Origin of the sequence: Natrinema salifodinae, from assembly GCF_900110455.1 — an archaeon.
GTDB lineage: Archaea > Halobacteriota > Halobacteria > Halobacteriales > Natrialbaceae > Natrinema > Natrinema salifodinae.
Window position 1 is genome coordinate 57672 of record NZ_FOIS01000005.1, and the last position, 57671, is coordinate 115342.

General features: G+C 61.2%; 55 protein-coding genes and 2 pseudogenes (1 of these 57 only partly in view). 35 read left to right on the top strand and 22 right to left on the bottom strand.

What is annotated here, in order from left to right:
• Positions 1–545: 545 nt before the first annotated feature.
• The 5 genes from BMY29_RS18495 (at position 546) to BMY29_RS18515 (ending at position 5472) form a co-directional block, all read left to right on the top strand.
• On the top strand, positions 546–809 hold the full coding sequence (locus tag BMY29_RS18495; RefSeq protein WP_049989127.1) for a hypothetical protein: 264 nt from the start codon (positions 546–548) through the stop codon (positions 807–809).
• 922 nt (positions 810–1731) lie between these two features.
• Positions 1732–2745, top strand: a complete 1014-nt coding sequence (locus BMY29_RS18500; protein WP_049989128.1) for a thiamine pyrophosphate-dependent dehydrogenase E1 component subunit alpha — start codon at positions 1732–1734, stop codon at positions 2743–2745.
• Positions 2745–3797, top strand: a complete 1053-nt coding sequence (locus tag BMY29_RS18505) for an alpha-ketoacid dehydrogenase subunit beta (RefSeq protein ID WP_049989129.1) — start codon at positions 2745–2747, stop codon at positions 3795–3797. Before BMY29_RS18500 ends, BMY29_RS18505 begins: the two co-directional genes overlap by 1 nt.
• Positions 3794–4057: a lipoyl domain-containing protein gene (locus BMY29_RS18510; RefSeq protein WP_049989130.1), complete on the top strand. Its 264-nt coding sequence runs from the start codon at positions 3794–3796 to the stop codon at positions 4055–4057. Before BMY29_RS18505 ends, BMY29_RS18510 begins: the two co-directional genes overlap by 4 nt.
• 260 nt (positions 4058–4317) lie before the next feature.
• Positions 4318–5472: a cobalamin-independent methionine synthase II family protein gene (locus tag BMY29_RS18515; RefSeq protein WP_049989131.1), complete on the top strand. Its 1155-nt coding sequence runs from the start codon at positions 4318–4320 to the stop codon at positions 5470–5472.
• Between the two features lie 156 nt (positions 5473–5628).
• On the opposite strand, the gene BMY29_RS18520 is transcribed toward BMY29_RS18515, so the two are convergent.
• Positions 5629–5922 carry a PadR family transcriptional regulator gene (locus BMY29_RS18520; protein WP_049989132.1) on the bottom strand — a complete coding sequence of 98 codons (294 nt, stop codon included), beginning with the start codon at positions 5920–5922 and terminating at the stop codon, positions 5629–5631.
• A 231-nt stretch (positions 5923–6153) separates the two neighbouring features.
• On the opposite strand from BMY29_RS18520, the gene BMY29_RS18525 reads away from it, so the two are divergent.
• Positions 6154–6660: an OsmC family protein gene (locus BMY29_RS18525; RefSeq protein WP_049989133.1), complete on the top strand. Its 507-nt coding sequence runs from the start codon at positions 6154–6156 to the stop codon at positions 6658–6660.
• A 47-nt stretch (positions 6661–6707) separates the two neighbouring features.
• On the opposite strand, the gene BMY29_RS18530 is transcribed toward BMY29_RS18525, so the two are convergent.
• The 9 genes and pseudogenes from BMY29_RS18530 to BMY29_RS18565 all read right to left on the bottom strand — a co-directional run bounded on the left by BMY29_RS18530 (position 6708) and on the right by BMY29_RS18565 (position 14270).
• Positions 6708–7565, bottom strand: a complete 858-nt coding sequence (locus BMY29_RS18530) for a DUF8054 domain-containing protein (RefSeq protein WP_049989134.1) — start codon at positions 7563–7565, stop codon at positions 6708–6710.
• A gap of 654 nt (positions 7566–8219) precedes the next feature.
• Positions 8220–8381 (bottom strand): hypothetical protein, encoded by a 162-nt coding sequence (locus tag BMY29_RS21515; protein ID WP_241471250.1) that lies wholly within the window; start codon positions 8379–8381, stop codon positions 8220–8222.
• 39 nt (positions 8382–8420) lie between these two features.
• Positions 8421–8723: pseudogene (locus tag BMY29_RS21630) on the bottom strand (ribbon-helix-helix domain-containing protein); the annotation flags it as partial.
• Positions 8724–8742: 19 nt separating this feature from the next.
• Positions 8743–9155, bottom strand: a pseudogene (locus BMY29_RS18540) (integrase core domain-containing protein); the annotation flags it as partial.
• Positions 9156–9248: 93 nt separating this feature from the next.
• Positions 9249–10034, bottom strand: coding sequence for an inositol monophosphatase family protein (locus tag BMY29_RS18545; protein WP_049989135.1), 786 nt, complete (start codon positions 10032–10034; stop codon positions 9249–9251).
• Positions 10035–10098: 64 nt separating this feature from the next.
• Positions 10099–11280 carry an ABC transporter ATP-binding protein gene (locus BMY29_RS18550; protein ID WP_049989136.1) on the bottom strand — a complete coding sequence of 394 codons (1182 nt, stop codon included), beginning with the start codon at positions 11278–11280 and terminating at the stop codon, positions 10099–10101.
• Positions 11281–11291: 11 nt separating this feature from the next.
• Positions 11292–12125, bottom strand: a complete 834-nt coding sequence (locus tag BMY29_RS18555) for a carbohydrate ABC transporter permease (RefSeq protein WP_049989137.1) — start codon at positions 12123–12125, stop codon at positions 11292–11294.
• On the bottom strand, positions 12122–13051 hold the full coding sequence (locus BMY29_RS18560) for a carbohydrate ABC transporter permease (protein ID WP_049989138.1): 930 nt from the start codon (positions 13049–13051) through the stop codon (positions 12122–12124). Before BMY29_RS18560 ends, BMY29_RS18555 begins: the two co-directional genes overlap by 4 nt.
• A gap of 1 nt (position 13052) precedes the next feature.
• The gene (locus BMY29_RS18565) at positions 13053–14270 is read right to left on the bottom strand and encodes an ABC transporter substrate-binding protein (protein ID WP_241471252.1); all 1218 of its coding nucleotides are present in this window, start codon (positions 14268–14270) and stop codon (positions 13053–13055) included.
• Between the two features lie 342 nt (positions 14271–14612).
• On the opposite strand from BMY29_RS18565, the gene BMY29_RS18570 reads away from it, so the two are divergent.
• A complete protein-coding gene (locus BMY29_RS18570) occupies positions 14613–15578 on the top strand; it encodes a D-2-hydroxyacid dehydrogenase (RefSeq protein ID WP_049989140.1) in 966 nt (321 codons plus the stop codon).
• 197 nt (positions 15579–15775) lie between these two features.
• The gene (locus BMY29_RS18575) at positions 15776–16558 is read left to right on the top strand and encodes an IclR family transcriptional regulator (protein WP_049989141.1); all 783 of its coding nucleotides are present in this window, start codon (positions 15776–15778) and stop codon (positions 16556–16558) included.
• Between the two features lie 619 nt (positions 16559–17177).
• Here the strand turns inward: BMY29_RS18575 and BMY29_RS18580 are convergent.
• Positions 17178–17951 (bottom strand): IclR family transcriptional regulator, encoded by a 774-nt coding sequence (locus tag BMY29_RS18580; RefSeq protein WP_049989142.1) that lies wholly within the window; start codon positions 17949–17951, stop codon positions 17178–17180.
• Positions 17952–18387: 436 nt separating this feature from the next.
• Here BMY29_RS18580 and BMY29_RS18585 point away from each other — a divergent pair, with 436 nt between their 5' ends.
• Positions 18388–19134, top strand: coding sequence for an SDR family NAD(P)-dependent oxidoreductase (locus BMY29_RS18585; RefSeq protein WP_173424873.1), 747 nt, complete (start codon positions 18388–18390; stop codon positions 19132–19134).
• Positions 19135–19311: 177 nt separating this feature from the next.
• Positions 19312–20337, top strand: coding sequence for an NAD(P)-dependent alcohol dehydrogenase (locus tag BMY29_RS18590; protein WP_049989144.1), 1026 nt, complete (start codon positions 19312–19314; stop codon positions 20335–20337).
• 62 nt (positions 20338–20399) lie between these two features.
• On the opposite strand, the gene BMY29_RS18595 is transcribed toward BMY29_RS18590, so the two are convergent.
• Positions 20400–21359, bottom strand: coding sequence for a mannonate dehydratase (locus BMY29_RS18595; RefSeq protein WP_206539046.1), 960 nt, complete (start codon positions 21357–21359; stop codon positions 20400–20402).
• A 113-nt stretch (positions 21360–21472) separates the two neighbouring features.
• On the opposite strand from BMY29_RS18595, the gene BMY29_RS18600 reads away from it, so the two are divergent.
• The 4 genes from BMY29_RS18600 to BMY29_RS20735 all read left to right on the top strand — a co-directional run bounded on the left by BMY29_RS18600 (position 21473) and on the right by BMY29_RS20735 (position 25685).
• Entirely contained in the window at positions 21473–22498 is a 1026-nt protein-coding gene (locus BMY29_RS18600) for a TRAP transporter substrate-binding protein (RefSeq protein WP_081985419.1), read from the top strand.
• A 25-nt stretch (positions 22499–22523) separates the two neighbouring features.
• Positions 22524–23054: a TRAP transporter small permease gene (locus tag BMY29_RS18605; protein ID WP_081985420.1), complete on the top strand. Its 531-nt coding sequence runs from the start codon at positions 22524–22526 to the stop codon at positions 23052–23054.
• Positions 23055–23165: 111 nt separating this feature from the next.
• A complete protein-coding gene (locus tag BMY29_RS18610; protein ID WP_049989147.1) occupies positions 23166–24461 on the top strand; it encodes a TRAP transporter large permease in 1296 nt (431 codons plus the stop codon).
• A 990-nt stretch (positions 24462–25451) separates the two neighbouring features.
• Positions 25452–25685 carry a hypothetical protein gene (locus tag BMY29_RS20735; protein ID WP_143067749.1) on the top strand — a complete coding sequence of 78 codons (234 nt, stop codon included), beginning with the start codon at positions 25452–25454 and terminating at the stop codon, positions 25683–25685.
• A 358-nt stretch (positions 25686–26043) separates the two neighbouring features.
• Here BMY29_RS20735 and BMY29_RS18620 read toward each other — a convergent pair whose 3' ends face one another.
• Positions 26044–26403: a nucleotidyltransferase family protein gene (locus tag BMY29_RS18620; RefSeq protein ID WP_049989148.1), complete on the bottom strand. Its 360-nt coding sequence runs from the start codon at positions 26401–26403 to the stop codon at positions 26044–26046.
• A gap of 583 nt (positions 26404–26986) precedes the next feature.
• On the opposite strand from BMY29_RS18620, the gene BMY29_RS18625 reads away from it, so the two are divergent.
• From BMY29_RS18625 to BMY29_RS18680, 12 genes are all read left to right on the top strand, one after another.
• Entirely contained in the window at positions 26987–27643 is a 657-nt protein-coding gene (locus tag BMY29_RS18625; protein ID WP_049989149.1) for an SRPBCC family protein, read from the top strand.
• A gap of 4 nt (positions 27644–27647) precedes the next feature.
• Entirely contained in the window at positions 27648–28235 is a 588-nt protein-coding gene (locus tag BMY29_RS18630) for a (2Fe-2S)-binding protein (protein WP_049989150.1), read from the top strand.
• Positions 28232–30700, top strand: a complete 2469-nt coding sequence (locus BMY29_RS18635; protein WP_049989151.1) for a xanthine dehydrogenase family protein molybdopterin-binding subunit — start codon at positions 28232–28234, stop codon at positions 30698–30700. Before BMY29_RS18630 ends, BMY29_RS18635 begins: the two co-directional genes overlap by 4 nt.
• Complete coding sequence (locus tag BMY29_RS18640) at positions 30700–31590, top strand: FAD binding domain-containing protein (protein WP_049989152.1); 891 nt, start codon at positions 30700–30702, stop codon at positions 31588–31590. The genes BMY29_RS18635 and BMY29_RS18640 overlap by 1 nt, the downstream gene beginning before the upstream one ends.
• Before the next feature lie 34 nt (positions 31591–31624).
• Positions 31625–32539, top strand: coding sequence for an AAA family ATPase (locus BMY29_RS18645; protein WP_049989153.1), 915 nt, complete (start codon positions 31625–31627; stop codon positions 32537–32539).
• A complete protein-coding gene (locus tag BMY29_RS18650; RefSeq protein WP_049989154.1) occupies positions 32536–33144 on the top strand; it encodes a hypothetical protein in 609 nt (202 codons plus the stop codon). The genes BMY29_RS18645 and BMY29_RS18650 overlap by 4 nt, the downstream gene beginning before the upstream one ends.
• A gap of 59 nt (positions 33145–33203) precedes the next feature.
• A complete protein-coding gene (locus tag BMY29_RS18655) occupies positions 33204–34025 on the top strand; it encodes an XdhC family protein (protein ID WP_049989155.1) in 822 nt (273 codons plus the stop codon).
• Positions 34026–34259: a hypothetical protein gene (locus BMY29_RS18660; RefSeq protein WP_049989156.1), complete on the top strand. Its 234-nt coding sequence runs from the start codon at positions 34026–34028 to the stop codon at positions 34257–34259.
• 407 nt (positions 34260–34666) lie between these two features.
• Entirely contained in the window at positions 34667–34951 is a 285-nt protein-coding gene (locus BMY29_RS21800) for a DUF7347 domain-containing protein (protein WP_449289545.1), read from the top strand.
• A gap of 107 nt (positions 34952–35058) precedes the next feature.
• Positions 35059–35796 (top strand): AzlC family ABC transporter permease, encoded by a 738-nt coding sequence (locus tag BMY29_RS18670; RefSeq protein WP_049989157.1) that lies wholly within the window; start codon positions 35059–35061, stop codon positions 35794–35796.
• Entirely contained in the window at positions 35789–36100 is a 312-nt protein-coding gene (locus BMY29_RS18675) for an AzlD family protein (RefSeq protein ID WP_049989158.1), read from the top strand. The genes BMY29_RS18670 and BMY29_RS18675 overlap by 8 nt, the downstream gene beginning before the upstream one ends.
• Positions 36101–36376: 276 nt before the next feature.
• Positions 36377–36868 carry an MOSC domain-containing protein gene (locus BMY29_RS18680; RefSeq protein ID WP_074854852.1) on the top strand — a complete coding sequence of 164 codons (492 nt, stop codon included), beginning with the start codon at positions 36377–36379 and terminating at the stop codon, positions 36866–36868.
• Between the two features lie 113 nt (positions 36869–36981).
• Here BMY29_RS18680 and BMY29_RS18685 read toward each other — a convergent pair whose 3' ends face one another.
• On the bottom strand, positions 36982–38166 hold the full coding sequence (locus tag BMY29_RS18685; RefSeq protein WP_049989160.1) for a trans-sulfuration enzyme family protein: 1185 nt from the start codon (positions 38164–38166) through the stop codon (positions 36982–36984).
• Positions 38167–38375: 209 nt separating this feature from the next.
• On the opposite strand from BMY29_RS18685, the gene BMY29_RS18690 reads away from it, so the two are divergent.
• The 4 genes from BMY29_RS18690 (at position 38376) to BMY29_RS18705 (ending at position 41998) form a co-directional block, all read left to right on the top strand.
• Complete coding sequence (locus BMY29_RS18690; protein ID WP_049989161.1) at positions 38376–38696, top strand: antibiotic biosynthesis monooxygenase family protein; 321 nt, start codon at positions 38376–38378, stop codon at positions 38694–38696.
• 524 nt (positions 38697–39220) lie between these two features.
• Positions 39221–40483, top strand: coding sequence for an ABC transporter substrate-binding protein (locus BMY29_RS18695; protein WP_049989162.1), 1263 nt, complete (start codon positions 39221–39223; stop codon positions 40481–40483).
• Positions 40480–41223 (top strand): ABC transporter ATP-binding protein, encoded by a 744-nt coding sequence (locus BMY29_RS18700; RefSeq protein ID WP_049989163.1) that lies wholly within the window; start codon positions 40480–40482, stop codon positions 41221–41223. Before BMY29_RS18695 ends, BMY29_RS18700 begins: the two co-directional genes overlap by 4 nt.
• The gene (locus BMY29_RS18705; RefSeq protein WP_049989164.1) at positions 41216–41998 is read left to right on the top strand and encodes an ABC transporter permease; all 783 of its coding nucleotides are present in this window, start codon (positions 41216–41218) and stop codon (positions 41996–41998) included. The genes BMY29_RS18700 and BMY29_RS18705 overlap by 8 nt, the downstream gene beginning before the upstream one ends.
• A 1-nt stretch (position 41999) precedes the next feature.
• On the opposite strand, the gene BMY29_RS18710 is transcribed toward BMY29_RS18705, so the two are convergent.
• Both BMY29_RS18710 and BMY29_RS18715 read right to left on the bottom strand, forming a co-directional pair.
• Positions 42000–42866, bottom strand: a complete 867-nt coding sequence (locus BMY29_RS18710; RefSeq protein WP_049989165.1) for an ABC transporter permease — start codon at positions 42864–42866, stop codon at positions 42000–42002.
• A gap of 10 nt (positions 42867–42876) precedes the next feature.
• Positions 42877–43932, bottom strand: a complete 1056-nt coding sequence (locus tag BMY29_RS18715) for an ABC transporter substrate-binding protein (protein WP_049989166.1) — start codon at positions 43930–43932, stop codon at positions 42877–42879.
• 358 nt (positions 43933–44290) lie between these two features.
• On the opposite strand from BMY29_RS18715, the gene BMY29_RS18720 reads away from it, so the two are divergent.
• The 3 genes from BMY29_RS18720 (at position 44291) to BMY29_RS18730 (ending at position 47891) form a co-directional block, all read left to right on the top strand.
• Positions 44291–45193, top strand: a complete 903-nt coding sequence (locus BMY29_RS18720; protein ID WP_049989167.1) for a hypothetical protein — start codon at positions 44291–44293, stop codon at positions 45191–45193.
• 6 nt (positions 45194–45199) lie between these two features.
• Positions 45200–46918, top strand: coding sequence for a pyrroloquinoline quinone-dependent dehydrogenase (locus BMY29_RS18725; protein WP_049989168.1), 1719 nt, complete (start codon positions 45200–45202; stop codon positions 46916–46918).
• A gap of 385 nt (positions 46919–47303) precedes the next feature.
• On the top strand, positions 47304–47891 hold the full coding sequence (locus BMY29_RS18730; RefSeq protein WP_049989169.1) for a hypothetical protein: 588 nt from the start codon (positions 47304–47306) through the stop codon (positions 47889–47891).
• A 126-nt stretch (positions 47892–48017) separates the two neighbouring features.
• Here BMY29_RS18730 and fer read toward each other — a convergent pair whose 3' ends face one another.
• The 5 genes from fer to BMY29_RS18755 all read right to left on the bottom strand — a co-directional run bounded on the left by fer (position 48018) and on the right by BMY29_RS18755 (position 54314).
• Positions 48018–48500: a ferredoxin Fer gene (gene fer / locus BMY29_RS18735; RefSeq protein WP_081985422.1), complete on the bottom strand. Its 483-nt coding sequence runs from the start codon at positions 48498–48500 to the stop codon at positions 48018–48020.
• A 69-nt stretch (positions 48501–48569) separates the two neighbouring features.
• Positions 48570–50813, bottom strand: a complete 2244-nt coding sequence (locus BMY29_RS18740; RefSeq protein ID WP_049989170.1) for a CDC48 family AAA ATPase — start codon at positions 50811–50813, stop codon at positions 48570–48572.
• A 266-nt stretch (positions 50814–51079) separates the two neighbouring features.
• Positions 51080–51589: an HTH domain-containing protein gene (locus BMY29_RS18745; RefSeq protein ID WP_049989213.1), complete on the bottom strand. Its 510-nt coding sequence runs from the start codon at positions 51587–51589 to the stop codon at positions 51080–51082.
• Positions 51590–51932: 343 nt separating this feature from the next.
• Positions 51933–53405 carry an amidohydrolase family protein gene (locus BMY29_RS18750; protein ID WP_049989171.1) on the bottom strand — a complete coding sequence of 491 codons (1473 nt, stop codon included), beginning with the start codon at positions 53403–53405 and terminating at the stop codon, positions 51933–51935.
• Positions 53406–53555: 150 nt separating this feature from the next.
• On the bottom strand, positions 53556–54314 hold the full coding sequence (locus BMY29_RS18755) for a helix-turn-helix domain-containing protein (RefSeq protein ID WP_049989172.1): 759 nt from the start codon (positions 54312–54314) through the stop codon (positions 53556–53558).
• 391 nt (positions 54315–54705) lie between these two features.
• Between BMY29_RS18755 and BMY29_RS18760 the strand changes: the two genes are divergently transcribed.
• Positions 54706–55836 (top strand): tyrosine-type recombinase/integrase, encoded by a 1131-nt coding sequence (locus BMY29_RS18760; protein WP_241471254.1) that lies wholly within the window; start codon positions 54706–54708, stop codon positions 55834–55836.
• Positions 55837–56128: 292 nt separating this feature from the next.
• Positions 56129–56830, top strand: a complete 702-nt coding sequence (locus BMY29_RS18765) for a creatininase family protein (RefSeq protein WP_241471255.1) — start codon at positions 56129–56131, stop codon at positions 56828–56830.
• Between the two features lie 200 nt (positions 56831–57030).
• On the opposite strand, the gene BMY29_RS18770 is transcribed toward BMY29_RS18765, so the two are convergent.
• Positions 57031–57671: the 3' portion of a Fic family protein gene (locus tag BMY29_RS18770; protein ID WP_049989174.1), read on the bottom strand. 535 nt of this gene lie beyond the right edge of the window; the window shows 641 of its 1176 coding nt (coding positions 536–1176); the start codon falls outside the window, past its right edge; its stop codon occupies positions 57031–57033.

The following is a 57671-nucleotide window of genomic DNA, read 5'->3' on the forward strand; positions in this document are numbered from 1 at the left end:
TTCGGAAACCTCGTTTCCACATCCGCCGCAGATATAATACGCGGAGAGACCGTCTGCGATGACGGTCAGTATCCAGCGTCCCACGTCCGCGAGTATTCCGAGCCCGAAGATGGCTAACAGCGCTCCTGTGCTCGCGACAAACGTCGGTATCAGCACGCGCACTGAGGGCGTCGTGATCGGTCGGGGAACGAGAGACGTCTCGCCCACCGACCTCGAGTCCGTTAGTCCGTCGGTCGCCTGGCCGGTCAGGTTCAGATTAGCGAACAGCGTCGGCTGCGGTCGGCGAGTCGGCCGACGATCGGTCCACCGCGATGAAAATCGATTCGCGGACGGGTTTCCGACGCCGACGGAGTCTTTATGCGGGTCGGTGTCCGAGAAAGAGATCCGACCGCGCTCTCGACCCGGATCGCCGACCGAGATTCCGAGGTAAGAATCTATGACATGCGAAGACTACGACTCGTCGCACCGAACGACTCGCGTCGACGCCCGGACGGCGTCTAGCGCTCTCCTCTTCGAGTACGGACACGCCGGGAGGGAGGGAGCCGATGACTGACGGCCGCACCACGAGCGCGCTCGACCGCCTCAGCGCGGCGGTACGGGGTCGGATCGAGGACCTCCGCTGGTGGTATGCGCTGCGGGTCGGCGGCGCTCCCGACTGCGCGGTTTGCGGTGACGATGCGGCGTGGATCGCCGAAGCGAGGAACGAACCGCGCTGCTTCAAGCACATCCCGAACGACGGGACCGATGCGATCCGCGACGTGCGACCCGAGGATTGCCTCACCGACTGGGACGAGACGACCGACACCTAACCCGTACCTGAGCCGGCCGTCCGCCGAGTCGACCGTCACGACGGGAGAAACCAGGCTCGTCGATTGGATCTCGAAGTACACGCCACGTACCGCCCTGACGGACGTCTCGGCGAGTTTTCCACCGCTCATTTCGAGTTCGAGTCGGCCGAGGTCGGTTCCTTGGTAGGTTGTCTCGGATCTTTTAGTCCGAGGACGGACCGGTGCCCCACCGTCGGGTACGAGCGACGCTCCCGCGGAGTTGACCTAACCTGATCGAGGGCTCGCGGAAACGGAGCGTCACGGGACCGATTCCATCAGCTGGTGGTTTCCAGAATACCAATGGCCGTTTCCAGACGTGTTAGGCAGTCGAAATCGGCCAATAGAGTTAATCCGTGCCGGCATCGAAATGGCACCGGCGGCGGGAGGCGATTCGGTCGTCGTCGACCGATCCGAGACATCACCGCACCCGACGTCGTAACTGGGATCGTTCCAACGAGAGGCCATATCGTCACGATCTCAGATCCACCCACCGCTTCCGATTGACACACCGTTCGACGGTTGGGGACTCCGATGTCGGCCACCGGCCGGCAGTTTCCGCGGCCAACACACGTTGGAGACACTGGTATCAGTCCCAGCCTCGTACGGAGAAATACGACAGGGCGCCACATCATCATCATCACCCGCGCCATACGCGCACGCTTCCCTGTCGTACCGTTTCGCTTCCTTCCAGTCCGTTCGATGAGCAACCGCCCGAATAGCGGTAGAGTCCCTGTCGATTACAGCCACCGCTCCGATCTGCGACGAGATTATCTCGCTTCGAGCGCCGTCGCTCCGGCCCGAACTCGCTTCACGGGTCGGTTCCTCTCAACTGTGGAATAGTTATTTAGTGATCCGTCGCATCACTCCCACAGGAATCATGGTGGCTGTTAGCAAATTACGGGAAATGTACGAGACCATGGTGACGGCGCGTCACTACGAGGAGCGGCTGCAGGAGGAATACCTCGAGGGGAAACAACCCGCGTTCGACATCTCCGCCGGGCCCATTCCCGGCGAACTCCACCTGGCCGCGGGACACGAGGCCTCCGGCGCAGGCGTCTGTCAGCACCTCCGGGACGACGATACGGTCACGGCACCCCACCGCCCGCACCACATCGCCATCGCGAAGGGCGTCGACTTAAAGCGAATGACGGCCGAGATATTCGGCCGACGAACGGGTCTCAGCAAGGGCAAAGGCGGCCACATGCACCTCTTCGATCCGGACGTCAAGTTCGCGTGTAGCGGGATCATCGCCGAGGGGTGCCCGCCCGCGGTCGGCGCCGGCCTGGCCGCGAAGCAACGGAACACCGACAGCGTCGCGGTCGCGTTCCTCGGCGAGGGTGCGATCGATCAGGGGGCGTTTCTGGAGTCGCTCAACCTGGCGAGCGTCCAGAACCTGCCGGTCGTCTTCGTCGTCGAGGACAACGACTGGGCTATCAGCATGCCGAAAGAGCGCGTCACGGACGTCGAAAACGGCGCCCAGCGCGCGGGCGGTTTCGACTTACCGGGAACTCGAGTGGACGTCGACGATGCCGTCGCGATCTACGAGGCCGCCGGCGAAGCCATCGGCCGTGCCCGCGACAGGAACGGGCCCAGCCTGCTGGAGGTCCAGGTCCACCGGCGCATGGGTCACTTCATGGGTGACGCCGAGGGGTACCGTCCCGACGAAGACCAGGCGGCGGCCGAACGACGGGATTCGATCGAGCGACTCGAGAGCGACCTTCGCGCACACGACGTCGACGACGAGACGATCGAGGAACTGCGCGACCGGGCTCACGAGCGCGTCGAGGAGGCCATCGAGTGGGCGAAAGAGCAGCCCGAACCCGACCCGGACGACGCCTACGAGGATGCGTTCGTGAACCCGCCGTCCGGCGTGACCGATAGCGAGCCGTCGATCGCGGAAACGGGAGGTGTCGACTGATGGCCCAACAGGAGAAGGATCGAGCGAACGACCGGCAGACGGACCGCTCGCTGACCATGAGTCGCGCGATGGTCGAGGCGATCGCCCACGAGATGCGCGAGAACGATGAGGTCTTCTACATGGGCGAAGACGTCGCGGATTACGGCGGCATCTTCGACAGCACCGAGGGCCTCCTCGAAGAATTCGGTCGCGACCGCATCGTGGACGTCCCCATCAGCGAGACGGCCTACATCGGCGCCGCCGTCGGTGCAGCCCAGGAGGGGATGCGGCCGATTGCCGAGCTCATGTTCGTCGACTTCTTCGGCGTCGGCATGGACCAGATCTACAACCAGATGGCCAAGAACACCTACATGAGCGGCGGGACCGTGAACGTCCCGATGGTGCTCACGGCGGCCGTCGGCGGGACGTACAACGACGCCGCTCAGCACTCCCAGACCCTCTACGGGACCTTCGCTCACCTCCCGGGCATGAAGGTCGTCGTCCCGTCGACGGCCTACGACGCGAAGGGACTCATGCACAACGCCATCCGCGACGACGACCCCGTCGTCTACCTGTTCCACAAGCGGCTGATGGGGATCGGCTGGCTGCCGGCGCCGGACGGCCCGAAGACCGGCGTCCCGGACGACGACTACACGATCCCCTTCGGGAGCGCCGACGTCAAGCGCGAGGGCGTCGACGCGACCGTCGTCACGCTTGGCCTGCACGTCCACCGCGCGCTCGAGGCCGCCGAGTCGCTCGCCGACGACGGGATCGACGCCGAGGTGATCGACCTTCGGACGCTCGTTCCGCTCGATATCGACACCGTTCGCGAGTCCGTCGCGAAGACCGGTCGCCTGGTCGTCGTCGACGAGGACTACCGCTCGTATGGAGTCACCGGTGAGATCATCGCGAGCGTGGCCGAGGACGGACTCGACGACCTCGAGGCCGTCGAGCGGGTCGCGCTGCCGGACGTGCCGATCCCGTACGCTCGACCCATGGAAGACGAGGTCATTCCGGGGACGGATGATATCACCGAGGCCGTTCGCGCCGTTCGATCGCAGGACCGAGAATGAGCGGGAGCGCCGACCGCGTCGCCGTCGATTCAGCCGACGCCTGGCCGGATGACGCGGACGAGGACGAAGGCGTCGTCGTCAATTGGTTCGTGAGCGAAGGGAGCGACGTCGAGGAGGGCGAGACCCTCTGCGAGTTCCAGGTCGAGAAGGTGAGCATCGACGTTCCGGCGCCGGTAACCGGTACGCTCGCCGAAATCACCCTCGACGAAGACGCCGAGTTCGAGAGAGGGGAACCGCTCGCCTGGCTGCAACCCGAGTAGCGTCCCGCGTTCTATCGGTTGGATCCCGCGCTGGGCCGTGCTGTCGAGCGGACTGGCCCTAGCGGGGTAACAGTGCTATTCGAATGCGCATTGCTCGGCTATTCCGGAGTGTCCAGTCGAGAAATCGATAATGCGGCAGTCAGCCCCCCGAAATTCGGTATGTCGTCGAATGTCCCTGTCTCTCACACGGGGGAGATATGGCCCGCCGAAATACCATGAGTTATATTATATGCCGATCTTATTACTCGAGTGAGTACGCAATGGCAGATACCGAAGATCGAATCCGGACGACGCATATCGGAAGCCTTCCGCGACCCCCCGAACTCCTCGACCTCCTCACGAAGCGCCAGAACGGTGCGACGGTCGACGAGACGGAGTGGGAAACCGCCGTCGCGGACGCCACGCGGAACGTCGTCGAGCGCCAGGCCGACGTCGGCCTCGACATCGCCAACAACGGCGAACAGCCCCGCGTCTCGTTCAACTGGTACGTCGCCGACCGGCTAACGGGAATCGGCGGCGAGCGCGAACAGGAACTCTGGGCCGATCTGGCGGAGTACCCCCACTACGCAGAGGAGACGTTTTCGACGGACGTCATCGATCTCGCGACGCAGCCGGCCGTCACCGGACCGATCGAGTACGACGGTCGCGACGCGGCCGAAGCGGAGGCCGCTGCGTTCTTCGATGCGCTGGACGACGCCGACGCGGATTTCGAGGAGACGTTCCTCACAACGGCGTCGCCGAGCATCGTGGCGACCACGCACGTAAACGAGTACTACGACTCCCACGAGGCGTTCCTCTTCGCCATCGCGGACGCGATGCGCGAGGAATACGAACTGCTCGCGGAGACGGGTGCGACCCTGCAGATCGACGCGCCCGAACTCCTCACCATCGGCCAGACGGCGGCCTACGCGGACGAATCCCTCGAGGATATCAAGAACGCCACGCGCCTCCACGTCGAAGCGCTCAACGAGGCCCTCGAGAACGTCCCCGCCGAGCAAGTCCGCCTCCACACCTGCTGGGGCAGCTACGAGGGGCCCCATCACCTCGATACTGACCTCGTCGACCTCCTCCCGGAGATCTACGAGGCCGACATCACGGGGCTGAGTATCGAACAGGCCAACCCCCGCCACCAGCACGAGTACCGCGCGTTCGCGGAACACCCGCTGCCGGACGACTGGACGCTGATGCCTGGCGTCGTCGACGTGAAGACGAACATCATCGACCACCCGGAGACGATCGCGGACCGTTTAGAGCGCGTCGCCGACGCGGTCGACGACTCGACGCCGCTCGTTGCCGCTCCCGACTGTGGCTTCGGTACGCAGGCCGGCCTCGGGATGGTCGACCCCGAAATCGCGTGGGCAAAACTCGACGCGCTCGCCGAGGGTGCCGAGATCGCGACCGACCGCGTCTGCTGACGCTCCGTCGATCCCGTCCGTTCCGGACGCGGAACGCAGACGGTTCGCCGAGAGCGAGACGGCAGCGCGCACAAAAAGACGATAAACGGATGCAGCTTGTGATCGATCCGACACTCCAGTCTGTCGGCCAGTTCGGTCCCAGCGGACGCGGTGCCGTTACTCCGAGTCCGAGAGTTCTTCGCCGACGTACTGGTCTTCCCACTCCCGTCGGGCTTCGAGCTCGCGCCGGCCGCGAGCCGTGATCGAGTAGTAGTTCGTCCGCTGATCGAGTTCTCCCTTCTCGACGAGCCCCTTGTTGACGACTTCGTCGAGATTCGGGTAGAGTCGCCCGTGATGGATCTCCTTCTCGTAGTAGCCTTCGAGTTCCTCTTTGATCGCGAGCCCGTGTGGCTGGTCCTGGCCGGCAATCACGTACAAGAGATCGCGCTGGAAACCGGTCAAATCGTACATATCGGTACTGTGTTCTATCACGGTATAAGGATAGCGAGACTGGATTCAATTCTGGCTATCTCCACTGGAGAAAACCATCGACAGTTTTCGATCCTTATTTGCCGCTCTACTTTCCTGCCGTTCCGCCCCGACCGCGATTCGTCTCCGAATGCTCCCCCGAGCCGCGGGCCGAGTCACGGTGAATGCTTAGTATTTTGGTAACAAATAACGTATCTGGTCGTGGGATCAGCTATGTCCGACAGTAGCCTCCGAGAAGAGCAGCAATCGATGAAAGAAGCGTACGAGGAAGACCCCGAGAAGGCACAGATCAGCCTGTCGGCGAAAGGGGAAGAGCAGTCCGACGTTCGCTCCTGTCGCGTCGATATCGGTCGAGCGATTTACGAGGCCGAGCTCCACGAGGGGGCGGCCGGCCCCGGCACGGGCGCGTGTTCGGGCGACCTCTTACTCGGGGCCCTGGCGGCCTGCTCGCAACTCACGGCACAGGCGGTCGCGGACACGATGGAGATCGATGCGGAGATCACGACCGAAGTACACGGCGACCTCGACCTCCGCGGGACGCTTGGGATCGACGACGACGTGCCCGTCGGCTTCCAGAACGTTCGCCTCGAGGTCGCCGTAGACGGCGACGTCGATGCCGAGACCGCGGCCGCCCTTCAGGAGTACGCGGAGCGATACTGCGTCGTCCTCCAGACGATATCGGACCCGCCGGGGATCGAAACGGAGTGGTCGTTCGACTAGGTCGACCGGCGCGTCCGCCAGGCGGACGAGGTCACTCCCGCCTCGATTCAATCTGACGCGACCGGCGTGTCCTCGGCAACGCCCTCGAGTCTGACCCACGATTCGGCGTTCGATTCGGGGACGGCCACTTCTCCGAGGAAGGCGTCGCACGCTCGGCAGGTCGACCAGACGGTGACGTGCGGCGGTTGGCAGCACGGATCGACCCGGTCGGAGCGCCGCTCGGCCGGTCCGCCGCAGTCCGGACATCGGTCGCTCGACAGCCGAACTCGCAGCAGCACGTCCAGTCGAGCGTCGCGGTCGAGCCCCGCCCAGCCGTCGAGCCGATCGTGGAGTATCGACGCGGCCGCCACGTCGGCAACGAGCGCGGCGTCCGACTCCCACCGGAGGAGCTTGTTTCCGTCGACCGAAAACGCTCGCTCTCCCCGTTCGTCGATCTCCGTCGCGTCGACGATCGCCGCGACGTCGTCGGCCGCGGGAGCCGTCTCCGCGTATCGGTCCGTTTCCCGCCGGAGTGCCCTCCGAAAGCCGTCGGCGAGGCGTACGTTCTCGGTCGCCGTTCGCTCGACGACGCCGGCGGCGGTCAGCATTCCCCACGGATCGTCCTCGAACCCGTCCTCGCGAGACCGCTCCGAAACCGGCTCCTTTCCGAACAGTTCGAGCACCGATCGGGGCAGATACCGCTCGGTGAGTCGCGGCGTGCCGGGGACCAGGTATCCCCGAACGTAGATGATCGCGAGCGATCCGAGGAAGACGACCGTCCCGATCCGAACGGAGGCGAGGACGCTGACGGCGGTCGCCAGAACGACCGCGATACCGACGTTCACGACCGTACACGGCAGACAGCGGTTTTCACCCGTGTACTCCGACCGTCGAACGGACGACAACCCCTCGAGGCGCAGTCGCATAGCTGAACTGCCAACAGGTACCACACTCGCCTGTAAAAACCTTCGTCCGCGACTTCGACGCCACTCACGTCATAAATCGGCGGCAAATGCAACGATGTTCGTGATCAACCGAGAGCGGCGAGTTGCGATTACCGAGGTCCGAACGCTACGGACAGATCGGAACCGTTCGGCTCGTTCACCCGATTGCAAAACCGCCGCCCTGACCACCCCACACCATCATGACATCGAACGACCCCCTCGTCGACAAGTGCCCGGTCTGTAACACGTATTTCCTCGCCGGTTCAAGCGCCGACCTGCAGCGACGACTCAACGCGCACGAACTCGACCAGCACGGCAAGGTGCGACCGACCAGAGTCGATCACGACGCGACGAATTACCGGTAACGGTGTGGTAGTGCGGTTCGTTCGGAACGAGCAGTAGACCGACGTCGCCAGTCGCTTGCGCCCGACTATCTCTCGTTCGAGGTCGTCATTGTTGTGTCAAACGGTATTAAAGACTGTCGACCTTCCCGTCGTCATCACAAATCGCCGGCCGCGTCAGATGGAGCGAGACTCAGGCCATCGCCGCGGAACAGTTGCTGCGATCGCCACCCCGCGCAAATCGTTGCCACCTGTAGCCGCTATCGGCATAGAGCAATCTGTCGATGCAATCGATTCAGAGCTTGTCGATGCTATCTTCGAGCAGGGACTCGAGCGTTCGAATTCGCTCTTTGAGAAACTCGACGTCGGCCGCCGGTCCCGTGCCGTCTTCAGCGTGCACTGCCTGGGTGACGATATCGTCGAACGCCGATTCCATCTCTTGGAGTTCGATAGCCATCTGTAGCCCGTCTCGAACGAACTCGCTTCGCGTCTGCCCCTGGCGTTCGGCAGCAGCGTCGGCGCTTTCGATTAATGCACGGGGAACGCGTACGGTGATTTTCCGCGTCTCTTGGAGGTCGTAATCGGTCGCGACGTCCGATTCCTGAAACCGAGCGCCGCTCAGAATAGCCGCGACTTGGTAATGCGTCGGACAGAGTCCGATTGTTGTACTGTCACGTGACGACTGCGCGATCGAATAGGTTGAGAGCGAATCCGTCGTCCCACAGATCGCACATTCCGTTATGACGACGTCGGACTCCCGCTCGGAAGATTGAGTGTCGGATGATCGTTCTGGTGGCATTTGGGTTTCTCGGCACTGTCTAGTTCTGCACCTCCTCGACCGGCGTCTTTCCACCGAGAGCTTGATGCGGTCTCTGACGGTTGTAGTAATGCACGAATCGTTCAAGACGTCCTCGGACGCTCGACCGACTGCCCACCCATGAATTATGGAAGTGGTGAATTCGAATTTTGAGGGTTTGAAGCCACTTTCAGTGCGGTTTTGGTCGATATAGTTGACCTGACCGCCCAGTCCGACTCGGGAGAGGGCAGTCCGATAGCCAAATTGATCGACGAGAAACTCAAACATGGATAGATCCTGTTTCTCGCGGAGTTTCTGTAGAAACGCAGCTACCGGATCAGTGACGTGTCGACGAAACAACGCAATGTCAAGAATCACCTTTGTTTCGATGTATATTGCAGAACACAGGCAAGACCAGGCATACCTAAGCGAGACTAACCGGGCGCGGTTCGAGTCTTCGCCGATCGGCCCGGTCGCCACATCCGTGGCAATTCGTACCCGCGGGTTTCGGAAAGAGGAGCTGTTCGATTACCGTACTGTTCGTCTCACGGTTTCTACAATCTCATCGTGGACGTTCCCGTTCGACGCGACAAGACCCTCGCAACCCGGCTTCCAGGGCCCTCCTTCTATATCCGTCACTGACCCGCCGGCTCGTTCGACCATTTCGATGCCGGCGATTGTGTCCCACGGGTTTGGGTCCGGCTGCGGAGAAACCGCCGCGTCAAGCGCGCCGCAGGCGACCATACCGAGCGTCACTTGGGCGCAGCCGAAGCGCCGGAGGTCGCCGAACCGCAAGAGTAATTCTCGGAGGAGGTCGCCGAACTGCCGATCGCGTTCGGATCCGTACCGAAGGATGGGCGCGACTGTAAATCGATCGAGGTCCGTTCGAGTACTGACGGAGATCGGGTCCCCGTTCAGCGTGACGCCGTCGGAGTCCGCCGCGAACGTGTCCCCGAGCGCCGGCGCGACGGTCACTGCTGCGACGGTCTCGTGATCGCGGACGGCCGCGACGGTCGTCGTCCACAGCTGCGTCCCGCGGACGAAGTTGGTCGTGCCGTCGATCGGGTCGATTACCCAGGCGTTCCCGTCCGCGGGAACGGACTTCAGTTCGTCTTCCTCTTCGCCGACGATAGTCGCGTCCGGGTACTCGTTGCGAATGACGTCGATAACGCGTTGCTGCGTCTCGGTGTCCGCTCTGGTGACGAAATCCATCTTCGAGTCCTTGGTCTCTACGTCCAGTTCGGTGCGGAACAGGTCGTGAGCGACCTCGGACCCTTCGACCGCCGCTTCGTATGCTACGTCGGATCGTGTCATCGTGATCGTGGTAATTCACTGCTGGTGATTTTAAGCCTTCGCCAGACGAATCCGCCGGGAGTGATCAGACGATTCGCGTCCCGTCCTCCTCGAACAGCCACGATTCCTCGGTCTGGATATCGACGTGAATCCGATCCCGCTCCTTCGAGATTTTACCCTGCGGCGTGACCGCCGACAGCGAGGTTCCGTTCGCGGAGAGGTGGACGGCGTCTCGATCGCCGAGCGGTTCGACGACGTCAAGATCAGCGACGAACTCGCCTGGATCGGTCCCGAGATTCAGGTACTCCGGCCGAATCCCGTAGATGACTGTCTCTCCAATGTACCCTTCGACCCGGTCGACCTGCTTCTCGGTGGCCGGAATCGTGTAGAAATCGGACGCGAACGCGAGTCCGTCGGCCGTCCGCTCGACGGTGCACTCGATGAGGTTCGGTGACGGCGAGCCGATAAACCCCGCGACGAAGCGGTTCTCCGGTTCGTTGTACACTTCGTACGGAGTCCCGATCTGTTGAACGTACCCCTCGTTCATCACTACGATCTTGTCTCCGAGCGTCATCGCCTCTTCCTGATCGTGCGTGACGAAGATCATCGCCGTGTTCAACTGCCGTTGAATCTTCTTGACCTCGACGCGCATCTTGTCTCGGAGATTCGCGTCGAGGGCCGAAAACGGCTCGTCGAGCAGGAACGCCGCGGGTTCCATTACCATCGCGCGTCCGAGCGAGACGCGCTGCTGTTGCCCGCCCGAGAGCGCTGACGGTTTCCGATCGAGCATCGCCGAGAGGCCGAGCGTGTCCGCAACCTCCTCGACGCGCTGTCGCTTTTCCTCTTTCGAGAGGTCGGTGTTCATGTCGAGTCCGAAGCGGATGTTCTTCCGGACGCTCATATGGGGGAACAGCGCGATGCTCTGGAAGACGAACGCGAGGTTCCTGTCTTTGGATTTCAGGCCGGTGATGTCTTCTCCGTCGACGGTGATGCTGCCGCTGTCCGGCTCTTCCAGCCCGGCGATACACCGAAGCGTCGTCGTCTTGCCGCAGCCGGAGGGGCCAACGAGCACGATGAATTCGCCTTCGTCGATACCGATGTTCACGTCGTCACAGGCGACTACCGAGCCATCGTTGAACGTCTTTCGAATCCCGTCGACACGGATCTGATCTCCCGTGCCGCTTCTGTCGGCGGAGTCGTAGTTACTACTCGATTCGTCTGATCTCTCCGTTCGGTTGCCCGAACTGTTGTCTTCTGTTTGCTTCATGGGTTCTTGACTCATACGTTGAACGCACTCTCCAGGTAGTTGCGAGCGACGAGGTAGATGATCGTCGGTGGGGTGCCGATGATGATCGTCTCGGCCATCAGCTTCCCCCAGTAGACCCGTTCACCCGACCCGCCGCCGATGGTCCCGTACAGGACCGGCACGGCCGGAACCGGTCCGGTGCCGGTAGTCAGGAGGTTGGCGAAGAGGAAGTCGTTCCATCCCGTGAGAAACGCGAGGAAGCCGACGGCGACGATTCCGGGGGCCGCCAACGGGAGGATGACTCGAACGAACGCCGTGAACTGCGTACAGCCGTACACCTGCGCGGCCTCCTCGATGTCCGTCGGGAGATTCTCGAAGAAGTCCCGGAGGATCCAGATGGAAAACGGGGTGACGAACACCTGGTATGCCAGGATCATCCCGAAGATGGTATTGTAGATTCCCAGCGCGGTCCACAGGTCCATGATCGGGATGACCAGGAGGATGTACGGGAACATCATCGCCGAGATGATCGCGTAGAATCCGACCGTTTTCCCGTAGAACTCCTTTCGGGCGAACGCGTAGGCGCCCGGGATGGTGATGGCGAGCGCCAGCAACGCGGTGCCCGTCCCGATCAGGAAGCTGTTGACGAGGTTCCCTCGCAGATCCTCGAACCCGCTCGTCCACGCTTCCAGCGTCGGGTCGTACGGGACGAGGTGCGGATCGGTGAAGAACTCGCTCGGCGGCATGAACGACACCGAAAGGATGAACAGGAGCGGAACGAGGTTCGCGAGCACGAGAAATGCGACGACGCCGTACGCGGTCGCCTTCAGCGTCACGCCCGTCGCGTCGTAGCCGGTCGCGCTCATGCTCCCGCCCCCTCGCTCGCGCGCTCGAACTCGCGAATGAACACGGCGACGAAGCCGAGGGTCATCACGAGCAAGATGATTCCGATGGCGTACGCGATGCCCATCTGACCGCGCTCGTAGGCGAACTGGTACAGTAACACGGCCAGGATGGACGTATCGTATCCCGGTCCGCCGTTCGTGATCTGGAGCACCTGCGAGATCTTCGTCATGTTCCAGATGATTCGGATGCTCAGCGCGACCAGAATGGCGCTTTTCAGCTGCGGTAGCGTCACGCGCAGGAACGTCTGGAGCGGCCCCGCGCCGTACATGCGAGCGCTCTCGTACAGTTCTTCCGGGATGCTCTCGAGGCTGGCCGAGATGATGAGGAACATGAACGGCCAAAACGTCCACGTCGTCACGAACATCACGACGGCGAGCGATAGTGGCCCGCTGCTACCCCAATAGATCGTCTCTTCGAGGACGCTCCACTCGGTGAGGTAGCCGAAGACGGGACCGAAGTCGGGCTCGAGCAGGTACGCCCAGATGGTCCCGATCACCAGCGGTGGCATCGTATACGAGAGCAGAAATGCCGCGCTGACGAGACTCTTCCCGCGGCGGAGTTCCCGCACGGCGAGCGCCGCCGCGAGCGCGACGACCAACTGTAACACCGTCGTCAGCGAGAAGATCACGGTCGCCTTCAAGGACGTGTAGAACGGCTCCCACTGCAGCAGGAACTCGTAATTCGTCAGGCCGATCCACGTTGGCTCGCCGCCGAAGGGCCACTCGTTGAAACTCATATAGACGCCCTGCAGGAAGGGGAGCCACATGAGCGCGACCAGAAACAGCAACACCGGCATGATCAACAGATAAGCGAACCAGTTCTCGGAGAGCACCGTCCGGTAGCGCTCGGTTCTGCCGCCGACGTCGAATAAGTTCCGTGTCGACATATTAGATGTCCACCTGATTGCGTATTTCTTCGGCGGTCCGGGTACAGGCCTCTTCGGGGCTGATCTTGCCGCGGACGGCTTCCTGGAACCGCGGTCCGGCGATGTTGTACTGGATCGCGTTCATCTCCGGGTGGCTCGACCACCCGTGTTCCATGCCCTCGACGGTCGTCTCGAGCGTCGAGATGTAATTACTCCGGGAGAGCGCCTCGTCGTCTTCGAGCTCCGGCCACACGTCCCGCCGAACCGGAAGCGTCGCGAGCGACTTCGGCACCTCCCGCTGGAAGTCCGCCGAAAGCAGTTTGTTGATCCATTGGATCGCCATCTCCTCGCGGTCCCGCCAGGCGTCCTCCGAGACGCCGTCGGGCTTTCGCATGAGTGCGACGCACTGCGTGAAGAAGTCGCCGCGATTGCCCGCGTCGCCCTCCCAGGGTGGCCCGAACACGATGGTTCCGTCTCTGATCATGTCTTCCGCGCGGCTCATGAACTGGCCAAAGCCCTTCGTGCTTCCCTGATACATACTCACCTCCCCTTGAATGAGCATCTGGGCGGCACCTTCGTTAGACGCCGTCGCCGCCTTGGCGGAGGAGAGCCCGTGTTCGCGGTAGAGGTCGACGTACTGTCTGGTCGCCTCCTTCCAGATCTCGTTGTCGTAGTTAACGTCCGACCAGTCCTCATCGAGGTACATCCCGTCGTACCCACCCTTCGAGGCGGTCCACGTGACGAGCGCCTCGTCGGTGACGTCTCCATGCTCGCCGTATATTTGAAACCCGTACTCGCCCGGGCCGTCCTCCTGAAGCTGCGTCGCCAGCTGGATGAGATGCTCGTAATCCTCGGGCGGAAAGTCGTCTTCGATCGAGAGGCCGGCCGCTTCGAAGTGATCCGCCCGCGCGATAAAGGGCGCGCCGACCTCGAGACCGACGGGAATCTCGTACAGTTCCTCGTCGAATCCTCGATAACAGCTCTGGCCCATCTCCAGCGCCCACTCGACGTTCTCGAGTGCCTCGTCGTCGAGTCTGTCCTTGTACTCGCTGACGGGCTTGACCCAGCCGGGTTCGATGAACTGGCCGGTGAGCGAGTTCGTCGAGTCGTAGAGGAGTGGCCGATTCCCGTTCTGAATGTTATTTTTCCACTTGCCACCGTTGATGTCGTCCCAGTTCGACCAGTTCATTTCCAGCTGAACGTCGTGCTCGTCTTGGAACTCCGCTACGGAGGTCTGCATCAACTCCGCCGCGACTTCGGACTGGGAGTGAAAGTATTCCCAGTACTCGTTGGTACTACTAGCTCCGTTCGATCTGTCGATAACACCGCTCAGGCAGCCCGCAGCCCCTGCCATTCCGGCGGTCCCAGCAGCTACTATATACTGGCGTCTTGGCATCTGGCTTGCCATACCGACACATGTCTATCTTCCCTAATAAACATTCGGGTGGGATAATAAAAAACTATAGAATACAAAACAGCAGACAGCTAGTGCCGCTTTAGAAGGTTTAATAACCTAATTGCGATTTCATTAGGGCACTGTCACGGGAGTGGTAGCGTTCACCCCCGTCGGCGGAGCCTACCCATGAGCAACGATACACCGGACGTTCTCGTCCTACGCTCGGACACGCACGGATTGCCAGCGCGCGAGTACGCAGACCTACTCGACGACCGACTACCGACCCACGACGTCGAACTCGCCCAGACACCGGCCGAGGAACGCGAGCTCATCGAACACGCTACCGTCGTCTCGGGCGTCGACATCGACGAGGAATTGTTGGACCAGGCGGAGGACCTTGAGCTATTCGCGGGGATCGCTGCGGGGTATAATCACCTGCCCCTCGAGACCATGCGAGAGATGGACGTTGCCGTAACTAACGCCTCCGGGATCCACGCACCGAACATCGCGGAGCAAGTCGTCGGATACGTCTTGACCTTCTCGCGCCGGCTGCAGGAAGGCTTGAGACGAAAGAACCGTCGCGAGTGGCGTCACTACCAAGGCGGCGAACTGAAGGGGAGTACGGTCACCATCGTCGGTCTCGGCGCGATTGGCACGGCCGTCGTCGAACGACTCTCTGGATTCGACGTCGAGACGATCGGGATCAGGTACACGCCCGAGAAGGGAGGACCGACGGACGAGGTCGTGGGATTCGAACGCGAGGCCGTACACGACGCGCTCGCACGGACCGAGTACCTCGTTATCGCCGCGCCGCTGACGGAGACGACGCGAGGACTGCTTTCCGGTTCCGAATTCGAGACGCTTCCTCCGAACGCGAAGGTGATCAACGTGGGTCGAGGGAAGATCATCGATACCGACGCACTCGTATCCGCTATTCAAACGAACCAGATTGATGGTGCGGCGCTCGACGTGACTGACCCCGAACCGCTCCCCGCAGATCATCCGTTATGGCAGTTTGAGAACGTCATTATTACCCCGCACAACGCCGGCCACAGCCCGAAACACTGGGACCGATTAGCCGAGATCGTTGCCGACAACGTCACAGATCTGTCCGAAACGGGCGACGCCGCTGGACTCACTAATCTCGTCTGATCGGAGATCAAGAGTATCCCCATCGATCGCCCGGCTCACCTTCGCCTGTGGCTCGATCGTTGGGATGAAGACCGGCGCAGCAGGGTCACTTTGTGCGAGTACTGCTTCCGGTCGCATTGCTTCCGCGCGCGCGGCGTCGAGTTAGGCGATTGCTGTGGAGAGATATAGTTAAAGGAGTACGAATCAATGAGACGTACATGTTCGATCGCTCATCGGGCCACGAGGCGAACGATACGCTCGGATCAGTCGAGAAGGCCTTTATTGTTCTCGAAGAGCTCAGACAAATGCGGAAAGCCGGCGTCTCAGAACTGGCGGAGCAACTGGACTTCCCTAAAAGCACTGTTCATATCTATCTCCAGACGTTACGGGAACAGGGCTTTGTGGTACAGGATGGCGACGAATACGCGCTGAGTTACCGGTTTCTGGAATACGGTGGCGATTACAGAAACCAGTCGCGATTATACCGGGTTGCGAAAACGGAGGTTGACAAGCTCGCGTCCGAAACGGATGAGGTCGCAAATCTCGGTATCGAAGAAAACGGACTTCGGGTTCTCCTCTACAAATCGGAAGGGCCGGACGCCGTCCACGACAACGCCCCGATCGGAGAGTACGCGCATATGCACTGGACGGCGCTTGGGAAGGCGATGTTAGCGCACTACCCGATGAGTCGCGTCGAGTCAATCATCAACACTCATGGGTTGCCTCGGGCGAACGAGCACACGATAACGGATGATGACAACCTTTTCACAGAACTTGAGTATATCCGCGAGCGTGGGTATTCCGTTGAGGACCAAGATAGAAGAGAAGGTGTTCTCACTATCGGCGCACCGATCGTGGACCGAAGTACGAACGAGGTCATTAGCGCCGTATCGGTTTCCGGCCCGAAGAACCACCTAGACGAGCAAGAACGATTCGAAGAACTCGTTGCTGCGGTCAAGAAGACGGCAAACGTTATTGAACTTCGCTACTCTCACTACTGAGATCAAACTCTCTGCCATTCGGATGATCGAACCAATGCGGTCCATTCAACGTCATTGAACGAGTCCTTTGCTTCTCATCGACCAGTTGCCGCATCGAACAGATACGGCGCGAATATTTTACAACCATATGGATGTATTCCCTGCCTGTAATAATGGTATGGTTTTTCATATAGTAATATATTGAATGCTAATTTGTTTTAATTACTCCTCTGAGGACAATGAATTATTAGTGTTATTACTACAACTCATGTAGCATTCGACATCCTTGAACTCAGACCTCTGCCAGCCTTAGTTCACTGAAACGATGATTCGAGTTTCCAATATCATAATAGTAATTCTATATACATGAATTTACAACCATATGTGCGTAATACAGTTGGGCTGCGACATAGACGTCATGAACAGGAGCGTGTTTAGAGGGCAGATCTATCGAAAACGCGTTCAGATCACTGCCTCTCATCATCGGATTTGCGGCATTTGCGCTGGGAGTTAATGCTGCTGGGTAGAGTTAACGAACTCCGCACAGCGTGCAATCATACTAGACGAAGTGCTCTCATATTCTCGATTTAGTGGGTTTATTAACCAGATGGTGAGCCAAGGATCGCTCGTGCTAGTTCGCTTAGTAATGCTGGTGCTTTATTTCAATTACGTTCACTGAGTTTTGAAGTTCGTCAACCAACACCGATTTAATTAGATCATCATCGAATTTACTTTTGGGACCAGTCAAGGAAATCGACCCGAGGATAGACCCATCCTCTGACCGTATCGGGGCACCGATCGACCGCATTCCAGTACGCCGCTCCTCGTCTTCGATTGAATGGTTCTGGTTTCGGATTATTTCGAGTTCCTCTAGTAGTTCACTTCGTGTCGTGATCGTTTTCTCCGTGAGTTTAGGCAGACCGTGCTTCTCAATGATGCTGTCAACACGTTCAGGCGGGAGGAACGCCAGAATAGCCTTTCCGAGTGCCGTCCAGTGCAAATTAGTCCTTTCTCCGGTTGGGATCTTGTCGTAGATCGCATCCGCTCCCTCAGATTTGTAGAGGAGTACTCGCTGTCCGTTTTCTTCAACGCCCAGACTTGCAACTTCCCCGGTTCGCTCAGAGAGTGCTTCTACTTCCTCTTTTGCAATCTGAAAGAGGTTCTGTTTTTGCCGTATTCGTCCACCGAACTCCAGAAAACGGAGGCTCAGCCTGTACGTTCCCTCGTCGTTCGTAACAAACCCGGTCTTAGAAAGCGTTTTTAGGTAGATATATGCTGTACTCTTCGGTATGTCTTCTTTCTCAGCTAGTTCTGATGCACCAATCCCATCGTTCTCGTCTATGAGTTCAAGTATATTGAACGCCCTTCGAACGGAACTCAGTTGCCCTGTTTCGTTCGCGTCAGTCTGTACCATATCTCTCGCTTTGATACCACCCATTATATGACTACTGGATGCTTTTGAGTACAATCTCATATTCAGAACGGGTCTCATATACATTGAAGAAATAATATAATCGCTGCCCGAATTACCGAATTCATCTCTCTATTAGATTTGTATTTAAACCGTTCGGGTACCTGATTGGTTGGTGACTACAGAATGATTTCTCTACAGTCTTCAATCGATATTGGGATTGCACTTGGGTACAGCAACATGTTCGTTGGCAGAGAGTGTGCGATTACAAGCCGACGACGAAGCTCCAACAGCAGGTCACCAGCACGTGCAATATAATTAGAATCGTCTCATTCGGAGAGGAGGGGTCGCCTTCCCAAACGAGCATAGATCGGTGAGCAAAGAACACATATAGAGTGGATCTGAATGATGGATTGTGAACCAGGATAGTTATCCGCAGATGACGGTTGCCGGAAAGACGGCGGTCGTTATCGGGGGTACGAGCGGTATCGGACGTGCGATCGCACTCGGGCTAGCTGAAGACGGCGCCGACGTCATCGCGAGTAGCCGAGACCGAATGTCAGTTGAGGAGATAGCGACGGAACTCCGCGAGCGAGGCACTGCCACCGCAGAAGTCGTATGTGATGTAACGGATCGCGACTCGATCGAGAATCTCGCGGAGACCGCAGTAGAGAAATTCGGGGGCGTCGATATCCTGGTCAATTCGGCCGGGTCTGTCGCAAAGTCCCCAATCACAACTATGTCCGAAGATGACTGGGAACGAGATATTGAGGTCAACCTAACTGGCGTATTCCGCGCCTGTCAGGTGTTTGCGAACGTGATGGAGGAGGGAAGCATCATTAATATCTCCTCGATGTCGTCCGGGCAAGCACGAGAAAACCGGCCCGCATACTGCGCCTCGAAAAGTGGCGTCGACGGACTGACCCGTGCAGCTGCCGCCGATCTTGGTCCATCGATCCGCGTCAACGCGATCGCGCCTGGGTTCGTTAAAACGCCGCTCGCGGGTGATGCGTTCGATGAGGAGACCGAACTTCGCGCCGAGATCGACCAACGGACGCCGATGGAGCGGGTCGCGACGCCCGACGAGATTGCCGGTCTCGCTCTCTATCTTGCCAGCGATGCCGCCTCATTCACGACCGGCGAAGTCATCCGCGTCGATGGCGGTTACGACAACAGCGCACAGTAACCGACACGATCTGTAGTAACTAATCGGATTCCTATTTGATCCGTCTTCAAGCGACAGGCTCACATAAAGTATTAACTGATAGCCGAGTGAGATCCAACCCGAAATGAAATTAGTACTCACTGACGACGAATGGGTGCCTCAAACGACTGATCTCGCCGGACAGAGACAATGACTGGTATGGACGTTGCAGAACTCATCGGTCCGGGTGAATTCGAACTCCGGAACCGCGATCGTCCGAAACCCGATGCTGACGAGGTCTTAGTCGCCGTCTCGCGTGTCGGAATCTGCGGTTCGGATCTTCACTGGTACGAGCACGGACAGATGGGTGACCGAGTCGTTGACGACTCGTTAATACTCGGTCACGAGAGTGCCGGGGAGATCGCTGATGTCGGGGCAAACGTTTCGGAACTTTCAGTCGGTGACCGCGTCGCAATCGAACCCGGGATTCCGTGCGGCAAGTGCCAAGCCTGTCGTGACGGCGACTACAATCTCTGTCCTAATGTCGAATTCATGTCGACCCCCGGGACGGACGGCGCTCTCGCCGAGTATGTCGCCTGGCCTGCGAAGTTCGTTCACCCTCTCCCAGAGGGGATGACGGTGACAGAAGGGGCGCTATGTGAACCATTGAGTGTTGGTCTCCAGGCGATCCAGCGCGGTGATGTCGGTGTCGGCGACACCGTCTTGATCATGGGTGCAGGTCCCATTGGTCGTACGGCTCTAGAGTGTGCAACTGCCGCAGGGGCCGCCGAGATCGTCGTCGTTGATATCGTTGACGAGAAACTCGACCAGGCGGTCGACCAAGGCGCAGATCTGGCAATCAACTCGAATACCCAAAACGTGCTGAAAGTCCTCGAGACGGCGATACCGACTGGTGTCGACGTCGCAATCGAGGCAACTGGCGCCCCTCCGGCGATAGAGACCGTCCCAGATACCGTCGGCCGCGGTGGAACCGTCGTACTCGTCGGTCTCGCTGCAGACCAGGCCGTGCCCTTCGACACCTACCGTCTCGTTCGCAACCAGATCAATGTCTGTGGAAGCTATAGGTTCGCGAACACTTACTCAACGGCTATCGAGTTAATTGCAGACGGTTCCGTCGACGTTGAGAGCATGGTCGATTTCCATGCACCGCTCTCGGAGGTCTCAGACGCGTTCGAATGCGCTACCGAATCCGATGTCGTCAAAGGGGTGATCGATGTCGTATAGCTAGTTACAGTAAGACGACAGACCCCCACGAAGGACGACCAACGAAATACCGCGTCAGAACATCACGAGGTTGCAGTCTGTTCGAGAAGTCCTTTCATATACCCGATAGCGAATAACCGGCCCATATCTGTATATCCCGCCTGTGTTTCCGCTCGGTCGTCTTCACCGACCATCTTGGGGACGTGATCGGGGCGAATCGGTCCATCGAAGCCGACCTCGCGGTATGCTTCCATCGCCGCCAGCATGTCTGTCGGTCCGTCGTCATGCCACGTCTCCACAAAAGAACGGGCGGACCCCTCGATGTCCCGGAAATGAACGTAGTGAATACGGTTGCCGAGGCGCCGGATCGCCGATTGAACGTCAGTGTCCATCGCAGCGAAGTTTCCTTGACAGAACGTTACTCCGTGATTCGGGCTATCGTACAGATCGAGGACGCGCTCGTAGTTTTCGACCGACGTGATAAGTCGCGGGACGCCACGAACAGGTGATAGAGGCGGGTCGTCAGGATGAAGTGCCATTTTGACGCCAACCTCTTCGGCGACAGGGACGACTTCATCGAGGAAGTACTCGAGATTTTCCCAGAGTTCGCGTTCGCTGATGTCCGCTTCGGGATGATCAACGGCGCGTTCCGTCCACGTATGGTCGTATCCCGACTGTAACGAGCCGCCGCGATCCGGTATCGCGTCTGCAGTTCGGAGAACACCGACTGGATTCTCCGTCCACACCCAACAGTAGATGTCGATATCGAGGCGGCCCATGTTCCTAATTAGTTGCTTGACTGTCTCTATCTCCTCATCACGACCATCTTTACCGAGAACAGTACGTTCCATCGGCGGCCGGTCCTCAACCACATCTAACGACAGTCCGTGGTCAGCGAATCGATTCCGTGTCCGAACTAGTGTATCGTATTCCCACCAGTCGTCCATTCCCCAAAAACGGACGACGCCGCTTTCGATACCAAGTTGTTTCGCGAGTGTCCATCGTCTATCCTGGACTGGTGGTACCATCACCGCTGGGTCCATACTCTGGATTGACCCATCACTACATATATAAATTTGCAAAGCAGGGATAACTATCGGAAAACACTATAAATAGGGATAATTATTTATACTGGGATACTACACATCCAAGCGAGATGGTAGACCCAAGCAAGCGGGATGGCTTGACTAATAGGCGTAGCTTCATCGAAAAGCTGGGTGTCCTCGGCGGAACTGGTGCAGTCAGCAGTCTTGCAGGTTGCGCCAGTCTCAGCACCGGCAGTGATGGACAGACCCTGCTTTTCGGCAGTGTCTATCCGAGCGGACATGTCATCAACGAAATGGCAATCGACTGGGCCGACTCGATCCGTGAGGAGACCGACGGCCGCGTCGATATCACGATTGACGAAGGGTTCGGCGGTGAGCGAGAGGTGATGGAACAGACATCGATCGGCGCGATCGAGGGAACGCTCATCGGTGCTACGTGGGTCCTCCAACAGGCGCCGTCCCGTTACTGGGTGGAATCCCCATTCGTCTTCGACAGTTGGGAACAGCAGCGACGAGCGTACATGAGCGACTATCTCGACGAGGCACGAGAAAATCTCAAATCCGAGGCAAACCAGCGAGTCGTCGGTCCGCCAGTCTACCGCGGATTCCGTCACACGACTGGTAATCAAGGGTTCCAGACGCCAAGCGACATCGAGGGAGTAAACATCCGAATTCCCGAAGTGGATCCCTGGCTTAACGTGTGGGAGGGGATCGGAGCAGCCCCGACTACTATCTCTTTCGACGAACTGTATAGTTCTCTGCAGCAAGGCGTCGTCGATGCTCAAGAGAATCCCGCCGAAACGGTCAACTCGTACTCACTCTATGAGGTACAGAGCCACATTACGAAGACATCTCATCTAGCATCGACCGGCTGGTTTACGTTCAGCGAAGACGCTTGGTCGTCGATGAGTGACGACGATCGGGAACTCGTCGAAGAGACGCTGACTGATTCTATTGAAGAACTGAGTGCAGACATTGAGCAAAGTGAGTCCGAAGCACTTGATGAACTTGAAGACGGGGGTATGGAGGTCGTTGAACCTGATCGGGATGCCTGGCTCTCGGCTGCCGAACCGGTTCTTGAAGAACTATTCGAAAACCAGTGGGAGCCGTCCTTAGACGAGGTTAGGAATATTTAATAGCGTGGTTATATAGCACAGGACAATGCTCGGTAAATATCAATTTAAGGCGAAACAAGCTAACCGACTTTTGACAGCAATTACGCTGGGTATCTTCACCGTCATGATTGCTGTCGTCGGATTACAGATGCTTGCACGGTGGGTGATCGGACCGCTGTTCGGTATTTACCTTCCGTGGACGTCGAGCCTGTCGCGTCTATTGTTGATTTGCCTCACATTCGTTGGCGCTGCGATTGCGAGCCGTGAGCGGGAACACGTAACAGTCAACCTTCTGATGAAATACTTGTCTCCACGGGCCGCAAGAGCACTCGCCATCGCCCAATCACTCCTCGTTATCGGATTCCTCGTCGTCTTACTGCACGGTGCCGTGGCAATGTATGACCTTACGGTAGATCGAACGTTCGGTGCCCTGCCAACGTACCCCATGTTAACAAATGAGTGGCTGTACGTCTATGTGATTATCGGCGGGATCTTGATGCTCATATACGTACTTCGTGACATCGTTTCCGCCCTCGTCGGCAACGAAGCCCTACTACACTCAGAAACTAAAAGATGAAATACGATAATTCGCAGTCATCAGCGAGTCAGCCAACGTCCACAACACAGACACGTTGTTACAGTAACAATACCATGGAAAACGTTCGACGGACGCACGTGGTGATCTAACATGGACGTGGTCTTGATAGCGCTATTCATTCTCGTGTTACTCGCACTCTACCTCATCGGGGTCCCCGTCGCATTCGCACTCGGGTTGACAAGTCTCATCCTCATGCTGACGCCGATGGTTTCATACAGCCCAGAGCTCGTTGCCCAGACTCTCGTCAGCGGGGCCGATTCGTTCGTGCTGCTCGCAATTCCGCTCTTCCTGCTAACCGGCCTCTATATGAACAGTTTCGGCCTTACCAGTATCATCTTCGACTTCGCCGAGGAGATGATCGGTCCGATCCGCGGCGGCATTGCTCACGTCAATATCCTTGCTAGCATTCTGTTTTCGGGGATGACTGGAACCGCCGCCGCGGACGCAGCGGGACTCGGCGCTATCGAGTACGAAGCTATGCAGGATGCGGGGTACGAGAAGGGGTACAGCGCTGCCGTAACTGGTTCATCTGCGATTATCGGGCCGATTATTCCTCCGAGCGTCCCGCTTATCATGTACGGGATTCTCGCTCAAGTTTCGATTGGAGTCTTGTTCATCGCCGGAATCGTGCCCGGCCTCATCATGGGAGCAACACTCCTGATGCTTTGTACGTATTATGCTCATTCGCACGGCTACGAGCGTGGGACGTGGTGGTCGCTCCCCGACATCTGGGAGAGTTTCAAGACGGCAGCCCCAGCGTTAGGCACCCCCGTCCTGATAATCGGTGGGCTGCTCGGTGGCTTCTTTACTGCGACTGAAGCCGGCGCCGTAGCACTATTCTATACACTCTTCGTCGGGTATGTCTTCTACGGTGGTGTCGAGAATGGCGACTTTGTCGAGACGACGTACGAAGGCGTCGTCACGACGGCTGCACTAACGTTCATCGTCGCATCCGCGACACTATACGGCTTCCTCGTCCGTCGTGCCCAGTTACCAGACGCACTCGCCGAGGCGGTGATTGGAGTAACCGGTGACCCCACTCTGCTGCTACTGATGATCGTTGGCGTGTTGCTTATCGTTGGACTCATGATGGAGACGATCGCGGCGATCACGATCTTAACGCCCGTCTTTCTGCCCGTGATTGACGTTGCCGGGATTGATCCCATCCACTTCGGCATCGTGATGATCCTCACGCTCATGATCGGACTCCTCACACCGCCGTTCGGGATCATCCTATTTATCTTGGAGAAAGTTACGGACGTCGGGTTAGAACGTATCATGCGAAGTATGGTTCCGTTCTACATTCCGCTTCTAATTATTCTCCTGCTCGTAGTCGTATTGCCCGGACTTACTCTCTGGCTCCCAAAGTTCGTTGGTCTCATCTGAAGTATTTCTCTCTCAGATCACGCTATGAGATTTGATCCTATTGTGGTTTATTAGCCGAGAAGCCCTCAACGAGGTTCAGGAGCAGGAAACTTCAGCCAGATTATGGTGAAGCGACTCCCGTAGTGTGCCGTCTCTACAGCAATTCTGATTACGCATCATGATGAAATCAATCCGGTGGTAGTAGATGAACTTGAACAGAGGCCGATGACACATGATTAAAAATAGTCGGACTCGTCATGTCTGGAGCGGTCATTACATGGGTGATCAGGTCGTTTGTTGAAATACCGTCTATCTTACCGGCATTGGAGGAGTTACAATGCCATCATCTCCCTCAGTTGGCACAATCACTTCTGACGATCTTACAGCTGTTAGTTGGATATATTTCATTATCAATACGATTCCTCTCCTTCTGAGTATTATGAAATAGAATAGATCATTAGGTCATATTATAGTAGGAGTTACATACCCAATTCCATTTGAAATGTTCGAGATTTGATATATTGGTGAAATTTTGCTATTACTCGACTCACTATTATGAACAGTCTTCTGAACTCCTTTAGCAATGCTGATTGTCATACTGTCCATTATTCTGGTATTTGGCCTACTCTCGGCGCTAACGTCCTTTACTCCCGCGTTTTCTCTTCCCTTTCTTATAGGAGTTGGCCTTTTCCCCCTTCAATATGTCTTTTGTCTACCTTTCTTTTGATTAGGTCAACTAACGATCTCTGAGGTGACACCATTTAGATTTGTTATGATGATATGCGAGCATACAGTCATATCAATTTCATGTATTTCGTACCGATTTATGGATATCAGAATGAAGAATATCTTCTTAGAAGAGATGTTATTGACATCCTTCACGATGGTCCGAATCCGCGCCTTACAGTTATCGACGTGAAAGGCAAATGGCCGGTCAAACTCCGTTTTGATTAGGTAAACTATGCCATCGCAGCGGTCGCAAGTCCGTGGTGAACGGCAGTTGTCGGATTCATCGCCGGCGACCAAGTCCCGTTAGTATTCGAACTCCTTGAGCGCGTCGGCATCGACGACGTCTGCGCGGTCTTCCCGGTCTACGGCTCCGCCAGCGTCCTCAGCGCGCTTGCCTACCCCTTCGTCGTCATGACCTCAGCGTTCTCGGTCTCACAACTCGGCATTCTGGTTGTCGGTATTGACATTCTAGCTAGGTGGATGGCCGTAATAACTGCCTCATCTATGGGGTGCTGAGGCCTTAATTGAGTTCGAATGACCGGTGAAGCGTCGACACGGTCTGGTCGCCCGTGCGGTCGAGCGTCGCCGTCCGAAGTTCGGCGAGATTCTCGAAGGCGCGCTCTCGTACCCGCGTCGTGCCGATCGCCGCTGACTTCGGCGTTCTCGTGCTTACTCTGGCGCTCGTCGCTTCAACGGATCGGATTCGTTACGAGCGTCGCGATCGGGTACGGCTTCCTCACGAGCGTGCTCGTGTTGCCGAGTCTCCTCGCAGTATAGGTCTGGTGCATCGCCTACTCGGCGATTGATTCCGAGGCAATCGCTTGACTGTGACCTTCGGTGATCTTAAGAAGGGTTCGATCAGCGAACAGAAGATCTACCATAGTGCTCTTCCACCGAACGATACCAGAAGTTGGTCGGTCGTTGGTTGCCTCTCGCGGTAGTCGCGATTCTCTACGAACTGTCCGTCGAATTCGGCGAGGGCAGCCCGAACTGCCGGCGCTTCGTGTCCGAGTACGACGATGGTAGCGAGGCCGGCGTCCAGAATTGTTCGGGTTGCGTGCCGAATCAGCGGTTCGCCGTCGAGTTCGGCGAGTAGCTTGTTCTCCGTCCCGAACCGCGAACTCGTCCCGCTGGCGAGAACAACACCGGCAACTGCTGGAACGCCGAAATCGTCCTTCCCGAGCGCGCTGGCGATCGCGTCGGGCCCGTGGCGAGGGAGGATCTCGGTGGTCATTCAATCACGTCGTAGGGACTCCCGTCGCTCGCTCGCCTGGGACCAGGCGACGGGCGATCGGCCATACTCCTCGTACGAGGATCGAATGCGTGTATATTGGCGACGAACCACGTGAGTTCGGCGGTCGCCGATCCAAAGCGACCGTTCGCGATAAAATGACACCTAAGAGTATCGCTGTCGGTCGCGAGGTCGCGGGAATGCATCGACGTCCTCTCCGGTGCTGGGAACGTCGTTATGGGATACGGCGGAAAAGGCGGCGAGGGGCTGTCAGCCGCGCCGATATCTGCACTCTCGCTTTAGTCGGTTCCGCAGCCGTCGACAATACTGAAGACCGGCAGGGGGAACTCTATCGCCGACGTCGCGCTCGGCACTGACGGAACGGTTCCCGTCATCGTATTTTCGGATGTAGATGTTAGGAAGGGGTCTCGCTCAGCCCAGGAATTCCTCAAATCAGTTACGCCTTCCTCCGTACGTAACTGTTAGTGGTTTCAAAATCGGCACAAAACTGCTTAGATGCAAAGTACTATGGTTATGAGTGTTGGGGTACCGCCCCACACTCTGGCACACGCCAGTGGGTACCACTATGGAATTCAACGGAACGTTCGAACTCGAGGACACGACCGTCGACGAGGTGTGGCTCGCCCTCTCGGATCCGGCGTTGATCGAGCAGTTGTTACCGGGGTGTCAGTTTCTGATGCGTGTCGACGAGACCGACGTCGACTTCGACGAGTTGCGCGAGGAAGCGGCCGATCGGGAGGTCGAACCGACCGCCGATCCGGACGTCATCGCTCGGCGCGCGTTCGAGGAAGGCGAACACTACGCGGCGCTGATGCAGATCAGCGTCGGGCCGGTGAACCCGACGTTCGAGACGGTGGTAACGATCGACGATCGCGAGTACCCGGAAATGTCCGCCGTCGGCAAGGGGGCCTCGAGCAACAGTTCGTTCGAGATGGCTTCGGGAATGACCCTCTCGGAGAACGAGGACGGCGTCGCCGTGGAGTGGGAGACTGAAGCCGACGTGTTCGGGAAGGTCGCCCAGATGGGCCAGCGCGTCGTCAACCCGGTCGCGAACCGGGTGGTCAAACGGTTCTTCTCGTCGGTACAGGATCAACTCCACGAGCGACAGCTCGCCGACGTCGAAGCGGACGCATCGGCTGACGAATCGGACCCGACCGACAGCGGCCGCGGCCTGGTCGACAGGGTGCTCGGTCGGTCGGGAAGCGACGCGAGCGACTCGTAACGATATGACAAATTACGACATGAAGCTGACAGTTAACGGAACGGAGCACGAACTCGCGGTCGAGCCGCGGACGCTCCTGGTTCACGCGCTCCGAGACGAACTCGGCTACACCGGGACGAACGTCGGCTGCGAGAGCAGCCTGTGTGGCGCGTGTACGGTCCGCCTCGACGGCGACGCGGTCAAGGCCTGTACCGTCCTGGCCGTGCAGGCCGACGGCGCGACGATCGAGACGGTCGAAGGGCTGGCCGAGGACGGCGAATTCCACCCCATCCAGTCCGGGTTTCAGGAGGAACACGGACTCCAGTGTGGCTACTGCACCCCTGGGATGATGATGGCGGCGACCGATCTTCTCGCGGAGAACCCCGATCCCAGTCGCGAGGAGATCCGCGAGGGACTCGAGGGGAACCTCTGTCGGTGTACGGGCTACCAAAACATCGTCAACGCGGTCGAGAACGCGGCCGAAGAACTGCACGGCGGCGCCGTCGCCGACGGCGGTTGCAGCGCCGATTGTGCCGCGGGACGACCGGAGTCGGGGTGCGACTCCGGTGGCGGCAACGTACGCTGGCCTGGCGACGGGGGTGACGCCGAATGAGCATCGAATCGATCGATCCCGAAGAGGTCGACGCCGCCGACATCCTCGGCTCGGCCATCGAACGACGGGAGGATCCCGCGCTCCTCACCGGCGACGCCGAGTACATCGACGACATTCAACTGCAGGAGATGATCCACGTGGCGATCGTCCGCAGCCAGCACGGCCACGCGAAACTCGAGGGCGTCGAGACGAGCGAGGCGGCGGCGATGGACGGCGTCGTCGGCGTCTACACGCACGACGATCTCCACCGCGAGGACACCCCCGGCGGCGGCTCGTACTCGCTACCCGTCGGCTGGCTCCTCGACAGCCTTCGACAGGTCGATCATCCGATACTGGCCGACGACCGCGTTCGGTACCAGGGCGACGCGATCGCGGTCGTCGTCGCCGAGGACCGCTATACCGCCCACGACGCGGCCGACGCGGTCGCCGTCGACTACGAGCGACTCGACGCCGTAACCGACCCAGCCGAGGCGCTCGAGGGAGACGCGGCGCTTCACGACGACGCCGACGGGAACGTCGCGTTCGACTGGGAGATCGGCGACGCCGACCGGACCAAGGAAGCGTTCGAATCGGCCGCCCACACCGCGAGCATCGAACTGGAAAACCAGTTGCTCATTCCGAACGCGATGGAGCCCCGTGCCGCGGTCGCCGACTACAATCCCGGGACGAACGAACTCGACGTGTTCATGACCTCCCAAAACCCCCACTTGCACCGGCTGCTCATGTCGGGGGTCATCGGCCATCCGGAGCACAAACTGCGGATAAAAGCCCCGGAGGTTGGCGGCGGGTTCGGAAGCAAAATCCACCACTACGCGGACGAAGCGCTCGTCGCGTGGGTCGCCAAACACGTAGAGCGGCCGGTCAAGTGGACCGCGACCCGCACGGAGACGTACAAGACCGACGCCCAGGGCCGGGGACACGTGACGGAAGCCGACCTCGCGATGGACGAGGACGGCGACATCATCGGCCTCCGCGTCGACACGACGGCGAACCTCGGCGCGTATCTCTCGACGTTCGCACCCGCCGTCCCGACGTACCTCTACGGAACGCTGCTCTCGGGACAATACGACATTCCGGCGATCCACTGCTCGGTGACCGGCGCGTTCACGAACGTGCCTCCGGTCGACGCCTACCGCGGCGCCGGCCGACCGGAGGCGTCGTTCGTCATCGAGCGCCTGGCGAAACCCGGCGCGGAGGAGATGGGGATGGACCCCGCGGAGTTCCGGCGACGGAACTTCGTCCCCGAAGATGCGTTCCCCTACGAAACCCAGGTCGCGGTCGTCTACGACAGCGGCGACTACGAGAAGACGCTGGACGAGGCCCTCGAGATGGTCGACTACGAGGCCTTCCGCGAGCGACAGGAGCAGGCCCGCGCGGAGGGACGGTATCTCGGCATCGGCTTCTCGTGTTACATCGAGGCCTGCGGACTGGCGCCCTCCGAGCTGGCCGGCCAGCTCGGTGCCCAGGCCGGGCTCTGGGAGTCCAGTCTCGTCCGATTCCATCCCTCCGGAACGGTCACGGCCTACTGCGGGACGTCCGGTCACGGGCAGGGCCACGCGACAACGTACGCGCAGATCGTCGCGAACGAACTCGGCGTCCCCTACGAGGACGTCGAGGTCGTCGAGGGTGACACCGACGAGATCCCCCACGGGATGGGGACGTACGGCTCCCGGTCGGCCGCGGTCGGCGGGAGTTCGCTGGTCAAGAGCGCCGAGAAGGTCGTCGAAAAAGCCCGCGAGATCGCAGCGCACCAACTCGAGGCCGACCCCGCCGACGTCGAGTTCGAGGGCGGCGAGTTTCGGGTCGCGGGCGCGCCCGACCGATCGATCGGGATCACGGCGGTCGCTCAGCAGTCCTATCTCGCTCACGACATCCCCGACGACATGGAGCCCGGCCTCGAGGCTACGTCGTTCTACGACCCGGACAACTTCGTGTTCCCGTTCGGGACCCACGTCGCGGTCGTGGAGGTCGACCCGGACTCGGGGGAGATCGAATTCGACCAGTACGTCGCCGTCGACGACGTGGGCAACCAGATCAATCCCAAGATCGTCGAGGGGCAGGTCCACGGCGGCGTCGCCCAAGGTATCGGCCAGGCGCTCTACGAGAGCGCGGAGTACGACTCGAACGCACAGCTCGTGACGGGATCGATGCAGGACTACGCCGTTCCGAAGGCGATGCACGTTCCGGAGATGGACACCGGATCGACCGTCACCGAAAGCCCGCACAATCCGCTCGGCGTGAAAGGCGTCGGCGAGGCGGGCACGATCGCAGCGCCTCAGGCCGTCGTCAACGCCGTTACGGACGCGCTCGAGCCCTTCGGGGTCGACCGGATCGAGATGCCGATAACGGCCGAGCGGGTCTGGAACGCCGCCGATGGACGGACCGCCGCGGACGGCGGGACGGACGCTTCCGAACCCGATCCCGACCCGGATACCGCCGGCGACGGCAACGGAGGTGAGTCGTGATGTACCCGGACGAGTTCGACTACTACGAGGCTGAGACGGTCGACGAGGCGATCGAGTTGCTCGAGGAGCACGCGATGGAAGAGACGGAACTGCTGGCGGGCGGGCACAGCCTGCTTCCGGCGATGAAGACCGGGCTTTCGAGCCCGGACGTCCTGATCGACATCGGCGGGGTCGACGCCCTCCACGGCGTCGCCGTCGACGGCGACGCGCTCACGGTCGGCGCGATGAGCCGCTACAGCGATCTTCTCGAGTCCGACGATGCTCACGAGCACGCGCCGGCGATGACCGCGGCGGTCGAGCGGGTGGGCGATCGCCAAGTCCGTAATCGAGGGACGATCGGCGGAAATCTCGCGCACGCGGACCCGGCCTCGGATCTGCCCGCCGCCGCGCTCGTTTCCGACGCGACGCTGGTCGTCCAGGGACCGGACGGCGAGCGAACGATTCCGGCGGCGGAGTTCTACTACGGGATGTACGCGACGGCCCTCGGCCCGGCCGAGATCCTCACCCGGATCGAAGTGCCCTCGGCGACCGACGCCGTCGGCACCTACGCGAAGAAGCCGAGCCCGTCGTCGGGATACGCGATGGTCGGCGTCGCGACCCTGCTGACGGTCGACGACGGGACCGTCACGTCGGCCCGAATCGGCGCGAACGGCGCGATGGATCACGGAGTGCGCCTCGAGCCGGTCGAGGACGCCCTGACCGGCGAGGCGCTCGACGAGGAGACGATCGCGGCGGCCGCCGAGCGCGCGACCGACGACCTCGATACGGCACTCATGATGGACGACTTGCAGGCGTCCGGCGAGTTCCGCGCCCAACTCCTGGAGGTGTACACCGAGCGGGCGCTCACAGCGGCGATCGATCGGGTCTCCGCGCCCGCGGTCGCGGACTGAAACGGCGAGCGGATCGCCGAATCCACACCTACACATGGACGACGAACCGACCACGACGTTCGCGGACCTGACGGAGTCGGAGATCCGCGCAGCGTTCGAGGCGGAAGATTACGTCGCCGAGGATGAGATCGTGACCACCGTCCTCCTGGCGTTGCGGCTGGGCAAGCCGCTGCTGGTCGAGGGAGAACCAGGAACCGGGAAGACGGAACTCGCCAAGGTGCTGGCCTCGAGTCTCGGGAGCGAACTGATACGCCTACAGTGCTACGAGGGATTGACCGCCGAGCACGCCCTTTACGAGTGGAACTACACGAAACAGTTGCTCGCGGTACAGAGCGGGGAGGACCCCGAATCGTCGGTGTTCTCCGAAGAATTCCTGTTGGAGCGGCCCCTGCTACGGGCGCTTCGCAGCGACGCCGATCGGCCGCCCGTCTTGCTCATCGACGAGATCGACCGCGCCGACGACGAGTTCGAAGCGCTGCTGTTGGAGGTGCTCTCGGACTTTCAGGTATCGATCCCGGAGCTCGGAACCGCCGCGGCGGATCGGCCGCCGATCGCGATCGTCACGTCCAACCGGACGCGGGCGTTGAGCGACGCGCTCAAGCGACGCTGTCTCTACCTGTACGTCCGGCCGCCGTCCGTCGAGAAGGAGACCGCCATTCTCCGGCGGCGAGTGCCCCGCTTGGACGATGTCGTCGCGACGGAACTCTGTGCGATGGTCGCTCGACTCCGCGAGGAACCGCTGCGAAAACCCCCCGGCGCGGCGGAAACGGTCGACTGGGCTCGAGCGGTCGCCTCGCTGCGCGAAGACGGAAACGGAACGCTCACACGCGAAACGATCCGAAATACGCTTGGCTGCCTGCTGAAGGAAGGCGAGGACGTCGACCGAGTCGACGAGGAACTGCTGACCGACCTCCTCGACGCCGCCGAGCGGGCGAGAGGTGAGCCGTGAGCGAGCGCGCCGACGGCGTCCACGACCACGTCCGGACGGAACTCGTTCGATTCGTCCGCGCGCTCCGCCGCGGCGGCGCGTCGGTCCCGGCCAACGCCGGGACGACCGCCGCCGAAGCCATCGCCGAGATCGGACTCGGGGACCGCGCCCGCGCCCGAACGGCGCTGCGAGCCTCCCTCCACACCGATAGCGACGATTTCGAGGCGTTCGACCATCTGTTCGAGGCGTTCTGGCGTCGTCTCACGACGGACCTCGAAAACGAACGACTGGGGTCTTCGATCGACGGCGGGCTCGAGGAGGGGCTCGCGTCGCTCGGTGATCCGGCCGTGAGCGAAGACGCCGCGGAAGCGCCGGACGATCGTCAGGCCGTCGATCGCATCACCGACCGTTCGCTCGCCGAGTCGTTCGCGTCGGCGGTCTCCGAAGCGGACGACGGCGATAGCGACGGTTCCGGGGCGACGGCCGCGGCGTACAGCCCCGCTGGCTCGGCCACCACGGTCGACGGACGCCTCCCGATCGGTGCGAGCGGGCTCGTGACGCCGTTTCGCGACTGGCCGCCGACGTACTGGCCGACGACGGCCCCCGCGTCGAGACGTGGGATCTGACCGGCGATGACGACGTCTGGGGCCTCGGAATCGGCTGCAACGGCGTGATAACGGTCCTGTTGGAACCGCTCGACGAGTCGTACCGACCGGTCGTCGACGCCCGACGGGCTGACGACGCGATCGGCGTCGCGACCGTCGTTCGAATCGAGACCGACGTCGACACGTCCGTCGGCGACCGCGCGTACTACCTGCCGGACGGCGGTTTTGCCGGCGACGCCGACCTTCCCGCGCAGGCGATCGATGAACTCGCGGATCCGATGGCGACGCTCGCGGCGATCGGCGAGAGCGAGACGCTGACCGTCGAAACGGACGAGGGATGCATCGACGTCTTCGTCGACGGGGTGCGGCCGCCGCCGGAACTCGTCGTGTTCGGCTCCGGCCACGACGTCGGACCGGTCGTCGAACTCGCGACCCGCGTCGACTTTCGCACGACGGTCGTCACGTTCCGCGGCGGACGTGCCGACGACGACCGGTTCCCGCGGGCGGATGCGGTGATTTCGGCGTCGCCGCGGGAGCTCTCGACCCTTCGGGAGTGGGATGCGGAGACCTACGCGGTGGTGATGACCCACAACTTCCTCGACGACCGCCTGGCGCTGGACCAGTTGCTGGAAACACCGATCGAGTACATCGGACTGATGGGGCCGGAAAAGCGGTTCGAGGAGATGCGCGAGGATTTCGCCGAGGAGGGTCGAACGGTCACCGATGCGGACCTCGAGCGAATCTATACGCCGATCGGGTTGAGCCTCGAGGGAGACGCACCCTATCAGATCGCGTTTAGCATCGTCGCGGAGCTACTCGCGGTCGCTCACGACCGAACGCCGCGCCATCTCAGTCGGCGAACGGGACCGATCCACGACCGGACGACCCTCACGGAGAACTGAATGGATCGAACCGACGAATCCGAAGACGCTCCCGAGTCGGACGCCGAAGCGGGGACGATGCTCGCCCGAACGTGGACCATCGCCGCGAACTTTCGGACGCCCGCCGACTACGACATCCCGACCGTGCCGATAGTCCCCGCGGAACGCAGTGCCGACGGCACGCTGATAGTCCGCAGCCCAGACGACTCGACGCCGGTGATGACGGTCGAAAATCCGGTTTTGGTACGGCGATAGAGCACGCGAATCCGAGTCACTCGCTGGATGATCGAGGTCCCAGAACGATCCTGGGACGACGCATCGCGGAACGCACACCGGCCAAGACCTGCTGCGTTTCGAATCCTTTCCGTCGACATCCCGGACGACTGTCCACTCCTGTTAGAAGACGGCGAACCGGTGTATCGAGTCGACCGCCTCGCCGCCTGGTTCATAGCGCAGTCGCCGGAGATGGACGAACGACTTCGGTTGCACGCGTGTGACGATGACCGCGACTGGTTTCTCAGATCGGGAATGGAAATACGATGTCATTTATGGGCACCGCACCGAATAATTCGGTAATGGCGATACCTAATTGAACCTGGCCAGAAAGCAGCCACGGGAGTAACGAACCGCCGCAACCTCGTGAATCGCTCGACCCTTCCGAGATCGAGAACGCGACGAGCGTATTCGAAATATTATCGAATACGACTCGACTGGAAATTCTCGCTATACTCTCCGAGGAGTCCAATCCGATTTCCTACACAAAACTGCGAGAATCGACGTCAGTTGATGATAAGGGCAAATTCAACTACCACCTCCGCAAAATGGAACACCTCCTTTGGAACCAAGATGGAGACTATACGCTGACGGAACGCGGCGAAGCGCTCATACAGCGGATTCTATCCGACAATTTGGTGCTCGACTACGAGCACGGACAAGTACAGCGGTAAGGAGAAATCGAATTCTCCGAAATTTTAGGTGGATCTCGGTCCCACCTGTGGTATACCTGTGTTAGTTTCAACGAATGACCAGCGGAGTCTATCAGGGAGCCAAATAGATGAGTACTGAACCGAGTGATCCAACACAGCACTCGGAGAACCCGGACGAGATCTCCGTGGAATTTTCGGTCAGCGGTGTGCGAGACGGTTTCGTTGAGTGTGTGCCCATCGCGCTCGGCGTGGCTGGATACGGTGTCGTCTTCGGAGTCCTCGCCCGCCAGGCCGGACTCAGTGTGGCCGAAGCAGCGTTCATGAGCGCAACCGTTCTCGCGGGAGCAGCGCAGTTAATCGCGGTCGAATTGTGGGAAACTCCGGTCCCGATAGTCGCGGTCATCGGCACGACGTTCATCATCAACCTTCGCTACGTTCTGATGGGCGCAGCACTCCGTCCCTGGTTCAGTCGACTCCCCCCGCTGAAAGCGTATGGAAGCGTCTTCTTCACGGCAGACGAGAATTGGGCCCTCACCATGGGAAAGCTCAAGTCCGGGAACCGACAAGGTGCGTATCTCCTCGGGAGCGGGCTCGCCATCTGGACGTTCTGGATCGTTGCAACAGTTATCGGCGCGATAGCTGGTGATGTGATCGGTGAACCATCACGGTACGGGCTCGACTTCGTTCTCACAGCCGTCTTCATCGCGATTGCTGTCGATCTCTGGGACGGGAAAGCAAGTCTGCTACCGTGGATTACAGCTCTCGGTATTGCCATTCTCGGTGCGCAGTTGCTACCCGGACGGTGGTACATCCTCCTCGGCGGAATCTCCGGGAGTCTCGTCGAGGTGATTCGATTTGATGGGTAGTCTCCAACTCGATCCGTTCGTCGTCGCTGTTATCATCGGAATGAGCGTCGCGACGTATGCGACGAAGGCGGGCGGACTGTGGCTTCTGGGTCGCGTTAGCGTCTCAGACCGGACTGAAGCGGGACTCGGGATGTTACCAGGTGCGATTATCATGGCGATACTCGGCCCGGAGTTGATCAGCGTCGGCCCCGCAGGATGGGGTGTTGCTGTTGTCGTTCTTCTACTTATGTGGCGAACCGAGAACGTACTTCTCGCACTTCTCTGTGGTGTTGCAGCCGTGCTACTATGCAGAAATTTACTCTAGCAGTAGTTGGTAATACGGTTTCTTTGTTCAGAGTGGGCAGTGAAGCTCGCGTTCAGTAGAGGGCAAGCAGTTCCCGAAACGGCTCTCGATCTATCCGAAATATACCAAGGGTCACCTGCTGAATATAGGAATGAGTTCAGCGTGGTGACGTCGTTTGTTTCACTTGATAGCCAATGAACCAGTCACTCGGTATAATTTGTGGACATACCGCTGAGTTACCTCGTCAACAATACCTACACCCGAGTGTTTATGCTGTGTTAAACGCGCATAGTCCACATGACCGGGAGTGGCACTGTTGAACGGATTTTTATCGCACCTGAGGCCGAAGCGGAGATGGAAGAACAGACCGACGTTGAAGCAGTTGCCGGAAAGGGACTCCGAGGTGATCGCTACTTTAGCGAGATTGAAACGGGAACCTTCGTCGAGTGGGAGCCAGATGAGGAACGCCACGATGGGTACGACCTCACGTTGATCGAGCAAGAGGCTGTAACAGCAATCGAACGTGAAGCGGGAATCGAACTCGCTCCGGGAGAACACCGACGAAACATCGAAACTCATGATGTCGCACTCAATCATCTCGTTGGACAACGATTCCGAGTCGGTGACGCCATCTGTCGAGGGGATCGACTGTGTGAACCGTGTAATCATCTTCAGCGCATCGCTCAGGACGGCGTATTGCAGGCACTCACTCACCGAGGTGGGCTCCGAGCGGACATCCTCGAAGATGGGATGATTCGCCCCGGAGACGTAATCGAACCGCTCGAATAATCTGCACTCTCTCGTTTAGAAACAATTTGTATTCCCGCTTGCGGCTGCCATATCTGCTGGACAATCGACCCGCTTGTGGATCGGGACGGCTGGGAGGAAAGAGGAACGTGCGCCTACGGTAGCGCCGTCTGAAGGTCCCCGCAGAGGTCATCAGCGTCTTCAAGGCCAACGGATACTCGGACCAACGTCTCGGGAATCTTCGCTGAATCCTCACTACGACTGAACTCGTCGGGGATCATTAGTGACGGTACCTCAACAAGGCTCTCGACCCCACCGAGACTAGCTCCCGGCGTGAATACCTCAAGTCCCTCGATGAACGCCTCAAGTTCGATGAGCGTGCCATCGAACTCGAAGGACAGCATTCCGCTGTATCCCGACATCTGCTCATTCGCAAGATCGTGTTGCGGGTGGCTCTCAAGACCCGGATAGTGGACACGAGCGACCCGATTGTGGCTTTCGAGGAACCGGGCAACTGCCATCGCGTTCTTCTCGTGATATTCCATTCGCGCGGGCAGCGTCTTGATGCCTCGCGCAACAAGGTAGCAGTCGAACGGCGAAAGCATATTCCCAAGCCCAACCCGCTGCGCGAACGCTAATTGCTCGAAAACCCCACCATCGTCGGTGATAACGGCACCGCTAATCGAGTCGGAGTGCCCGTTGAGGTACTTGGTGGTGCTATGAACGACGATGTCAGCACCCAGTTCGAGTGGGGCTTGGTAGTACGGACTCGCAAAGGTACTGTCCACGGCGAACAGAGCATCACGGCCATCGGCGATGTCGGCTATCGTTTGGATGTCGCACAACCTAATCAAGGGGTTCGACGGCGTTTCTGCCCAGATCAAGTCAGTGTCCGCGTTGACTGCATCGGCGACGTTGTCGGGGTCACGGGCGTCAACAAAGTCGATGTCAACGCCTAGATGTCCGGCCATGTGCTTGGTGAGCAGTTTTTCGGTTCCGCTATAGATGGTGTCCGAGGAGACGACGTGGCCTCCCGGGGGGACCAGCGACAGCATCGTCGTCGATGTGGCGGCCATTCCGGAGGCGAACGCCAACCCATACTCGCCGCCTTCGAGGCGGGCTAATTGCTCTTCAAGGGCCGCCCGCGTCGGATTGCTCTCGCGCGAATAGTCGTGTTCATTGGCGTCCTCCCCGCTGGCCCACTCGAACGTAGTCGAAAGGTGGATCGGCGGGACGACATCATTTGTTCCATCTCTGTGTGGATGTGTTTCGGTTTCAGCTGCGCCGACTGCGATGGTTGCGAATCGATTCCCGTCGGACTGGCTATTGTGTCGTGTCATCAGATACTCACCACGAGACCTACTCGGACCCGATTTAGAGGGGTGTTCATAGGAAGGTTTTCAATTGCGAAGGATAGGCGTGAAGTTCCCGGCGAGGGCGGTCAGAACCCCAAACCCGACATGGGCGTGGGTCAGCGAGTCGTCGGTTGCGACCCGTTGTATGCTCCGAGGGATAGCGTTTTGTTCGCGTGGACGAGTGAATAGTCCCGATGTATTTGGTAATATTCCGTCTCGCTCCGGGTGAGTACGATGCGGAGTTTCACGAGTTGAATGACGCGATACAAGCGGCTGCCGAGGACACGGAGGGATATCTAGGCAAGCGGACATGGCATGCACCGGATAGTGAGGAGGTCCTTGTCGTCTACTACTGGGTGTCGTTGGACGCACTCGAGTCGTTTGGAGCGGATGCAGACCACAAACGCGCGAAACAGCGGTGGACGGAGTGGTACGATGCGTATGAGGTCACCGTTACGGAAGTCGTTGAGACATATGGGAGTGAGTTCGGTGACGATGCGAGCCCATTCGCATAGGTGGTCATCTGACTAGTTTGGTTAGTGCAGTCCGTAAGCGAATAATGAGTGCCTCCCTGTATCGACCAATTCAGCGGCCCCGATCAACCCTTCCTGTTCCTGCAAGATGCGCACCCTGTATTCAGTACGACGCTACGAACCTCATTCAAACCTGATAGAACGCTTGCTGGTCAATAAGCATACGCACTTATCGAACCGCCCGACTCAGTTTCAGGTAGAATTCTGAATAAAGAAATCGCGCTACTATCTACTGATAGAGCTTTCAAAATCTCATCGGTAGACGATCAGTAAGCTTGCGAGCGACCGTCGGATCTGAATACGAGTGTTTCAGTAACGGCGCACGGACGTCGAACCAATCGTCGATCCACGATCCACGGATCGACCGCGCCCGTGATCGCCGCGCGACCCATTAACTGTGCAAACGAATCGACCACCTCGAAATCGCTGACGGGCGTCGTCCGGTTGGACGGAGCGTCTCGGAGCGGGGATATCCTTATACAGAGGTGGGTGGTGTGGTAACATGAATGCATCCGCGAACGTTCTGGGTACTCGACGACGACGATCGGGACGTCGTCGACGACCTCGCCGTCGGACTCGGACGGACGGCCGCGCGGGTACTCGCGTACCTCCTGCGACGAGCCGAGCGGGAGGACGAGCCGGCGACCGCCGTGCAGATGCAGATCGGCACGGAACTGAGCCGGTCGCCGATCAGCGATGCGGTCTCCCGGCTCGAGGAGGACGGACTGATCGACCGGTCGACGCTCCCCGACGACACCCAGGGGCGACCACCGTCCGCCTGGCGCCCCAGCGGTGATCTCGCCGAAAGTCGCCGTCGCGCGTACGAACAGCATGCGCGGGCGTTGCTCGACCGGACGGAAGCGCTGTTCGTCGATCGGCCGTCAGACTCAGAACCGGAGACCGGTTCCGAAACCGACCTCACGGTCGCGTTGAACTGGCGGCCTAACGGGCTGCACGTTCCGATCTATGCGGCGTCGGAGGCGGCGTGGTACGACGAGTACGGCGCCGACGTCGACATCGAGCACCACGAGGGCTCGTCGCGCGCGGTCGATCGAGTTCGCCAGGCCGAGGCGGACGTCGCGGTCGCCGGCGCTGCGACGGTGCTCCGAGCCAGGGCGGCGGGGGTGCCCCTCGTTCCGATCGCGGTTCTCTACCAGCGCGCGATGACGGTGCTGTACACTGCTCGCGAGGCGTTCGGCGAAGAGCTTCGGAGCGTCAGTCAGTTACAGGGACGCCGGATCGGCATGGTGCCTCGCTCCGAGACGGGGGTGCTCGGGCGCTTATTCATCTCACAGACGGCGCTCGAGGACGATATCGAGATCGTCGAAACGACCGGCGAAGAACGGGCGGCGTTGTCGACCGGACGCGCGGACGTCGTGACCGGATCGATGACCGATCCGCGACAGCTAGAGCGTCGCGGGAAGACGGTCGACGCGTTACAGGTCACCGATCACTTTCCCATCTACGGGCCGACGATCGCCGTTCACGAACGGCTGCTCCGGACGCGGCGGTCGGCGCTCGCCGCATTTCTCGCCGGAACGGCGGGCGGCTGGGCGGACGCGAAAAGTGACCCTGGGCCGGCGGTGGATCGGATCGCCGCGATCGGCGACGACGAACCGGACGACGTCCGGGCGACGTTCGAGCGGGCGGTCGACGACTTCGGCGACAGCGAGGCCACCCGGGAACGCGGCTGGGGGTGGCAGCGCGAGCGAACGTGGGACCGGCTTCGAACGGCGCTCGATCAGGGGGAGCTGCTCACCGCCGCATGATCGAACTCGAGGACCTCACGGTCGCGTTCGACGACGTCACCGCGGTCGCGGACGTCGACCTGCGAATCGATCGCGGCGAGTTCGTCACCGTCGTCGGGCCGTCCGGCTGCGGGAAGACGACCCTGTTGCGCGCGATCGGTGGTCTCCAGACGCCGACGAGCGGCGGCGTCCGCATCGACGAGCGATCGCCGTCGATCGCCCAGGACGCGGGCGATATCGGGTTCGTGTTTCAACAACACACGCTGCTGCCGTGGAAGAGCGCGCTCGAGAACGTCACGTTCCTGCGGGAGATGGCGGGCGAGTCGCCGGACCGGGAGGACGCCCGCGCGTTGCTCGACTCGATGGGACTCGAGGGGTTCGAGGACGCCCGTCCGCGCGCGCTCTCGGGCGGGATGAAACAGCGGGTCGCGATCGCGCGGGCGCTGCACCTCGGTGCGGACGTGCTGCTGATGGACGAGCCGTTCGGCGAACTCGACGAGCTCACCCGCGACGAACTGGGCGTCGAGCTGCGGTCGCTCTGGCGACGCGAACGGAAGACGGTCGTCTTCGTCACGCACAGCGTCCCCGAGGCGGTCTTCCTCGGCGATCGGTGCGTGGTGATGGGCGATCGTCCGGGCCGGATCGAAGCGGTGTTCGACGTCGAGTTACCCGAACCGCGGGACGCGGCGGTGTTCGGCTCCCGGCCGTTCCAGGAACGTGTCGCGGCGGTTCGCCGAACGCTCCACGAGAACCATGACTGACCGGGTCCGCGTGGACGCCGTCGACGCGGTCTATCCGACGGGCGCGCTCTGCGCCGTCGTCGCTCTCTGGTGGACGATCACGCTGGTCGCCGACGTTCCGCCGTTCGTACTCCCGCCGCCCGACGCCGTCGCCGCGCGGTTGCTCGGCAACCCGGCTCTCTACCTCGCCAACGCCTGGTACACGCTCGAGAAGGTCGCGTACGGCGGGACCATCGGGGTCGCCTCCGGGACCGTCCTCGCGGTGTTCGTCGCCTACGTGCCGTGGTTTCGGCGGGCCGTGTACCCGTATCTCGTGACGGTGCGGGTGCTGCCCAAACTCGCGGTCGCACCCCTGTTGCTCATCTACGTCGGGACGGGGATGGCGACCGCAATCGTGTTCATCGCGCTCATCACGTTCTTCCCGCTCGTGTTGAACGTCGCGGCCGGACTCGACCGGGCGCCGCCGGCGCACCGCGACCTGCTTCGATCGGTGAACGCCGGCTCCATAGAGCGGTTCCTGTACGTCGACGTCCCCTACGCGATCCCCGACTTCTTCGCGGGACTCAAACAGTCGGTGACGCTTGCGGTCGTCGGCGCGGTCGTCGCGGAGTGGGTAGTCGCGGACGGCGGACTCGGCTTTCTCGTTCAAATGGGTTCGGAGAACGTCCGCCCGGACGTCGTGCTCGCCGCCCTCGTCGTCCTGCTGCTCGAGGGACTCTTGTTGTACGGCCTGGTCGTCGTCGCACAGCGCGGTATCGACGCACGGTTCGACCTCGGAACCGCCGGTTCCGACTAACTCAAGGATTCCAAACGATCCGCTCGATCGCGACCGGGACGAGGTAAAACCCGATCCCCAGCAAGGAGAGCACGACGAGCGCGGCGTAGGTCTCGGCCGTTCGGAGGTACGCCGCCGTCTCGAATACCCGGTACCCGATCCCGGCGGTGAGCGTGACGAACTCGGCGACGATCGCCCCGACGACGCTCAACGTGGCCGCGATTTTGAGCCCGGCGAAGACGCTCGGCGCGGCCGCGGGGACGCGCACGTGGACGAACGCGGCGGTCTTCGAGGCGCCGACCGTCTCCAGCAACTCGAGGTGCGATCGTGGCGTCTTCCGGAGCCCGTCGAGGGTCGCGACCGTGATCGGAAAGACGGTCAGCGTCGCGACCACGAGGGCGCGCGCCGGAACGCCGCGCCCGAACCAGAGAAACAGCAGCGGCGCGATCGCGACCAGCGGCGCGATCCGGAGCGCGACGACCACCGGAAGGATCGTGTTCGTCGCCGTTCGCGAGTGTATCATCGCGAACGCGAGGGCGGCGCCGACCACGCACCCGACGGCGAGTCCGATACCGGCGGTCGCGCCCGTAACGGCGGCGTCGCGCAGCAACATCGGAGACGCGTCGACGAGCGCCGTTCCAACCTCGACCGGCGACGGAAGGATCACCGACGGCAGGTCGTAGTAGACGACGGCGCCCTGCCAGGCCGCGAGTAGCCCCGCGAACACGACCGTCGGCGGAAGCACCCGCCTGGCGAGCGTGCGGGCGACGGCGGCGGACCCGTCGATGGCGTCGCGGCCGCGTGACGGGCTCCCGAACCGTCGCCCATCGCGTCGTCTGTCGTGCTGTCCGTCGCTTCGGTCGAGCGGCGGTCGTTCGGATCGGGACACGGAATCGTCCTCACTCGCCGGTCAGGTCGGCGTAGTCGGCGATGTACTCGGAGTCGCTATCGAGGTACTCGTTCGTCCAGACGTCGGCCGGATCGACCTCTCCCTCGAAGAAATCGGCGGCGGCGAGCGTCTCGTACGTCTCGGTCCACGGGCCCGAGTCGCTCGTCCCCCAGCCGTCCGTCTCCACTGTCTCGGAGCGCATGTACCCGGCGTGCATCGCCGCCCACTTCTCGTACTGGTTCGCCCGCGTTTCGTCGAGTTCCGGCTGCGAATCCACGAGAAGGTCGATCGCCTGGTCCGGGTTCCGGGCCGCCCAGACGGCCCCTCTGGCAGTCGCTCGGAGGAACGACCGGACGGTGTCGGGGTTCTCCTCGGCGAAGGCTTCGTTCGTCGCGATCAGGTGTCCGTAGGAGGGGACGACGTCGTGAACCTCGAGCGTCTCGATCTCTCCGCCCTGTTGTTCCGCGTCGACGACGTCCCCGAACACGCCGCCGGCGACGTCGATGTCCCCGGTGAGCAGCTGTTGAATGGTGTCGAATCCGGTGTCGACGTAGTCGACGCCGTCCAGCACGCCGTGGTGGGCGAGGTAGGCCTCCGTCATCGTCCGCACCATGCCGGGCCCGCTGCCGATCGTGGCCCCCTCGAGTTGCGCCGGCTCCGCGAGTTCGCCGAAGCGCTCCCGATCGGCGAAGACGACGTTCGGATTCCGCTGCATGACGATGCCGACGGCGATCGGTGAGAGCTCGTTCGCGTTGGCGGCGAGGAGCTGATCGCTACTCGTGATCGCGAACTCGACGTTGCCGAGCCCGGCCTGGTTCGCCGCGAAGTCGGAGCCGTCGCCGCTCTCAAGCTCGACGTTCGTGAACCCCGCTTCGTCGTAAAACCCGTTTTCGCGGGCGGCGACGTAGGGTGCGTGGAGCCCGCTCAGGTTCCAGTTGAGCAGTAGCGTCACGTCGTCCGTCCCCGCGCCCGGAGAATCGCTCCCGATACTTCCGATACACCCCGAGACGGCGATCCCACCTCCGACGGCGAGGATCGCTCGCCGCGAGGGATGTGAATAGCTCACACAATCACCATGATCGGCGTTCCACGAAGGGACTCATAAAGTATTCGTATTAATACTTATGTATGGGAACGGAACACGAGAGCTCGAGCTCGAAAAACCGCTCACTCGATGATTTCGGGAAAACGATTGGACGATCACATTTCGGCCGTACGGGGCAGTAAACAGTGTTTTACCGCCACACCGACGCGCACGATACGTACTGTTATCCGCGATGGCTCCGGTGTGTCTATCTGGTAACGAGATAACATATCATTTCACCCAGTACATATCGAATTAATATGATAAATTCTATACAGAGGTGCGTTGGGGCCACATATGGAGTGGCAGAAGAGAACAATTGCCACACAGAGGATTACGCATGACAACCACACAAATCACGGACGAAGCCCAGCGCCAACTCGTCCGCACGCTCGGCGTCGAGCGGGCGAACGACGGCAATCAGCTGACGGTCAAACGCTTACGTGAGGCGATCGACGCGGAGACCGATCCCGCGTTCGCCTCCATGGGGGAATCGATACGAAGCGACCTCTCGGGAAAATTGGACATCGAGGTACTCGAGGACGGATTGGAGGAACTATCGGCTCAGATCGAACGGCTCCCGGACGTTCGCGAACAGGGGATTCCCGACGGCGAGACGGAGCCGGAAGTCTTGTACCGCGAACTCGTCGACCCCGGGTGGCAGGTCTACGATCACCTCGTGGACGTCGACTTCTTCGAGAGCCTCGAAGCGAACCTACCGCGGTTCACGCCGGAGCACATCGAGACGACGACTCACGAACTGATCGGTTCGGACGCGCTGACCGAGGAACTCGCCGCATTGGGCTTCGACGAGCGCGAGCGGATCGCGCTCGTCACGGACGTCGTCAATAACAACACGCGTCTCGCCCGCTGGGTTCCGACGAAGGAGATCCCGACGGACGTCGAGTTCGGCGTCGAACACGTCCCGCCGCTCCACCAGCGGGCGACGGGCGGCGCCTTGCTGTGGATCAACGCGCTCGACGTCCACCTGTGGCAAAACCGCGTTCTCGTCACCGACGAGATGCTGGACGACGGCTACTGGGACGTCAAGGCGCTGCTCGGCGGACTGTACCTGATGGCGAAAGCGGCGCTCGAGGTCGCACGCGGCGACGAACTGACCGACTCCCAGTTGACAGCCGCGATCACCGCGAGCGCGGCGATCACGATCGTCAACCAGGAAGAGATCTGCAAGAACGTATTCTGGATCACGGAAGAAATGCGCGCACCACCGAAAGCGAGGTAATTCACAATGTCACTCGAAGAAGATAGGGCCGTACAGGCCGCGAAAGACACGATCGTCAGAGAAACGGACCAGGGTTTCCGCGTCCTCGGCTCGCCCGAGAAATCGGTCACGCACCAACACGACATCGACCGCATCGAGGAGTTCGACGTCACCGACGAGATGATCATGGAGTCGGGCGAGAATCCCGACGCCTGGCTCACCTACGGCGGGAACTACGAGCAACACCGCCGGACGACGGCCGACGTCATCACGCCTGAGAACGTCGAGAATCTCGAGGTCGAGTACATCCTCGACGTCGGGGCCGGGTCGAGCATGGAGGGGACGCCGCTGATCGTCCCCGGCGATCCGCCGGTCATGTATCAATCGAACGGGCCAAACCACGTCAAGGCCATCGACGCCCGCGAAGGCGAGATCCTCTGGAGCTACACGTACGCCGTCCCCTCGGACGTCGTGCTCTGTTGTGACGATAACAACCGGGGCGTCGCCGTCCGCAACGACAAAGTCTTCATGACGACGCTCGACTCGGGCGTCGTCGCCCTCGACCGCTACACGGGCGAAGAGGTGTGGTACACGTCCACCGCCGACCACGAAGAGGGGTACTCGGCGACCTGGGCACCCGTCGTCTACGACGGAATGCTCTTTACCGGGAGCGCCGGCGGCGAATACGGCGTTCGCGGGTTCCACAAGGCGCTCGACACCGAGACCGGCGAGGAGCTGTGGCACACCTGGACCTCCTCGGAGGACGAGTGGGTCGGCGACAGTATCAACCAGTCCTGTGCGACGAACTGGATGAACGCGACGATCGACGTCGAGAACCGGCAACTGCACCTGCCGATCGGCAACCCCGGTCCCGACTTCGACGGCTCCGTCCGTCCGGGTCCGAACCGGAACAGCTGCGGGACGCTGACCCTCGATATGGACACCGGCGAACGGGTGTGGTCCCACCAGGAAGTCGCCCACGACGTCTGGGACTACGACTCCGCGGCGCCGCGGATCCTCATCCGGGACTTCGAGATCGAACACCGCGACACGACGACCGACGTCGTCGTCTCCGCGGGCAAAACGGGGTGGGTCTACACCATGGACGCCGACACCGGCGAGCTCATCGAACGGAGCGAACCGGGCGTCCAACAGCTGAACATGTACCGGATGATCCCGCACATCGACGAGGGTCGACGGATGCCGTTCATGCCCGGCGCGATGGGCGGCAACGACTGGCAGCCGCCCGCCTACAACCCCGAGACCGGGCTCGCGTACATGAAGATGAACAACTCGCCCCAGGAGGCCTGGTGGCGCTTCGAAGAGTACGAGGAGGGCAAGAAGTACTGGGGCGGCATCTTGGAGGACCAGACCGAGGCGGTCCCGGACGAGTACAACGAGAAGATCAGCGCCATCGTCGCGATCGACCCCGAGACGGGCCAGCGCGTCTGGCGCGATTGGATCGAGAGCGACGCCTACATCTGGGGCGGCCTGGTGACCACCGAAACCGGCGTGGTCTTCACCGGCACCCAGAACGGGGACTTCATCGCCTACGACGGCGAAACCGGCGACCGGCTCTGGGAGTACGACCTCGGCGAGGCGTCGATCGCCGGGAGCCCGATGAGTTGGTACGACCCGGCGACCGAGAAGCAGTACGTCGCCATTCAGGTCGGCGGCAGCGGCTGGCTCCGACGGGGCGCCGGCGGCCGCGACACCCGCCTGGCCGTCTTCTCGCTGCAGGGGTAGTCGGACCCCTGCCGCGATCGTCGCAATTTTTCGTTTTTGGCGGAGCGTTGAGACGAGACGGGACGGTTCGCCAGTCGTGAACGGCGGTGCGCTTGATCGACGGCTCGACGAGCGCGCGACGGCACTGAGGTGGATCGGCCTCGCCTGGTCGCTCGAGTTGCTCGAGCGGCTCGCCGGCCCAGATTTCGAAATTTACGCTAGCGCCCTGGTACGTCCAGACGAAACCAAGCGGGAATTACTTCGCCGTCGATCCTCCGTCCGATTCGGTGGGCGGATCGAGCGACGCAGGGACTCGCGACGCCGTCCGGGTAATCATACAATTCTCGAGGACTCGCCGCGAAAAATTCACTAAAGATATTTACACGTCTATGTTGAGTGTGACCGTATGCCAGTGTGTGATCACTGCGGCGAGGAGCACTCGTTGCCCGGGTCGTACATGAGTCACGTTCTCACGTGCGCCGGCGGTAACGGGACCGCGCCCCCGAAAGAGTCCGTCGAGGTCGCGGAACCGACGCCCGACGGAGACGCGAACGGATCGACGGTACCGACGGCCGAGTTAGACGCCGAAGACGCGGCGGCGCCGACGCTCGACGGGCACGTCCAACGGGTGGTTTCGGAGCAGTTGTCCGCCGTCGAATCCGAGATCGAACGCGTCTCGGCGGACCTCGAGGAACTCGAGAAGTTCGCGACGATCAGCCTCGGGGAGCGACGGCTCAGCCAGACCGAGGAAAACCTGTCCGAGTTCTCGACGTCGCTCACGGAACTCTCCGAACGGACCCTCGAGAAGGTTACCGACCTCGAGGCCCGACTCGAACTGCAGGAGATCGTCCTCGCGACCGTCCTCGAAGCGCTCGCCGAGGCCGACGTCGAGGCCGACGTTTCGGCGATTCGGGACTACCAGCGGGACCACGTCGTCACCGAACAGTCGTCGTCCGAACGGCTCGAGACGGCGATCGACGCGGTCGAGTCCTGAGCCCGATCGACGACCGGTCCCACCGAATCGGTCGAGGCCCTCGAATCCTCAGCCCCCTCGCATCGCGATCGTCGGCGGTCGCCGCGGCGGATTCGACGGATCGTTCCGGTCGGTCCGGTTCAGCGGCTACACTTCTCGGACGCCGATGACCCGATCCTGCAGGTACTCCAGGTGCATCGCGTTATAGACGAGTTTCACCTCGTCGCTCGCCGGGACCGCCTGGCAGGTGAGGACGATCCCTCGCTCCTCAACCTCGTCCTCGGTGAGGATGAGATCCATGTCCATCGAGAGATCGCCCTCGTACACGATCCCGGCGCAGTTCGCACACGAGGCCGCGCGACACTCGAACGGCCAGTCGAAGCCCTGATCTTCGGCCGCGTCGAGGACGTACCGTCGCCCGCGGACTTCGATCGTCCCGTGATCGGCGTCGTCGAGGTCGGCGTCGGCGGCTTTCTCGAAGAGGTCCTCGTCCTCTATCTCCCAGCCGTGTTCGTCGAGTACCTCGTAGTTGAGGTATTCGACGGTTCGAACGGGGCCGTCGGTACCGTCGCTGCCGTCACGTTGCTCGGCGTCCTCGCCGAGGCGGACGTTGGGGAGATCGAGTGACATGCGATACCGATCAACACGATATTACTTAGTTTCGCGGGTGCTTCTCGCCGGTCGCTCGACTCGCTCGGATCACTCCCGGCCGCGTTCACCGCCGTCGAACGGATCGATCGGCTCGCCGCGTCGAGCACTCTCGCCTGGCGACGTCCCGTCGGCCGCTTCGAGGGCCCGTTCGAAGTGCTCGTTCGTTAATTCGAGTTCCCGCACGTCGGTCCGCCTGTCTCGCCCGTCGGTCTCTCCCTCGACGTACTCGCGGACGGCGGCCGTCGCCGCCCGACGACAGAGCCCGTCGATGTCGGCGCCGACGAATCCGTCCGTTCGAGCGGCCAGCGCGTCGAGCTCGACGTCGGACGCGAGCGGTCGGTCGCGGAGGTGGATCTCGAAGATGTCCCGGCGCGCCGCCTGGTCGGGAGCGCCGACGGAGACCTCTCGCTCGAACCGTCCCGTCCGGAGCAACGCGTCGTCAAGGCGGTCCGGCCGGTTGGTCGTCCCGATGACCACGACGTCCTCGAACTCTTCGAGTCCGTCGAGTTCGGTGAGTAACTGCGACACCACGCGCTCCCCGACGTCGGACTCCCCGGATCCGCCGCGCGCGCCGGCGATCGCGTCGATTTCGTCGAACACCAGGACGGCGGGCGCGTTCTCTCGGGCCTTCCCGAAGATCTCGCGGACGGCCTTCTCGGACTCGCCGACGTACTTGTCGACGAGTTCGGGCCCCTTTATCGAGATGAAATTCGACTGCGCCTCGGTGGCGACCGCTCTGGTCAGCAGCGTCTTCCCGGTCCCCGGCGGGCCCGAGAGAAGAATCCCCGTCGTCGGCCGCAGCGAGACTCGCTCGAAGGCGTCGGGATACTCGAGGGGCCACTGCACGGCCTCTCGGAGCGTCCGTTTCGCCTCGGAGAGGCCGCCGACGTCCGCCCAGCCGACGTCGGGACCCTCGACGACCACCTCCCGCATCGCGGAGGGTTCGATCCCGTGCAGCGCCGTTTCGACGTCGGCGTCGACGATCTCGACGGCCTCCGGGCGGTCGATCGAGAGCTCGGTATCGGCATCGCCAGGCGAGGATGACCGCACCCGCCGCAGCGCGCACATCGCGCTCTCCCTGACCAGATTCTCGAGGTCCGCGCCGACGAAGCCGTGCGTGGACTCGGCGTACCGCTCGAGGTCGACGTCGTCGCTCAACGGGACGCCTCGCGCGTGAATTTGAAGGATATCCGCCCGCTCGTCGGCGTCGGGAACGCCGACCTCGATCTCGCGGTCGAACCGCCCCGGTCGGCGGAGCGCGGGGTCGACCGCGTCGACACGGTTCGTCGTTCCTACGACGACGACCTGCCCCCTGTCGTCCGCGCCGTCGAGCAGCGAGAGCAACTGGGCGACGATCCGGCGCTCGACGTCCCCGCCGACGTCCTCGCGCTTCGGCGCGATCGCGTCGATTTCGTCGACGAAGACGATGGCGGGCGCATTCGCCGCGGCCTCCTCGAAGACCTGCCGAAGTCGCTCCTCGCTCTCGCCGTAGTACTTCGAGACGATCTCCGGCCCGGAGAGCGTCTGGAAGTGCGCGCCGACCTCGTTCGCCATCGCCCGAGCGAGCAGCGTCTTGCCAGTCCCCGGCGGTCCGTAGAGGAGGACACCCGTTGGGGGATCGACTCCGAGCCGATCGAAGAGATCGGGGTGGCGCATCGGTAGCTCGATGACTTCGCGAACCCGCTCGAGTTCGTCGTCGAGGCCGCCGATCTCGTCGTACGTTACGCCCGTGTTCGCCGACGCGGTCCGTTCGGGGTCGTCGACGGTCGACGGCGACGCCGGCTCCGGAGCGACGACGATCGAGGTCCACTCCTCGACGCAGACGTAGGCGGACGGTTCGACGTCGACGATTTCGATCGGAACGCGCCGAGACGGCGCACTCGAACCGGGCTCGGCGGCGACCGACACCGTCGTCGTCTGGCCGCTCGAGAGCACCCGGCCGACCAACGCGTCCCGCTGCGAGAGCGCGAGCGCCTGGTCGGGATCGACGTCGTCGGGCAGCGCGATCTCGACCCGTTCGGCCGATCCGACGTCGGCCGGTTCGACGGAGACCGTCTCGCCGGCGGTGACGCCGAGCGTCTCGGCGAGTTCGGGCGCGAGCCGGATCGTCCGCTCGTCGGCCTCCTCCGACGGCCGTGCCGTCACCTCGGCGACAGCGGACTCGTCGGCCGGCCCCTTCAGGACGACGTAGTCGCCCGACTCCAGGCCGAGGTCGGCCATCGCGTCCCGTTCGACGACGGCCGTCGGCTCGCCTGGTCGATTCGCGACGAGTGGTTTGACCGTGAGTTTCATTGAGAGCGTGCTGTTTGATATCGTGTCACGTTCGAACGCAAGAACGTTTGGGTCGGGGTCCTCGTCGACGCCGCGAATCTGCGGCGGTATCGCAGTTGCTCACTGAACTCAACCTCGCGTTCGGATGCGATCTACGCGAGTCGCCGATCGTCAGTCGTCAGAGTCCATCGCACTCGGTCTCAGTTGCGCTGATTTCGACGGCGGAACCGACACAGTCGCCAGTAATGCGATAGCCATCAGACTCAGGCTCCCTCTTCGCTCTCCGGTTAGTCCTCGAACGTCCGTTTAGGGCGATCCCGTGGGCCTTCGCCGAACGGCGTGCTGATGCCGGCCTCGAGTGCGGTGAGACACTCCTCTACGGAATACGTTCGCTCGCCGACTGTACAGGGGACGACGCATCGAAGCGTATCGGCTTCGTAGACGGCCAGACACACGATCGGAACTCGGATTTCCACGGCCGGTCGGCGACTCAGCAACGACGCGGTCTCGCGGCGCGTAAACGCCGGCCGGAGCGTATACCCCTCGCGGTCGGCCCACGCCTGAAACGAATTGACCGTGAGCGTCACCGAGGGCCCCGAATCGCTGAGTTCCTCCAGCGCAGGCCGTACTGGCGACCACGTCTTTACGCGCACCTCGTCGACCGTTCCGCCGTCCTCCAGGCGACGTGCTCGAGAAACGAGGGATCTGAGCCGTTCCACAACGGCGGGACACGTGTGCGTTTGGAGGAACACCTCGACTCGAACCGATTCCGACGACGTGGCGGACTCACCGCTCATCGGCGTGTCCTCGGCCGCTCCGGCGTCGCCGATTCGGAGGCGGGGCGGGGAGCCCGATTCCGTCCCGTATCGAATTCGTTCGAGAGGATCGGGCCAGTGCCGGCTCTCGGAGCGATATCCGCGTCCATGACTCTCTTCCTCCCCTTCGGTCAATCAGTACATCTCTTGAGATGGCATGCCGTACTTACCCCGCCGTTGCGTGATACCCGCACCGCGAAATACCCGATTTATCAGCGTTCTCTGCGATTCGATATCCGGCAGCTCTCGCTGCGCACATCACCGAGTCGTCGGTCGCTGGGGTCTCAGACCCCTTAGTGCGAAGCAAAAACGGTTCCGCGGACTACTATAACTCGCTTTCCCGGAGAATCCGCCGTCCCGACTCCACGAGTCGGCGTCGCTGCGTCCGCGCGGGCTCGTTGTACAGGACGCCGTCTCGTTTGACGATCTCACCGTCGACGAGAACGGTATCGACGTTCGCAACCCCCGTCTGGAAGACGACCGTTTCGACCGGATCGTGCACCGGCGACGTGGCGATATCGTCCGTCCGAACGAGCGTGACGTCCGCCCGCTTGCCCGGCGTCAGCGATCCGATCTCGTCGTCCAGGCCGAGCGCCCGGGCCCCGTCGATCGTCGCGAGTTCGAGCGCGCGCCTGGCGGGCAGGGAGACCGTTTCGATCTGTTCGTTCCGCTCGACGGTCGGTTGATTGTCGAGGGCCCGCTGGGTCTGGAGCGCCAGCCGCGCCTGGGTGAACAGATCGCCGCTGACGTTGGAGACGATGTCGACGCCGACCGACGGAACCCCGCCCCCGTCGAGGGTCTCCCGGAGCGCCGGCATTCCCATCCCCATCTGCATTTCGACCTCGGGCGTGATCGACACCGACCCGCCGGAGGCGCCGATGCGCTCGAACTCCGCCTGCGTGAGGCGGTTCGCGTGCACGTAATTGAGGTCGTCGCCGAGGAGGCCGAGCTCGTCGAGCGTCTCCACGCCGCCAGGCCCGAGCGATCCGATGTGCATGGAGGCCGGAATACCGAGTTCGCGAGCGAGTTCGATATCGTGCGCGACGACCTCGTCCGTCGAGTAATCCGGACCACGAATCCCCATCGCCAGCGTGAGTCGCCCGTCGTCGGCGGGGAAGCGTTCGCGGTGGAGTCGACGGACGTCGTCCGGATGCGGTTCCGCGCTGTTCTCCCACCACGTCGCGCTGTCGTCGCCTGGCGGCCCGTGGGCGAACACCGCTCTGATACCGGCGTCCTCGAGCCCGTCTATCGCGCGGTCGGTGTGGTCCGGTGAGTTCGCGATATGGAACCAGTCCAGAATCGTCGTCGTCCCGGCGTTGAGCTGTTCGACGGCGCCGAAGAGGTTCCCGAGGTACGCGTCGACGGGACGATAGTGGCCGCTGATCTCTCCGAGCATCGTCTCCAGGTATTCGTCGAACGACCAGTCCCCCGCAACCCCGCGAACGCCCGCTTGCCACGTGTGGAGGTGTGAATTGACGAACCCGGGCAGGACGATCGCATCGTCGGCGTCGATGACGTCGGCGGTCGGCGCCTCGATCGACCGTTCGATTCGCTCGATCGTTCCGCCGTCGACGAGTACGTCGGCATCGCGTTGGATACCGAGTTCGGGATCGACCGTCACGACCGTCCCGTTCCGGATGACGATCCGCTCGTTCGCGTCGCCGTCCGAATCGGCCTCCTCCGACTCGTCGGCGTCGGCGCTCCCGAGAGCAGCGACGGTCAGCGCCGTCGCACTCCCGAGTTTGAGGTAGTTCCGCCTCGATACTCCGAACGTGTGGGTACCGGTGGGTCTTCTCATGGTAGCTCCGCGAGTCCCAGTTCAGGACGGGCCGAAATAGGATTGCATTCGGAACATACCAACTCCTTTCGTCGCGCGTTCACGTTCCGACCCCGCGAGCGGCGAGTGCCGACTCCGGTCAGTCGTCGGCCCTATCAGTTGTCACCCTCGTCAGTCGTCGCCCGCGATATCCGGTGATCGGGAGCGATCGAGCGGTTCGTTCGAGAGGAACGTCGTCACGAGCCAGGCTTCGGCGCGCGTAATGCGGTACTGGAACGTCGAAATCGGGATCCCTTCGGCTTCGGCGATTTCTTGCAGGGAGCACCGACGGGGCGACTCGTAGTAGCCGTACTCGGCAGCGAGTTCGAGCGCCTGGCGTTGCTGGTAAGGAAGATCGGCGCCGGAGACGCGGTCGGTGTGCCACGTCGGCGAGTGATCGAGTCGCTCGAATTCGAGGTCGAGTCCGTCGCGAAGGTTGTCGCTGAGGTCGTCGTAAATCGGACTCAGGGACGCTTCGTCCTCCGCGAGGAGCCGCCACCTGTATTCATTGCCGTGTTGTTCGGCCCGGCACAAGACGCCGTCGTCGAGGTGTTTCGCCGCGAGATACGGAATCGACCGGCAGCCGTCTCCTTCGGATTGGCGAGAGTAAATGACTCGGCTCGTCGGCCCTTCGGAGAGCACTTCGTGCGTCCAGTCGAGTCGACAGCCACCCATTCCGCGTAGATTGGAGCAGCGAGAGAGGTTCTCGATCCGCCGATCGTACGCTGAGAGAGCTTCTCGGGGTCCCGTCACTTCGTCCACCCGCCACATCGTCTCGGTCGAGGCGTGACACGAAACGGTTCGCGAGTACAGCCCGGAGTGTCCGATAAAGACGTCCATCAGATCGTCCGCTCCACTCTCGTACGTGACCGTAAACGCGAACTCCTGCATGGAACGGCTGTTTAGTCAGTATTACCATGAAACCCACGTTAGAATATAGAACTGTGCCAGTGTATTGTTCAGGTGGATTGGTGAAATAACTCGAGACGCAGCCTAGTACGGGATAACTACCGAACCGATCCGTTCGGTTGCTTCCGCGCCGCGCGAGCGCGGTTACTGCGGGTAACGATGCTCGGTGCGACGTCGGTACCGACCCCGAAATTTCGTATATCGTTATTTGATTCATATATTTGTGATTGCGCTATAAGGGGCGTGAGATCCCCAAAAACGAGCGATAGTGGAAATTGAGGGGACACTGTACTAAACACACATTTAGTGCAGTGGATTTACTAGGGCCGGTACTGTATGCCAGAGATGAATGTCCGATTTGACTGAAACGGCAGTGCCTACCCGGCGAACGCCCGTCGAGGACGCTCTCGGACGATACTTCGCGAGTCTGAACGCCGGCGGTACGATCGACACGCTCCGCTGGGTTCTCGAGAAGGGCGAGCAATCGTTTCTCACCTATCTCCGCGAACGTGGCGTCGAATACATCGACCAGATCGACGTCAAATGCTGCCGAGACTGGGGGATGGAACTGCGAACGCGGTACATCGACGACGACCTGAAAGCCTCGACGGCCCACAACTACTTTCGGTATACTCGCGCGTTTCTGTCGTTTTGCGTTCGCGATCAGCTGCTCGAGCGCAACCCCGCGAAAACCGGCGCAGCCGAGGAATTCCTTCCCGAAGATACGGGGAAGCGTGACCGGCAATTCTGGCGCGCTGATGACCGTGAAGCGCTTCTTACCCACGTCTCACGGCGGGTCGACCGGTCGTTCGACGACGAGTCGATCGACACCGAACGAGCTTACCGCGACCGAGCGATCGTAACCCTGCTCGCACTGGCCGGAGTCCGCGGGGCCGAGATCTTCCGCGATCCGAACGACGAGCGTCGGAACGGGTGCATCTGGGCCGACGTCGACCTCAAAAGCGGTGAACTCGAGGTCTTCGGCAAGTCCCGCGAGTACGAGACGGTCGGCCTCCCGACGAAGGCACGAACGGCGCTCGCGCGGTATCGGAAAGCCGTGGATCCCCCGACCGAGACGTGGCCGGTGTTCCCGACGGGTCACTACAACTCGAAACGAAAGGCGCTGATCGACGCCTATGACGCAACGACCGTCGAACGATGGCTTGAGGCCGACGGTGATCGACCGAACACGGCGATCGTCGACGACCGCTTGCGCAAAACGGAGGTTCCGCCGCCGGCGCTGTCGAAAAACGGCGGTCGACGCGTGATGCAACGCCTCTGTGACGAGGCGAACCTCGAGATCGACGGTGAGTATCTGAAACCACACGGCGGCCGTCGCGGGCTCGGCCACGAACTGTACGCCAGCGGTCGGTCGGAGTATGCACAACAGGCGCTGCGCCACCAATCGATCGAAACGACCCACGACGCCTACAGCGATATCAAAAGTGAAGACGTGGCGAATACGATCGACGAAGTTATGGATGCTACGGGAGAAGGCCAGTAATCCTCGAATTCGGTCGAATCCGGTACAATGTACCCTGCTGACCGGAAGCGGAAAATGGCACTCCGAAGTACTGGTGTTTGTCCATTTGACGGATGTGGGCGTGAGCAGTTAGCGGCGGGCTCGATGAACCGGGGGCAGCGTGCGAAAACAGATGTGGTGAGCCGTCCGCATTCATAAATTAATAAGGGCTATACACAATCCGCCCCCCTGCGGGAACTGCTCGGCTCCGAACGATCGATTCGGGAGTCGCCGGAGAGATCGAAGTCTCTTAGTCGAAATCGCCGGTAGCCGTGTGCATGCACCTCGAGACGAGTTCCTGGTCGGAACTGGAGGAGGCAGCACCGACGGCGGCGCTCGTCCCCGTCGGCAGCACGGACCTCACGCGCCGGTCGGGACCGACACGATCATCGCTCGAGCGATCGCCGCTGACGCCGACCGAGAGTGGGACGGCGACTCAGTCGTGCTCCCGGCGCTGCCGGTGGGTATCGCGCCGTACCACGGACGGTTCCCCGGGACCCTGTCGGTTTCGCCGGAAACGCTTCGCGGGTACGCCCGCGACATCGTGGAGTCGCTATCGGATTCGAGTTCGAGTATCGAAACCGTCGTGTTCGTCAACGGGCACGGCGGCAACGGCGAGACGCTGTCGCACCTGGGCCGCGAACTGACCGAGTCGACGTCGGTCGATCCCGACGTGTACCGCTGGGAGTGGATGCGCGCCGTCGACGACCACGTCGGTCACGCGGGCGAACTCGAGACGTCGGTCTTGCTTTACCTGTGCCCCGACGACGTCGGTGAACCGGTCGACGGCGACGCGACGGCGTGGGAAAATACGGTCGACGGCGGAGTCGTACACCAGTTCACCGACGAATTCAACGAGAACGGCGCTGTCGGCGACGCGACCGATGCGTCGGCACAAGTAGGCGACCGGACGTTCTCGACGGCGGTCGACGCGCTCGTGTCGTTTCTCGACCGGGTCGATAGCCCAGCACGGTAGTCGGCATTGTCCTCATCGGTTCCGATGCGGCGCCGCGACGCCGCTGAGCGTCGCGCCTGTTCCACCTAATAACGGCTGGTTTCCCCCGAATACGGTACGTGCTGCTTCGTGTTGTCGGTCTCGCAGGTTTCTCCTGCAAGCATTCGCTGGATTGTCCTCAAAAGACGGTGAAACCTGTTAGATCGACAATTATCCAACAACTAATATGTCCGTGGTGGCCGCTCGAGAATCTCAAAGATCTCTCGCGCACGATATTCCCGGTTCCGTTCCTTTCCAGTCGTCTCCTCAAGCACTCCTTCTTCCTCCAGTTGGTCGATCGCTCGATAGGCCGTTGGTCCCGTTACGTCGAGCAGTTCCTGAACAACGTTAGCAGTGAGATATGGCTGCTCGAAGAGTTTACACGCTAGTTCTGCATAGGCAGCAGAGGTGTCGCCGTACGTCGCTTCGTAGTCCTGCTGCAAGGAGTGAAGTTCCTGAGAACGGAGTAGGGATTCTTCTGCCTGGTGGCGGATACCCGTCACGAAGAACTCTACCCATGCTTCCCACTCGCCGTACTTCCGGACGGCGTTCATACGATCGACATACGTCTCTTTGTATCGATTGAAGTACTCGCTCAGGTAGAGCGTTGGTTGCTCGAGGTAGTCTTGATCAGACAGTTGTAATGTGATGAGGAGACGTCCGAGCCGACCGTTACCGTCCCCGTAGGGGTGAATCGTCTCGAACTGATAGTGTGTGAGCGCAATATCGATGAGCGGGTGGTAGCTTCCACCGGTCCGGATATACGTCATTAGCGCAGCCATCAGTCCGTCGACGGCGCTTGGAACGGGAGGGACGAATTCAC

What these genes read in the sequence shown, in the direction of transcription:
- BMY29_RS18720 (WP_049989167.1), top strand. Translation starts at nt 44,291, where the DNA reads ATGACAACCACACAAATCACGGACGAAGCCCAGCGCCAACTCGTCCGC.
- BMY29_RS18700 (WP_049989163.1), top strand. Translation starts at nt 40,480, where the DNA reads ATGATCGAACTCGAGGACCTCACGGTCGCGTTCGACGACGTCACCGCG.
- BMY29_RS18580 (WP_049989142.1), bottom strand. Translation starts at nt 17,951, where the DNA reads ATGGTACAGACTGACGCGAACGAAACAGGGCAACTGAGTTCCGTTCGA.
- BMY29_RS18695 (WP_049989162.1), top strand. Translation starts at nt 39,221, where the DNA reads ATGCATCCGCGAACGTTCTGGGTACTCGACGACGACGATCGGGACGTC.
- BMY29_RS18570 (WP_049989140.1), top strand. Translation starts at nt 14,613, where the DNA reads ATGAGCAACGATACACCGGACGTTCTCGTCCTACGCTCGGACACGCAC.
- BMY29_RS18620 (WP_049989148.1), bottom strand. Translation starts at nt 26,403, where the DNA reads ATGACCACCGAGATCCTCCCTCGCCACGGGCCCGACGCGATCGCCAGC.
- BMY29_RS18530 (WP_049989134.1), bottom strand. Translation starts at nt 7,565, where the DNA reads ATGCGACTGCGCCTCGAGGGGTTGTCGTCCGTTCGACGGTCGGAGTAC.
- BMY29_RS18525 (WP_049989133.1), top strand. Translation starts at nt 6,154, where the DNA reads ATGTCCGACAGTAGCCTCCGAGAAGAGCAGCAATCGATGAAAGAAGCG.
- BMY29_RS18515 (WP_049989131.1), top strand. Translation starts at nt 4,318, where the DNA reads ATGGCAGATACCGAAGATCGAATCCGGACGACGCATATCGGAAGCCTT.
- BMY29_RS18575 (WP_049989141.1), top strand. Translation starts at nt 15,776, where the DNA reads ATGTTCGATCGCTCATCGGGCCACGAGGCGAACGATACGCTCGGATCA.
- BMY29_RS18585 (WP_173424873.1), top strand. Translation starts at nt 18,388, where the DNA reads ATGACGGTTGCCGGAAAGACGGCGGTCGTTATCGGGGGTACGAGCGGT.
- BMY29_RS18705 (WP_049989164.1), top strand. Translation starts at nt 41,216, where the DNA reads ATGACTGACCGGGTCCGCGTGGACGCCGTCGACGCGGTCTATCCGACG.
- BMY29_RS18670 (WP_049989157.1), top strand. Translation starts at nt 35,059, where the DNA reads ATGAGTACTGAACCGAGTGATCCAACACAGCACTCGGAGAACCCGGAC.
- BMY29_RS18740 (WP_049989170.1), bottom strand. Translation starts at nt 50,813, where the DNA reads ATGAAACTCACGGTCAAACCACTCGTCGCGAATCGACCAGGCGAGCCG.
- BMY29_RS18505 (WP_049989129.1), top strand. Translation starts at nt 2,745, where the DNA reads ATGGCCCAACAGGAGAAGGATCGAGCGAACGACCGGCAGACGGACCGC.
- BMY29_RS18565 (WP_241471252.1), bottom strand. Translation starts at nt 14,270, where the DNA reads ATGCAGACCTCCGTAGCGGAGTTCCAAGACGAGCACGACGTTCAGCTG.
- BMY29_RS18685 (WP_049989160.1), bottom strand. Translation starts at nt 38,166, where the DNA reads ATGACACGACACAATAGCCAGTCCGACGGGAATCGATTCGCAACCATC.
- BMY29_RS18510 (WP_049989130.1), top strand. Translation starts at nt 3,794, where the DNA reads ATGAGCGGGAGCGCCGACCGCGTCGCCGTCGATTCAGCCGACGCCTGG.
- BMY29_RS18635 (WP_049989151.1), top strand. Translation starts at nt 28,232, where the DNA reads ATGAGCATCGAATCGATCGATCCCGAAGAGGTCGACGCCGCCGACATC.
- BMY29_RS18730 (WP_049989169.1), top strand. Translation starts at nt 47,304, where the DNA reads ATGCCAGTGTGTGATCACTGCGGCGAGGAGCACTCGTTGCCCGGGTCG.
- BMY29_RS18595 (WP_206539046.1), bottom strand. Translation starts at nt 21,359, where the DNA reads ATGGACCCAGCGGTGATGGTACCACCAGTCCAGGATAGACGATGGACA.
- BMY29_RS18610 (WP_049989147.1), top strand. Translation starts at nt 23,166, where the DNA reads ATGGACGTGGTCTTGATAGCGCTATTCATTCTCGTGTTACTCGCACTC.
- BMY29_RS18630 (WP_049989150.1), top strand. Translation starts at nt 27,648, where the DNA reads ATGACAAATTACGACATGAAGCTGACAGTTAACGGAACGGAGCACGAA.
- BMY29_RS18645 (WP_049989153.1), top strand. Translation starts at nt 31,625, where the DNA reads ATGGACGACGAACCGACCACGACGTTCGCGGACCTGACGGAGTCGGAG.
- BMY29_RS18605 (WP_081985420.1), top strand. Translation starts at nt 22,524, where the DNA reads ATGCTCGGTAAATATCAATTTAAGGCGAAACAAGCTAACCGACTTTTG.
- BMY29_RS18755 (WP_049989172.1), bottom strand. Translation starts at nt 54,314, where the DNA reads ATGCAGGAGTTCGCGTTTACGGTCACGTACGAGAGTGGAGCGGACGAT.
- BMY29_RS21515 (WP_241471250.1), bottom strand. Translation starts at nt 8,381, where the DNA reads ATGGCTATCGAACTCCAAGAGATGGAATCGGCGTTCGACGATATCGTC.
- BMY29_RS18750 (WP_049989171.1), bottom strand. Translation starts at nt 53,405, where the DNA reads ATGAGAAGACCCACCGGTACCCACACGTTCGGAGTATCGAGGCGGAAC.
- BMY29_RS18590 (WP_049989144.1), top strand. Translation starts at nt 19,312, where the DNA reads ATGGACGTTGCAGAACTCATCGGTCCGGGTGAATTCGAACTCCGGAAC.
- BMY29_RS18545 (WP_049989135.1), bottom strand. Translation starts at nt 10,034, where the DNA reads ATGACACGATCCGACGTAGCATACGAAGCGGCGGTCGAAGGGTCCGAG.
- BMY29_RS18555 (WP_049989137.1), bottom strand. Translation starts at nt 12,125, where the DNA reads ATGAGCGCGACCGGCTACGACGCGACGGGCGTGACGCTGAAGGCGACC.
- fer (WP_081985422.1), bottom strand. Translation starts at nt 48,500, where the DNA reads ATGTCACTCGATCTCCCCAACGTCCGCCTCGGCGAGGACGCCGAGCAA.
- BMY29_RS18560 (WP_049989138.1), bottom strand. Translation starts at nt 13,051, where the DNA reads ATGTCGACACGGAACTTATTCGACGTCGGCGGCAGAACCGAGCGCTAC.
- BMY29_RS18660 (WP_049989156.1), top strand. Translation starts at nt 34,026, where the DNA reads ATGGATCGAACCGACGAATCCGAAGACGCTCCCGAGTCGGACGCCGAA.
- BMY29_RS18495 (WP_049989127.1), top strand. Translation starts at nt 546, where the DNA reads ATGACTGACGGCCGCACCACGAGCGCGCTCGACCGCCTCAGCGCGGCG.
- BMY29_RS18640 (WP_049989152.1), top strand. Translation starts at nt 30,700, where the DNA reads ATGTACCCGGACGAGTTCGACTACTACGAGGCTGAGACGGTCGACGAG.
- BMY29_RS18600 (WP_081985419.1), top strand. Translation starts at nt 21,473, where the DNA reads ATGGTAGACCCAAGCAAGCGGGATGGCTTGACTAATAGGCGTAGCTTC.
- BMY29_RS18690 (WP_049989161.1), top strand. Translation starts at nt 38,376, where the DNA reads ATGTATTTGGTAATATTCCGTCTCGCTCCGGGTGAGTACGATGCGGAG.
- BMY29_RS18550 (WP_049989136.1), bottom strand. Translation starts at nt 11,280, where the DNA reads ATGAAGCAAACAGAAGACAACAGTTCGGGCAACCGAACGGAGAGATCA.
- BMY29_RS18725 (WP_049989168.1), top strand. Translation starts at nt 45,200, where the DNA reads ATGTCACTCGAAGAAGATAGGGCCGTACAGGCCGCGAAAGACACGATC.
- BMY29_RS18625 (WP_049989149.1), top strand. Translation starts at nt 26,987, where the DNA reads ATGGAATTCAACGGAACGTTCGAACTCGAGGACACGACCGTCGACGAG.
- BMY29_RS18675 (WP_049989158.1), top strand. Translation starts at nt 35,789, where the DNA reads ATGGGTAGTCTCCAACTCGATCCGTTCGTCGTCGCTGTTATCATCGGA.
- BMY29_RS18500 (WP_049989128.1), top strand. Translation starts at nt 1,732, where the DNA reads ATGTACGAGACCATGGTGACGGCGCGTCACTACGAGGAGCGGCTGCAG.
- BMY29_RS18680 (WP_074854852.1), top strand. Translation starts at nt 36,377, where the DNA reads ATGACCGGGAGTGGCACTGTTGAACGGATTTTTATCGCACCTGAGGCC.
- BMY29_RS18745 (WP_049989213.1), bottom strand. Translation starts at nt 51,589, where the DNA reads ATGAGCGGTGAGTCCGCCACGTCGTCGGAATCGGTTCGAGTCGAGGTG.
- BMY29_RS18520 (WP_049989132.1), bottom strand. Translation starts at nt 5,922, where the DNA reads ATGTACGATTTGACCGGTTTCCAGCGCGATCTCTTGTACGTGATTGCC.